Raw genomic sequence first — 40,758 nt, 5'->3', positions numbered from 1 at the left:
ATTAAGGGGGGGTATTTGAGTAGAATCAGTGGATATTTGAAACAAAAACAGCCGAAAATCTTTATTTAGGTTTCGGCTGTTGGGAGGGAGAAGGAATTTTGCAAAGGTCTCAGGCTGTAAGACTTAATCGAAACTTTCTCCGAAATGTGCACTCATCCAAGGCGGAACCATTGCCGATTTGCGGGGATATATCGAAAGTTCCGGCGGTATTGCGGTGGGTGTAACTGCCTTGATGGGTAAGCCGCATTCTGCTAGACTGGCCATTACTAAACCTACTTTAGGCCAGCTGCGCAAATCCCTTGGCAGGGACTTTGAAGTGTGGTGGCAGGAGCAATTCGGCTATGACTTCTCAAAACTCACAGAATCGGAAGCACGGTACATCAACAAACAGATCACCCGTTCAGGCGTTGACGCCGTCCGAGATACAATCATTGCGCGAAGACTTGAAACAGTCGGTCATTCAGGCCCGTAAAATTATCGCCGATATAATGGCAAAACGCAGTGCTTAACCAATAAAACCACTCCAAACAACGGGGTGGTTTTTTTTATCCCTTTTGGGGTTTGCGGCCGTTTTAATTTCCTTGAATAGCAGGAAGTTAAAACGGTTTTTTGTTGCCCGCCGTATGGATATTCGGGGTGTTTGCGGCGGATGCCGTGTTTTATTGGAGTGTGAAAGATGAAATTGGATGAAAACGGCCATGTGGCGGTATCCGACGGTAAGCCGGTGTATGTGCATGACGACGGGAAGGAAATCCCTTTTGACGTGCCTGCCGCCATGCAGAAAATCAGCGGCCTGAATGCCGAAGCCAAGCAGCACCGCGAAGCCAAAGGGGCGGCGGAAGCGAAGCTGAAGGTGTTTGACGGCATTGAAGACGCAGCGGCGGCCTTGAAAGCTGGATAATGGGTTTCAGACGGCCTTCCGATTTATTTGTCCACTACCTTGCCCAGCTTTTTGGGAACGGCTTTTTCTGCGAGACAGGCGCAAACTCAAACACGTTCTTGCGTGCATTCCATTGCAGCGGTCGCAGACAGTTTTCGTATTCGGCATTGACCTTATTGCGCGTGTTTTGCCCGCATAAACTGCCGCGCACCCCTAAATACAGCCTGTCGCCAATGATTCCCGCACCGACTGCAGCCTCAACAAACACTCCTTTGGCCGTTCCGTTCGGCTGTCCTGCAAATACCGTTACCGGCCAACCTCCCGATCCGCCTAAGTCCATGCCGCCTACGCATGAGGCTTTGCCGGCATCGTAAATATAATCGGGGTAAGTGTCGCCGTTTAAATCGGCAGTCTGCACGGCATTGCGGTAGGAATAGCGTCCACCGCTTTCGCGGCAAATTTGTGCGTCTGCGTTGATTTCTTTCATTACGGCGGCAGGTAATTTAGTGGCTTTCGGGGCGGCGGCGGCAAATTCCACATTCAGCATCAATGCGGCTGCAATCATCAGTTTTTTCATATTTCTCCGTTCTTGGCTGCAATGGCGGCAAACAGTCTGTTTGTGTCGCCTGTTTTTAAAACGAGCCGTCTGAATTTATTCGTTTTCAGACGGCCTTTGGATTTTACAGTTTCACCGAATGCTCGCGCGTTTCGTGGAACACGATGTCCGGCCAGCGTTCTTGCGTGAGTCCCAAATTCACGCGGTTGGGAGCGAGGTAGGCGAGGTTGCCGCCTGCGTCTATCGCCAGGTTGCCCGCGTTGGCTCTCTCAAACTCCGCCAGTTTTTTCTTGTCTTCGCACGATACCCAGCGCGCCGACCAGATGGATGCGTTGTCGAACACGGCTTCTACGCCGTATTCGTTGGCGAGGCGCGAGGTAACGACTTCAAACTGCAACACGCCGACCGCGCCCAAAATCAAATCCGCGCCGCTCATCGGTTTGAAGACCTGCACCGCGCCTTCTTCGCCAAGTTGTTGCAAACCTTTTTGCAGTTGCTTGATTTTCAGCGGGTTTTTGATGCGGACGCTGCGGAACAGTTCGGGTGCGAAGAAGGGGATGCCGGTGAACGCCAGTTGTTCGCCTTCGGAGAAGCTGTCGCCGATTTGGATGTTGCCGTGGTTCGGGATGCCGATGATGTCGCCTGCGTAGGCTTCTTCCACCAGCTCGCGGTCGTGCGACATGAATGTAACCACGCTGGAGGCGGCGATTTCGCGGTTGATGCGCAGGTGTTTCATCTTCATGCCGCGCTCGAATTTGCCGGAGCAGACGCGCAAGAAGGCGATGCGGTCGCGGTGTTTCGGGTCCATATTGGCTTGGATTTTAAAGATAAATCCGGAAAATTTCGGCTCGTCCGGCTCGACCATGCGCACGGTCGCGTCGCGCGGTTTCGGCGCGGGCGCCCAGTCAATCAATGAATTGAGGATTTCCTGAATACCGAAGTTGTTAATCGCCGAGCCGAAGAACACGGGCGTGAGTTCGCCGGCGAGGAATTCGTCGAGATTAAATTCGTTGGAAGCGGCCTGCACCAATTCGATTTCGTCGCGCAACTGTTGGATTTCCAATGGAAAGCGTTGTTCCAATTCAGGATTGTTGATGCCTTTGATGATGTCGAACTCGTGCGGCAGGCGTTCGCCGCCGGCTTCAAAGAGATAGATTTCGTCGTTCAGGATGTGGTACACGCCTTTGAAATTTTTGCCCATGCCGATCGGCCAAGTAACGGGCGCGCAGCGGATTTGCAGGATGTTTTCCACTTCGTCCAGCAATTCCAAAGAATCGCGCACTTCGCGGTCGTATTTGTTCATGAACGTGACAATCGGCGTATTGCGCAGGCGGCAGACGTTCAAGAGTTTGATGGTTTGCGCTTCCACGCCTTTTGCCGCGTCGATGACCATCAACGCGCTGTCCACGGCGGTTAAAACGCGGTAGGTGTCTTCGGAGAAGTCTTGGTGTCCCGGCGTGTCCAAGAGGTTGACGGTGTGGTCTTTGTAGTCGAACTGCATCACGCTTGATGCCACGGAAATGCCGCGCTGCTTCTCGATTTCCATCCAGTCGGAGGTGGCGAATTTGCCGGTTTTCTTGCCTTTTACCGTACCCGCGCTCTGAATCGCGCCTGAAAACAGCAAGAGTTTTTCAGTCAGCGTGGTTTTACCCGCGTCGGGGTGGGAGATGATGGCAAATGTGCGGCGGCGGCGCACTTGGTCGAGGATTTCTTGGGACATGGGGTTCTCGTGTCGATTTGGCGTTTTCAGACGGCCTGAAACGCGTGAAAAGTAAAACGGCGGATTTTAACAGGTTTTGACACATAAAGGCCGTCTGAAAAACCAACCTGGCGGTTTTCAGACGGCCTTTTGTTATTTGCGGTTAGAAGTTGTTTTTCAATTCGCGCAATACGGCAAAGGTTTCTTGGCTGCCGGAAACCGCGCGTCCGGCCAGTTCGGCGCTGCGGCGGCGGACGGCCGGATTGTCGGTACGCAGGAACGGATTGACCGCTTTTTCGTGAGCCAGGCTCACCGGCAGCGTGGGCGTTCGGCGTGCCGCTTCGGCTGCCGCGCGGATGGCCGGATTGTCCGGTTCGATGTGGGCGGCAAAGGCCAGATTCGCCGCTGTGTATTCGTGTGCGGGGTAGAACAGGGTGTCGTCGGGCAGGGCTTTGAAGCGGTCGAACGAGGCGGCCAGATCGGCTGCCGTTCCGGTAAACACGCGGCCGCAGCCTGCGCTGAACAAGGTGTCGCCGCAGAAAACATGCAGCCTGCCGCCGTATTCGAACAGATAGGCCAGATGGGTGTCGGTGTGTCCCGGCACTTGCCAAACTTCTGCACGGCAGCCGCCGAAGTTGAGATGCGCGCCTTCCGAGATAGGGTGTGTGGCGGCGGCAATGTCGCGGTTGCCGTAGATCTCGCAGTCGGGAAAACGGCTTTTCAGGCCGGCGATGCCGCCGGTGTGGTCGTGGTGGTGGTGGGTAATCCAGATTTGCGTCAGTTCCGTTTTGGTTTGTCCGAGGTAATCGAGCACGGGTTCGGCATCGCCCGGATCGATGCAGACGGCTTGGAGGCCGTCTGAAAGCAGCCAGATGTAGTTGTCGCCCAAAGCGGGAATGGCGGTGATTGATAGGGTTTGGCGGGTAGGCGGTTGAATAGCGTCGGTCATTTTTTAGTCTCTTCCAAAATATTTTCTTTAGGCGGAACGGGGGCAAACCAGCCCACCAAAAGCAGCAACAGGCCGACGGCGATGAACGATACGATGCGGGCGATGCCGCCGCTGTTGCCCAATTCGACCAAAAACAGTTTGACGACCACCACCGCCATCAGTGTGGCACCTGTCAGCCAGCGTCTGCGTCTGCCGCTGCGGTTGCCGCCCACCATCAGCACGATGGCCGTTACCGCCCATACCACGGACAGGCTGGCCTGCAGGCTGAAAGAGGCCAAAAGGTAATCCAGCCGCCAGCGGATGCCGTCGAAGAAATGCCACAGGCGCATCACGCCCGCGCTCAATACGATAAAGGCCAGTCCGTTCAAAAGCGCGGCATATTGGCGTTTTGCCGTCCCGCTCCAGCCGTCTGATACGGCGATGCGTTCGAACCCGCGCCAGCCCAGCCACAGCAGTCCGACGGAAGCCAGTTCCAATGGGTTGAGCAGCGGCAGGTAGGGCAGCGGGGCAGGGCGGTGCGGCGCGGAAATATTGACCCACAGCAGCCATCCGGCCGCGAACAGCGCGCACATGATGCCGCCGAATTTCAGATAGGCGGCAGGATGCCGTCTGAAAAGGGCGGGCTGTTTCGGTGCGGCCAGCAGCAGCCAAAATGCTAAAGGCACGGTCAGCCATACCACCTGCAGCCACACGCCGTCGAGCCAAAGCGCGCCGACCGTGCCGGAAAAATGTGTCCAAGCGGCGGCGAAGAGCAGCAGGGAAATGCCGTGCAACCAGTCGGCGGCAGATTGTTCCAACGGCTGTACTTTCAGCAGATACCAATGGACGGCCGTTGCCGCAGCCAGACAGAATGCGGCATAGAGCGGCGTTTCGCTGTAAGCGGCCGCGCCGGGATAGCCGGTGAAGGTCAGGAGGCTGAAGAAAAGCAGGATAAAGAGAGGCGGCCGCCAGTTTAAGCGCGAGCAGGCAAGGGCAAACGGCAGCAGCCATACGGCCGACAACAGCCATACGGTACTCGTACCGTAAGCCTCCAGCGGCCGCAATACCTCCTGCCAACCGGTATGGGCGGGCAGCAGGGAAATGGTAAACAACAGGCTGCCTGCACACAATGCCGGTACGGAAGTCTTGTTTCCGTTCTGCCATTTCGGACGGCCGGCGGCAAAAGAGGCGGTAAACAGTAAAACGGCCTGCAACAGCCATGCAGCTGTCTTATTGGGCCAACCGTCCGACATATTGATGCTGAAGAAAATCAAGGTCAGGCCGCACAACAGCGCGGCGGCAGTAAATACCGGCTGCCTTTTTCGGTATTGGCACGCCGCCCACAGTAAGGCTAAAGCGGAGTAGGCAACCGACAAGTTTCCATTTTTTGTCAACAGCAGCATCGGCAGCAGCGAAGCATAAAGTACGGCGAAAGCCAAAGAGGCCGTCTGAAAACCGCGTTCCCACGCGGCAGAACCTTCGCAACGCCATTTTTGCCAACAGGCATAAAGCAGGCCGCCGCCTGCCGCCGCGAACAAAGTGTCCGCCCAAGAGCCGGACAAAAGCGTATCGGCAGCCGGGCTGTAACCGCCCAACTGACACACCGCCGCCGACAAATAAACCGACAAAGCGGCGAAACGCAGGTGCGGCAGCCGTCCGCGCAGGCCGAAAAAGTACAGCAGCACCGCTTCCAGCGACCACAATGAAACCGTGTCGCCGCGATTGAAAAACAGCGGTACGGCCGCCGTGGCAAACAACAAAGCGCAGGCGGCGAACGCCTGCCGCAACACCGCCAACCCCGAACTGCCGCGCAGCATCAGCGCGGCCGCGCCGTAAACGGCGGCAAACAATACGGCAGACCAGCCCGAACCGTGCGTCAGGTGCGCGGTGAGGCCGCACTGTAAAGCGAAAGCGGCGGCCATTGTGCCGAACAGCAAGGTGTGGTCGAGTATGTGCACGCGGATTCCGTGTTTGGCGATATGGCCGATAATGTCCCCCAGCGGCGCATTGTCCGCCAACGGCGGCAGCGCATCGCCCCCGCCCTCCGACAACCGGCGGCGGGCGAATAAGCAGGCAATCAATGTATAAAGCAGCCAGTGGTAAATCAAAAACGGCTCGGTCGTGGAGAAATGTGCCGGCGTATACGACTTGAGGCCCCAAAACAGGGCGATACAGAACGTACAGACAAAACCGGTCAGGTTCAGCGGCCGCCAGGCCTTAAACCGGGCAATCGCCGCAATACCGGTATTGAGCAGTGCGAGATAGGAGAACAGCACCAGATAATTGCCGCTGCCGTCGGACACCAAAATTGGTGCGGCCATCCCGCCGATGACCGCGGCCTGAGCCATTATTTGGGCATCCTGCCGCACCGCCATCATGGCCATCGCCGCCACCAGTACCACCATCGCGGCAAACACTGCGGGCGCGGGCAGCAGGGGGTGCAGCTTCAAAGCCGCCAGCGAGGTCAGATACATCACCGCCACGCCGAAACCCTGCAGAATCAGGCCGTATTCGCGCCGCCGGCTTTGCAGCTTCCAACCCGCAACCACAGCGGCCAAACCGCCGCCCGCCACCGACAGATAACGCAGTCCGATTGGGATATGGACGCGTTCGGAAGCATAACGCAGCAAAAAGGCCAAGCCGAGGAACAGCACCACGATGCCTGTTTTTAACAACAGGTTTCCACCGATCAGGCGTGCGAGCAGCGAACGGCCTTCATTGGCTGCATCTCCTTCAGACGGCCTTTGGACATAACGGGTAGGCCGGGAAGCAGTCTGCCATTGTCCGGTTTCAAAAGAAGAAGCCGTCTGAAAATCTGCCGGATCGTTTTCAGACGGCCTGCCTTCCGCTACCGTTTCCACTGCTGCCCCTTCGGCCTGCAAACGCATCTGCTGCAAACGGCTGACGCGAGCGGCCTGCGGTTTTTCGGTTTCGTTTGCCGCGTATATCGGGGAAACGGCCGCCGCCGCTTCCAAGGCCGGTTCGGCCGCAGACGGAATCGGCATGGCATCGGGTATGGCTGAAGCATGGGACTCCTCTTCCTGCACGGTTGGCAAAACATTTTCAGACGGCTCCGACAGCTGCAATTCCAGCGCATGCACCCGTCTTTGCAGATCGGCTATCTCGGCCTTCAGCTGTTCGTTTTCCGCCGACGGCTTACCTTGGATTTTGATAATGCCATACCACAGCGCAAGGCCGATGATGAAACCGGACACGGGATAACCCATCCATCCGCCGATAACCACGGATACGACAAATACCACATACTGCATCGCAGCGTCCTTCCGACAATATATATTTCCCGGCGATTCTAACAGGCCGTCTGAAAGCTGTCCAAATGCCCAAAACTGCCGCCAAAATGCTTTTCAGACGGCCTCCATCCTGCAATAGATAGGATTTATATACCGTTTGTAATCAGACTAAAGACCGATATAAAAGGTTTGACTGTACGCCGATATGCACTACAATTCTACCCTTTTCGGGTATAGGTAACGGATTCAATACAATAATTTCCGTTCGTCATAATAGCCCAAATCTGCCGCCCGCAGCCTCTTGCAGGTCGTCGTTGTTATACAGAGTCCGCCGTTATTAAAAGCACATTGCGCCGGATTATCAAAATATCTATCTGATTGGAAAGAGAAAAATGAATAAAATCTTTAAAATTGTTTGGAATCACAATATTGGTTCTTACACCGTCGTTTCCGAATTGGCCAAAGGAAAAACGAAAGCATCTTCAGAGCAAAACAACAGTATTTCTGAAGCCGGAAAAGGCCGTCTGAAAAAACAATTCATCCTTACTGCATTAGCACTATCTTTAGGTGTGGAAAGTGCTTGGGCAATGATTCCTGAAAAGTCTGCAACAGGTGGGGCTGTATTTGCTATCGGTACAGGAACGACTTCGGCGCATGGAACGGGTGCGCTCTCTATTGGCCATAATACTCAAGCTAAAAACAATGGTGCTTTAGCAATCGGTCCAAATTCAACTCATACAACTGTTGCGAATAGTAATAATTCCATTGCTATTGGTGTTAATCTTCAGGCAACTGGACAAAAGGCGATAGGGATTGGTACAGATACAACCGTTGATGGAATAGGTGCTATTGCTATTGGTAATAATGATTCGGGCAGAATGGCGAATCAAGGTGTTAACGGGAATGGTGCCATCGGTGTGGGTAGTAACTTAACAGCGCGCGGTAACAATGCAATTGCTGTGGGCACAGAATCTCAGGCAACGGCAAACCATGCGATTGCTATCGGTACTGGTACACGAGCAACAGGAGAAGATTCTATCGCTATCGGTAGGTCCGGAGGTACTAACTTGGCGCAAGCAACCACAAAACAAAGTCTTGCCATTGGTTGGGCGGCTCAGGCAACAGGTGCAACTCAAGCAGTCGCCATTGGTCCGGATGCCATTGCTTCGGGTACTCAATCAACCTCTATCGGTAACAATACCCGTGCAACAGGGGATTCATCCATTGCTATCGGCGGCGATGATTGGAATATCGTACGGACTAAACCAGTTGTGGCAGCAGGAAATAAACAGGTCCATCAAGTCTTCCAAGAGTTGACCGGTATGGAAATGAAGGCAAATGGAGAGGCATATAAAAACCCATTTAAAGGCACAACTTCTGCTGATGCCGCTGTTGCCGTGGGTGTCAATGCCTATGCTGAAGGCGTGTTGTCTACCGCCTTTGGTTCAGGTACCTCTGCGACCGGTCTGGGTGCGTCAGCGTTTGGTGTGGGTGCAGAAGCCAGCAAGGATAAATCAGTTGCTATTGGTGCAGGGTCTAATACAAGTACAAATGCGGCAGCTATAACAACTGCAACAGTTAATGATATTACTTACAGTGGTTTTGCAGGAACAGCACATATTACTGAAGGTTCTCAAGTTTCTGTGGGTAGAGTAGGTTATGAGCGTCAAATCAAACACGTTGCGCCGGGTGAGATTTCTGCTACTTCTACCGATGCCATTAATGGCAGCCAGCTTTATCAAGTGGCTGTTCAGGCAGCTAATCCGCTCAAATTTGACGGTGATAGCGGCACAACGGTTGAACGCAAACTTGGTAGTACGCTCAACGTTAAAGGCGGTGCAACCGGTACGCTTACTGATAATAATATTGGTGTAGTGGCTGACAAATCCAGCAATACCTTGCGCCTGAAACTTGCACAAAACATTAATTTGGGTGCTACAGGTAGTCTGCAAACTGGCAACACAACTGTAAATAACGATGGTGTTGCCATCACCGGCGGTCCAAGCATCACCAAAGCTGGCATCAGCGCAGGCAATAAACCAATCACCAACGTCGCAAGCGGCGGCACCACTGACAGCAACGCCGCTAATATTGGCGACGTTAAAAAAGCCGCTGCTGCCGCTAAAACCGTGGTAAAACAAGGCGCAAACACCAGCGTTTCTAGCGCCACCGACGCAGCAACCGGCGCCACCGAATACACCGTCAATGCTGAAAAATCGGTGGTACAAGGCTCTTCGGATGTTACCGTAAATGCAGCAACCAACGGGTTAACCACCACATACACCGCCGATTTATCAACCGCAGCCAAAGCCAGCCTAGCCAAAGCCGATAGCGCAGTACAAAAGGTGGTTTCAAGTAACCCTAATTTAACCGCCAGCAAAACTGGCGATACCGTTACTTTAGATTTTAGCCAAACCCCAAGCTTTACCAGCGTAACCACTGGAAATAGTGTATTGACTTCAGACGGCCTAAAAATTGGTAGCGGCACTAATCCCGTATCCCTAACCAATGCCGGGCTTTCTAATGGCGGCAACAAAATCACCAACATCGCCGATGGCGCAGTCGATACCGACGCAGCAAGCTTTAAACAAGTTAAAGCCGCCAAAACCGAGGTTCAAGCCGGTACCAACGTTGCCAGTGTTACCAAAACCGATAACCCGACTGACGGCCATGCGGTTTATACCGTCAACGCCAAAGCTGCCGCCGTCACATTGGAAAACGGCGCTGATGGGTTAAAACTGACTTCAGCAGAAGATACCGCCAGCAACCTAACCACCTACAAACTGGATTTGGCAGACAAAACCAAGACTTCTTTGGCTAAAGCCGACAGCGCCTTACAAAACATTGGCGTACAAGTCAATGGCACCAACGCTAAAACATTAAATCAAGCCAATTCGACGCTAAACTTTGTTAACGGCACCGGCACAACCGCCGAAAACAAAAACGGCGACATTGCATTTAATGTCAATAAAGCCAATCTAAGCGTAAACGGCGGCACGGTTTCGGCTGACAAAAACGGTGATGAATTTGCCACCGCAAAAAGCGTTGCTGACGCCATCAATAAAGCGGTTACCGGCAGCGAAAAAACCAGCGTGGTTGCAGCGGGCGACAATACCCACGTTGCTTCTACCGTTTCCGGTAACCAAACCACTTATACCGTTCATGCAGATAAAACCACCGTCAGCGCCAAAACCGGCGGCAAACTGACCGTGGCGTCAGCCCAAACGGCAAACGCCAACCAAACCAAAACCACCAACTACGAACTTGACCTGACAGATGCCGCCAAAGCCGAGATTGCCAAAGGCGTGGAGGCAAAAACTGCCGTCGATACCAAAGGCATTGGCTTTGCTGCCGACAGCGGTTCAGCCGTTACCAAAAAATTAGGCGATAGTTTAAACATCAAAGGCGACAACAAAAATATTGAGACCGTGGCAGGTTCGGGTGGTATCAACGTTAAATTGAAAGACCAAATTACGGTTAAAACGGCCAAAGCCGATACATTCAAAGCCGGTGACAGCACCTTGAATTCAGACGGCCTGAAAATCAACAATGGTGCGAACCCTGTGGAGTTGACCAAAACTGGCCTGAACAACGGCGGCAACAAGATTACCAAAGTTGCTAAAGGGACTGCGGACACAGATGCTGTGAACCTCGCTCAACTTAAAGATGCGGCTGCTGCGGCAAGCAACAAAGTTGAAAGCGGCAATGCCAATATCGTCGTTAAGCCTGTAAACAACGCCGATGGCAGCACCACTTACAAAGTGGCAACTGCAGATAAACTGACCGCAGACAGTTTTACCGCCGGCAACACCGTGGTCAATAACGGCGGCGTGAAAGTCGGCAATGCTGTGGCACTTGGCAATGACGGGCTGAAAGCAGGTAATGTGAGCGTTGGTACAAACGGTATCAATGCGGGCAACCACACTGTTAAGAATGTTGCCAAAGGCGTAAACGACACCGATGCGGTCAATGTTGCTCAATTGCGTGAGCAAATTGCTGCCGGAGCGAAAACCACCACCGTTGTGGCCGGTAAGAACGTTACCATCAGCAATAAAGTGAGTGGAAATAACACCGAATATACTGTAAACGCTGAAAAAACCACTGTGAGCGCAGCTGCCGGTGGGGCGGTTAAAGTAAATGCAGGTACGAAAAATGCCGACGGTGTTACTGATTACGCCGTGGATTTAACCGATGCGGCCAAAGCCGATGTCGCCAAAGGTGTGGCAGCCAAAAACACCGTGGACAAAAAAGGCCTGACCTTCAATGCCGACGGCTCAACTACGACAGGTATCAAAAAATTGGGTGATACCGTCGCCATAAACGGCGATGGCAACATCATCACCAAAGCCGATGCAAACGGTATCCAAATCGGCCTGAACAAAAATCTGAACGTACAGAGTGTGAAAGCAGGTGATACCATCCTCAACAACAGCGGCGTAGCCGTTGGTGGAAACGTTACGCTGACTCAAAACGGACTTAAGGCGGGTAACGTCAATGTAAGCGCAAGTGGCATTGATGCAGGCGGCAACAAAATCACCCGTGTCGCCCCGGGCGTGGTGGCAGCAGGCAGTACCGATGCTGTCAACGGCGGCCAGCTTTATGCAGCCAATCAGGCGGCCAGGGCGGCGAAAACAGAAGTCGTTGCAGGTAAAAACATAGTCGTTACCGAAAGCCAAGGTGCAAACGGCCAATCTGTTTATCAAGTTGCCACATCCGACAATTTGACTGTCGGCAGCGTAAAAGCAGGAGCGACAACCGTGAACGACCGCGGTATCAGCATTGCCCTGCCCACTGTCCACGATCCGGAAAATGCCGTCAGCCTCAGCCCGGACGGCCTGAATAACGGCGGGCGGCGCATTTCCAACGTTGCGCCCGGCAGAGTAGGTACGGATGCCGTTAACCTAAACCAACTTGCCGGTTTGGGTAATGCCCTACAAAACAACATTGACCGAGTCGGTAAGAAAGCTTATTCAGGTGTGGCCGGAGCGATTGCCCAAGGTTCGATTCCTCAGGTTACCCGCCCGGGAGCAACCGGCATCGGCGTCGGCAGCGGTTATTACGGCGGCCAATCCGCTATGGCCATCGGCGTATCTGCCATGAGTGACGGCGGCAACTGGATCATCAAAGGCAATTTCTCGGCTAATACCGGCGGACACGTCGGTGTTGGTGCAGGTGCTTTGTATCAATGGTAAGGCCGTCTGAAAGCATCATCTGACCGTCATGAATGATACAACCGACAAGCCGGCGGTATTCACCGACACCCACACCCACCTTGCCGATCCTCTGCTGGCCGTACGGGCGGCAGAGGTCATACGGCAGGCCGATGGGGCAGGTGTGCGCCGCTTTATCGTTCCGTCCGCCAACCGTGGCGACTGGAAGGCCGTATCGGATTTGGCGGCAGACAACATCGTCCCCGCTTTCGGCATCCATCCCTGGTGGGTTGGAGGAACGGCCGAACGGCAGGATTTGGACAGCCTTGCCGATTACCTTGCCGGACATCCGCAAGCATGGGTGGGCGAAATCGGATTGGATTATCTGCGTGCTTCCGATGATGCACAGCGGCAGCGGCAACGCGGTTTGCTTGCGGCCCAACTGCAACTGGCCGGCGATTACCGCCGGCCGTTCGTTTTGCACAATGTCCGTGCAAGTGCGGATTTGTTGGCGTTGTTGAAGCAATATCGGAATCCTTGCGGCGGCATCGTCCATGCCTTTTCCGGCAGCTTGGAAGAGGCAGCGGCATTTTGCAAACTCGGATTGAAAATCGGCATCGGCTCGCTGCTGCTGAACCCGCAGGCAAAAAAAGTCCGCCGCGCCGCCGCCGAACTGCCTTTGGAACACATCGTATTGGAAACCGACAGCCCGTATATGTCGGAAGGCAGCACGCCTGCCGACATATCCCGCATAGCTGAAATCGTCTGCGGCTTGCGCGGCATCGGTTTGCCCGAACTCTCCGCCGCGACCGAACGGAATGTGGACGGATTATTGGCTTTCTGATCAGTAAAGCACAGCAAGGCATTTATACAATTTAGAAACCTCAACCCTCCAACCTTTGGGAGACGCAATGCACGAATCGACAGCCGCTTCAAATCAGGCAACCCCGACAGCACCATCCGCACACAGGCAGGAAGCCGAACCCCGGATTTTCAGGGATACCGATAAACTTTGGCAAACCAATGCCCTGTCTCGCCTGCGCGGGCAGGACGGCGGAAGTCTTTCTTCCTTGAATCCGCCATACGGCAAACAGGCGAAAGAAAACGCCCTATCCTCCAGCATGGGCTGCTTTATGAAGGGCACCTTGGTAGAAACGGAAGAAGGCTGGACGCCGATAGACGAACTGAAGGTGGGCGATTTTGTGATGTCTCGCCCTGAAAACGGCATCGGTGAAGCCGTGCCCAAGCGGGTGGTGAACACCTTCCGTTATGAGGACAAGGAAGTGGTGATGTTGAATTTCTCCCGATTCCCCGAAAGGAACGGGGGGGGCGGGAACCCTGGTCGCTACTCCGAACCACCCGTTTTGCGTGTACGGCGTCGTTACCAACCTGATTCTTGAGCATCCGGAATTCGGTAAGCTCGGCGCTTATTGGAAGGGCTGCGATTACGACAGCAGTGATATGTTCAATGGGCCGGACGGCTGGGAGAAATACGACGCCCTGTCGGCCTTTGAAAAAACCCCTTATGAAATGGGGCTGTACGAACAGCCGGTGTGGAAGCGCGCCGACCAGCTTGAGCGCGGCGATGTAGTTCTGGGCTTTGAAAACGATTATTACGTGGTGGAGGATTATCGCCCGCTGTATGTCTACCGTGATACCGACCAGGCTTGGATACAGCAGACCAATCTGGCCTACGGCTGGGAGCAGTCGGAACAGGGAGAAAATTATAATATGGTGCTAAATGAAGAATCGCGGCATCGTCCGACATGGGATTTGATGGATATGCCGAATGACGAGAACCTGCTGTATGTGGGCGAGGATGGACAACGGCATTACCGCCGCTACCGCACCACGGTTTATAATATCGAGGTAGAGGATTACCACACCTATTGCGTCGGTTATCAATGTATCCTGGTACACAACCAGAATTGCGGCGCAGAGCGGCGCAGCCGGGTGGACAGCTCGGTAATCCGCGACGGCGGGCAACCGTAATGCCGCTGTTTGCAACAGAGGCCGTCTGAAACGTTCAGACGGCCTGACAAGCGGAAAAAGGAACGGATGCTTGGATTGGGCGGGTTTCGGCCGATAAACCCCGATAGGTGCTGAAAAGGCGGCTGAAGTCCGCCCGTATTTGCCGATAGGGAAGGTGTAGGGTTGCATTGTTGCAGGAGGAGGCCGTCTGAAAACCGGAAAACGGGTTTTCAGACGGCCTCTTGCAATGCGGACAGGGTGGGCAGCAGGAGGTTTTCGACGAGCAGCCAAAACAGTTCGCTTTCTATCGGCGGCGTTTCGTCGTTGCCGAAGACGAGGGCGACTTCGGCGTAGTCGGCTTGGCCGACGTTCATTTTGCCGCCGAAGTAGTGGGTTGCGGCGGCTTTTCGGGCGGCCTGCAGCTTTTCGTCTTCGCTTTTTTTGCTTTCGGACAGCAGGGTTTGCGCGGCGGCGAGGCCGGTTTTGGGGAAGAAGGGCAGCGGGCGGGTTTGGCCGATGAGGTAGTAGGCCAGCCAGCCGTTGAGGATTTCTGCGGCTTGGCCGGCGGGTACGGGGGGCAGGGTGAGGATTTCATCGGGCAGCACCCAGCGGCTGGAGAGGTCGCCGCTGCCTGCGGGACGGACGGTGTTGTAAATCAGGTGTTGCAGGTAGAGGCCGATTTTTTCGGGGGCGTTGGGCCGGTGGTCGAGGAAGTGGATTTGGCCGTGCAGGTGCAGCGCGGTCAGGCTGCCGTGCAGGGTGAGGCCGTCTGAAAGGTATTCGTAGGGGGCGGCGGGCAGTTTCGGGCTGTCGAGGATTTCTTGTTCCAGCGATTTGGCGGCGGTTTCGAAGTTGGTGCGCCAGAGTGTGCCGAGTTGGCCGGCGGGCAGCATGGATTGCGCGGTCAGTTCGGCGGCGGTGTCGGCGAAGTCGCGGTGTTCGCGCCGGGTCTGCAGGTAGGCGGCGGAGATTTCGCGGCTTTTGGGCGGGGCGAAAGGTTCGCCCGCGCTATCCGCTTCTTCGAGGTAGGGGGTCTGCCAGTCGAGTGTGTGCCGCAGCCAGTGTTTGACCGGGTTTTTCCAGAAGGCGGTCAGTTCGTTTTGGCTGACGGACAACGGCGGTTCGCCTTTTTCTAATGGGTTGGTGTAGAAGGGCGGGCGTTTTTCAGACGGCCTGTTGAGTGCGTCGGCGTAGTCTTGGCGGCTGCTGCTCAGGCTGCCGCCGTCGAAGTAGCGGGTGGAGAAGGCTTGCAGGGGGTGTTGTTCGATTTGGCCTGCGTAGAGTTCGGCGGTGCTTTTGCCGGTCATGTCGGCGATGCAGTCGGCCAATTCGTTCAGCAGTGCGGAGGGGGCGAGGGCTTCGTTGGTGCGGATGCTGCGGCCGACGTAGGAGAGGTAGAGGTGTTCGCGCGCGCTGATGAGGGATTCGAGGAAGAGGTAGCGGTCGTCGTCGCGGCGGGCGCGGTCGCCTTTTTCCGGGTGGCGGGCGATGAGGTCGAAGGCGGCGGCGCGGGTGTTGCGGGGGAACAGGCCGTCGTTGAGGCCGAGCAGGCAGATGGTTTTGAAGGGCAGGGAGCGCATGGGTACCATGCTGCAGAAGGTGATGCCGCCGCGCAAAAAGCCGGTTTCGCTTTGGCTGCCGAGGAAGTGGGCGAGGTGGAGGTTGATGACGGAGTAGGGCAGTTTGCCGCCGAATCCGGCCAGTTCGGCTTCCTGATGCCAGCGGGCGAGTGCCTGTTCGAGCTGCCGTAGGGATTGGCCGTCGTCTTCGGTGGGGGTGAAGAGTTCGCCGGCCAGCTTGCGGACGCGTTCCGTCCAGCCGCCGATGTTTTCGGGCTGCATCCATATCTGCCGCCAATGGGCGAGGCGGCGGATGAAGGCGGCGAAACGGCTGAGGACGGCGGTGTGGCCGGGGTCGGTGTGCCACGGGCTGATGCCTTGCCACAGGCCGCCGCCGCCGGGCAGCAGCCAGCCGAGGGCGAGCCGGTCGAGCCCTTGCTGCCAGGTGAACAGGGGGTCTGTGCCGTCGCGCATTTCCGCGTCCAGCCCCCAGTGGATGTTGAGGCTTGCGATGGTGTCGTGCAACAGGGGAAGGTCTTCGCGGGTCAGTCCGAAACGGGCGAGGACGGGTTCGCTGTCGAGCAGGGCGGTTACTTTGTCGGCTTCGAAGCGGCTGTCGAACAGTTCCAGCACTTGTTCCAGCGCGTGGAGCAGGGGACGGCGGTGGCTGAGTTTGACGTCGGATACGGAATAAGGCAGCGGCCGTCCGCTTTGTTCGCCGAAGACGGCTTCGATAAAGGGGACGTAGGGTTCGATGTCGGGTGTGAGGACGGCGATGTCGTGGGGTTGCAGGTCGGGATGGCGGTCGAACTGTTCGAGCAGGTGTTCTTTGAGGATTTGCAGTTCGCGCAGCGGGCTGTGGGCGCAGACGATGCGGATGCTGTCGTCGGGTGCGGCCGTGCCGTCGGGCAGGGAGAGGGTTTGGATGTCGTGCTGCAGGCGGTGGAGGAGGCCGTCTGAAAGCGGTTCGTCGGCGTACACTTGCAGGTCGGTATGCAGTTCGCTTTCGGTCAGGGCGTTGAAGAAGTCCCGCCCCTGTTTGCCCAGCGAGGCGAGCAGGGGGTGGCCGGTTTGGCTTAAATCGGTGTCGTCGGGGTTTTGCAGCATTTGCGCCGGTTCGATGATGTTGCCCCAGTATTCGGCCGCCGGGTTGAGGGCGAAGATGTGTACTTCGCTGTGCTGGGCAACGGCCTGCAACAGTTGCAGGTACATGGGGGCGAGTGTGGCGATGCCGAATACGAACAACCGCTCGGGCAGCTTGGCTCCGGGCGCGGAGAGTGCGTCGAGCAGTTTGTGCCACAGAGCGACGCGGTGCGGTGCGATTTGCCTGCCGTCGTCGAGGAAACGCCACAGTTCGACCTGCCAGATTTCGTCTTCGCCCAGGCCGATCAGGCGGCCGTTTTGCCAGGCATCGATCCAGTCGGGGCGGTAAACCAGATATTGGTCGAAAATATCGGCAAGCTGTCCGGCGAGCTGGTAGGCGGCGACGCTGCCGCCGGAGAGGTAGGCCGACAACGCCTGCCGCGCGGCGGAATATTCGGGGGCGGAAAGGCCGTCTGAAAAAAACAGTTCCAACAGCCGCCAGCGCATCACTTCGGTGTTGAACGGGCTGAGTTCGGGAATGCCCGGCAGCAGTTCGCGCATCAGCCGCCAGTTGAAACCGGCCGGCAGCGAAAAGCGGAGGTTGGCCGCGATGCCGCCGCTTTTGGCCAGCGCGTGTTCGATAAAGCGGCGCATGCCTTGGCTTTGCACCAGGATTTCCTCTTCCTGCAACGGGTCGGACAGCGGGCTGCTTTCCTGTATTTTCCACAATAGTTCGGCAAGGTCTTCGAGGCGGTTGGATTGGTAGAGGTGGAGCATGGCGGTTCCGGTTTTTTGTGAGGATGAGGTGGCCGGTACGAGGGGATGGAGGCCGTCTGAAAACAGGTTGGGATTGGCGGGCAGCAGTCGGTCAGGATATCTTCGTAGTCATCGGGATTGGTTATCCAAAACAGACCGTCTGCAAAACCGCAGAAACCGTATTGCCGCCGATAGGTCATAGCCGGTCGGGTAGGATGCCGCGATACTTTTGCAACACGGCCTCGTTTGCGGCCTTAGCGGCAAACGGTTGGCCGAAATTAGTCAAAAAATCGGCAAAGTCTTTATCAGAGGTGTAGGTTATGTTTTGTTCCTATGAAACGTATGCAGGCTGCTTTTACGTGTTTCGAACAACAAAGCAGCCTGCACTTTGGTTTGCAGGCCGTCTGAAAACGGAGTTTCTGCGAAGCTAAAACGAAGTTTCCGAAGGAAGCTGAGTTTCTGGGAGCTAAAACGGGTGCCGCCGTATCAACCGCCGCTGTTTTGGCCGGACAGACGGAGAAAATATTCTGCCAAGCGGTGCAATATGTCTTCGGGGCATTCGCTGTTTTCGGCAAAGAACCAATATTCGCCATATGGATTGTGAATACTGAATTTCCAGCCTTTGTAGCGGAAATCCATCCACGTTTCATCTGTAACCAAATCGGGGCGAAAGGCGGTGGGCAGTCCGCCGAAACGGATAATCCGCCACATTAGGCGCGAGGGCGGGCAGGTTTGCGGCAGTTGCAGGAACAGGCGCGAGCCGTCGGCCATGATGTCGTTTTTCAGTTTAATGCCGGACATATCGCTATTCTTTTGATAACAGCTATTCCCTGTAGGCATAACCGAGTTTGCGCAACACCGTATCAGGATCATGTTTCAATTTTTCCCGCTGTTTATAATGGCAGGTGCGTAGGTAGGTTTCACCCTGGTTGTAAGTGGCATTGGTCAGCGGTTCGCGCATATCGTAGACTTCCGGGCCGTCTGAAACGGTTGGATTTTCGTAAGAACATACGACCGTATAGTTACCGTCCTTTTGCCACTGCACCGCTTTTTTTCCGCGTTTGTTTGAAAATTCCTGAACATTGAATGTTACAGCTTTGCCGGATTGTTTTACTTTTTCAGTGATGTATTTGTAACTAAAGCCGCTGCCGGTTTCTATGCTTTCTTTTGGAGGGTGTGCAAAGGCTGCTTTACCTGCGGCTGATGCGCCGGCGGATAACATTAAAAGGCCGTATAGGCATAATTTTAAGCGTTTCATCATGAATCCTTAATTATTGAAAGAGATGGTTAGAACAACATAGCCTGTTTTGCTTTATGGGGAATAAAAGCGGTGTTCAATCGTAACGCGCGAACCATGCGGGATGAGTTTGACCGATTCTGAGGATGGATACATTGCCCCAATATCAATCGTTATCAAAATATCGTCGCCGATTTTTTTAAATAACCATGTTTCAATAATTTCTTCCCCACTTTCTCTGTATTTGATGGTTTTTTTACTAGGGATGGGTGGCAGGTTGCGCGGGAAGCCCGCTTTTGAATCACCCAAACCGTTTTTTTTGTCTGCCCTGAAAGCTGCATAGGCATCTTTTATGGTTCCTTGATATTGGCAAACGTGTTTGGCAGCCAGCAATTCGTTATTGAACCCGTTGCCACTCCCTTTTTGATTGCGCTCTGCTTCAACTTCTTTGCTTTCGGGTTCGAATTTTTTGCATTGCAATGCCGCCGCTTGCGTTACCAAAGGTAGTATAAGGCAGCAGGCTGTGAGAAGGTGTTTGGGTTTCATTATAATTTCCTTAAGTGGTTAGAAATTTTACAACTCGCGCACGTCTACAAACCGCCCGGCCACCGCCGCCGCCGCCGCCATCGCTGGGCTGACGAGGTGGGTTCTGCCGCCGTTGCCTTGCCGACCTTCAAAATTGCGGTTAGAGGTGGAGGCGCAGCGTTCTTGCGGTGCGAGACGGTCGGCGTTCATGGCCAGGCACATGGAGCAGCCCGGTTCGCGCCATTCGAAGCCCGCGTCGGTGAAGATTTTGTCCAAGCCTTCTTTTTCCGCCTGCTCTTTCACCAAGCCGGAGCCGGGCACGACCAGCACGCGGTTCACGTTGTCGGCCTTTTTGCGGCCTTTGGCCACGGCGGCGGCTTCGCGCAAATCTTCGATGCGGCTGTTGGTGCACGAGCCGATGAACACCACGTCCACGGGGATTTCGTTCAGCGGCGTGCCGGCAGTCAAGCCCATGTATTCCAAGGCGCGTTCCATGCCCGCGCGTTTCACCGCATCGGCTTCGTCGGCGGGGTTCGGCACTTTGCCGTCCACGCCCAGCACCATTTCAGGCGAGGTGCCCCATGTTACCTGCGGCTCGATGTCTTCGGCGCGGAATCTGTACGTTTTGTCGAATTTTGCGCCGTCATCGGACACCAGCGTGCGCCAGTAGGCCACGGCTTTGTCCCAATCCGCGCCTTTGGGGGCGAATTTGCGGCCTTGGATGTAGTTGATTGTGGTGTCGTCCACGGCCACCAAGCCGCTGCGCGCGCCCGCTTCAATCGCCATGTTGCACAAGGTCATGCGGCCTTCCATGGAGAGGCTGCGGATGGCTTCGCCGCCGAATTCGATGGCATAGCCCGTGCCGCCCGCCGTGCCGATTTGGCCGATGATATACAGCGCGATGTCTTTGGCGGTAACACCCGGTTTCAGACGGCCTGAAACTTCAATCAGCATGGATTTGGACTTTTTGGCGGTGATGCACTGGGTGGCCATGGTGTGTTCCACTTCGCTGGTGCCGATGCCGTGCGCCAGCGCGCCAAACGCGCCGTGGGTGCTGGTGTGCGAGTCGCCGCAGACGACGGTCATGCCGGGCAGTGTCGCGCCCTGTTCGGGGCCCATCACATGCACGATGCCTTGGCCTTTGTCTTTAAATGGGAAATACGCCAACGCGCCGAATTCTTTGATGTTTTTGTCCAAAGTGTCCACTTGCAGCTTGGAAATCGGGTCTTTGATGCCTTCGTCCCAATGGTCGGTGGGGGTGTTGTGGTCGGCGGTGGAGACTACGCTGTCGATGCGCCACAGCTTGCGGCCGGCCATTTTCAAGCCTTCAAACGCCTGCGGGCTGGTGACTTCGTGCACCAGATGGCGGTCGATATACAGCAGCACCGTGCCGTCTTCTTCTTCGCGGACGATGTGGCTGTTCCAGAGTTTGTCGTAGAGGGTTTGCGGTTTCATGTTTTTATTGTGGATATTAAAAGAAAGAAGGTGTGATGGTAGCTTCAACCAGGCGGCGGCGCAAGGATAATGTCTAAAAAATTTGAGTTTTGTAAAAACTTTTGGATTTTTATTTTTATTTTAGACTTTTTGTCTAATAAAATAAGCGGCAGGCTTGTGCGGGCCGTCTGAAACGGTTTATGATGCGCCCTTTCAAATGATTCGTATGGATTGAATATTATGCCCCTACCCGTTATGAACGCGGCCTACCTGCCGCAGTTGCAGGCATTCGAACGGCAAATCTTATCGAACCAAACCAAAATAGAGGCTTGGTTCCGCAGCAAATGGAAGGAGCACAAGCCTCCGTTTTACGGTTCGGTGGACATCCGCAACGCGGGCTACAAAATGGCTTCCATCGACATGAATCTGTTCCCCGGCGGTTTCAACAACCTGAATCCGAATTTCATCCAATTGGCCTCCCATGCCGCGCTCGACGCGGTGGAGCGTGCCTGCCCGCAGGCCAAATCGGTGTTGATCGTGCCGGAAAACCATACCCGCAACACCTTCTACCTGCAAAACGTTTATGCCCTGTCCAATATCTTGCGCAACGCGGGTTTCGAAGTACGGTTGGGCAGCATCAACCCCGAAATCACCGAACCGGTGGAACTGGAAACCGCCTTGGGCGACACGGCCACACTCGAACCGCTGCAACGCACCCGCGGGCGCGTACATTTGGCTGACGGCTTCTCGCCCTGCCTGATACTGCTCAACAACGACTTGTCGGCGGGTGTACCCGATATTCTCAAAGACATCAGCCAAACCGTGTTGCCACCCCTGCACGGCGGCTGGACGACAAGGCGTAAAACCGCCCACTTTTCCGCCTACAACGACGTGGCCGCCGAATTTGCCGCTTTGGTCGGCATGGACGAATGGCAGATCAACCCGTATTTCGAACAGATTTCCGGCCTGAATTTCCAAGAGCGCGAAGGTGAAGACGCTCTAGCCGACGCGGTGGAGCGGATGCTGGCGAAAATACAGGCCAAATACGATGAAAAAGGCATTACCGACCAACCCTTCGTCATTGTCAAAGCCGATGCGGGCACTTACGGCATGGGCGTGATGAGCGTGAAATCGGCCGACGAAGTACGCGGCCTGAACCGCAAAAACCGCAACAAAATGGCAAAAATCAAAGAAGGCCTGGAAGTGAGCGAAGTCATCGTGCAGGAAGGCATCTACACCTACGAAACCCTGCACGGCGCGGTATCCGAGCCTGTGGTTTATATGATGGACCGCTTCGTCGTCGGCGGATTCTTCCGCGTGCACGAAGGGCGCGGCGCGGACGAAAACCTGAACGCCACCGGCATGTCGTTCGTGCCGCTCAACCATGCCATCCCCGTGGCCGAAAGCGACCAAAACGACGAATGCGGCCGCCGCGTATTCGAGCAATGGCAGGAATTGGGCGTGCCGCAAACCAAGTCAGCCGATCCTGATTGCGGTTGCAACCGCCTGTACGTTTACGGCGTGATGGCGCGCTTGTCGCTCTTGGCAGCGGCAGTGGAGTTGGAGCGCACAGTCTGATTTGGGCTTCAGCCCTTATTATGGAATCAGGCCGTCTGAAGGTGTAAACTGCCTTCAGACGGCCTTTTTGATATTGCCCAATCCGTTCGATCTGCTTTGCCGCCAATAGAGTGGATGGATTTAGAGCCGGTGTAGCTTTGCTTTGCCTGTCGTTGTGTTTTGACGGTATGAGGTCGTCTGAAAACAAGGAAACCGTATGTTTGATTTGAAAGAAAGGATAATATGGATACCCAGTCCATACAAAATCAATTCAACGCCGTATCCGCACAATACGATGGTCAACGCCGAGCCCTGATACCCTGTTTCGACCTGTTTTACCAAACCGCCGCCGACTTGGCCGCAGGTGTGCCGAATGTGCGCCGCGTACTTGATTTGGGTGCGGGTACGGGTTTGATGAGTGCATTTATACACGCACGTTGTCCTGACGCCGAATATACTTTGGTCGATATTTCCATGCAGATGCTTGCTCAAGCCCGGCAGCGTTTCCAAGGCCTGCCGAATTTCCGTTATATGGCGCAGGATTTGGCGCGGTTGGACGAAGCCGCAGGCCTGTCGGAGGGCGATTTCGACCTGATTGTGTCCGGCTTGGCCATCCATCATTTAGAAAACGGGCAGAAACAATCGCTGTTTCATCAAGTTGCCCGCCTGCTTGTGCCAAACGGCCGCTTTATCAACGCCGACCAAGTGTTGGGCGAAACCGCAGCCGCCGAACGCATCTATACCGAAGCATGGCGGCAGCATGTTATGCATAACATCGCGCTGACCGAAGCCGAGAAAAATGCCGCATTCGAACGCATCAAACTCGACCGCATGGCTACGTTATCCGACCAGTTCCAATGGCTGCGAGAAGCCGGGCTTCAGGCCGATTTGTATTTCCAACATTATAATTTTGTTGTTTTCGCCGCTGTCAAACCGTCAGAATGCGGGAGATAATCCGATGAACGATGCCCTTATCCAAACTTTCTCCCTGACCTTCGGCTTCCCCTACATGCAAACGCGGCAAGAATTGCCGCCGTTGGAAGGCGGGCGGCATCTGCGTTTGGGCGCGTTGGACGGGTTTTACCGCAATATGGACGGCGCGTGGCGGAGTGAAAACCCGCTTGCCGATTATTGGCTGGAAATGGAAACCCTGTTTTTGCAATGGTTGCCTTATGCAAGGCTGCCGGATATTTGGAACGATTGGGCGTTTGGCTGGAATGGAAAAGCCAAACAATATCTGCCGATAGAAGGTTGGCGCGAAGAATGGGTGGTGTTTGGCGTAATGTTTGACGATTCGATTCTTTTTGCCGATACCGTCGCACCTGACAGCCCTGTTTATTGGCTGATGACCGGTTACGGTACGGTGGAAAACCGCCGCCTTGTCGCGCCGTCCGTGGCTGCTCTGATGCAGACTTTATTGGCAATTTATGATTTTGAACAGAAATGGCAGGCAGAGGGCAGAGCGGTTTATGATGAAGAAGGCTGTTGTACGGCTGCAGAATTGAGTGCGGAATTGCACGATTTGCTGTGCCGAGAACTGCCGCCTGAATGTGCGGCAGGGTTTGAAGAAGCGTTTTGGGGATGATGTCGGTTTGAGGCCGTCTGAAAACAGTTAGGACGGTTTTTCAGACGACCTTTTCGGGATAACCGACTACGCTTCAATCTTGTTTATCAACAATTGTATTTTGAAAATTTGGAGAAAATAATGAAATCAGTTTTACTTTTGGGTTCGATTTTACTGTTGTCGGCGTGTGGCTCGATGCAGAGTCAGGTTGTAAAGAAAAACGTTGCTTTTGATCCGGGCAGTCAGGCACAAATCCGCTCATATGGTTCATATGGTTCGGATTTGATCCGCATATATCCTGAAACGGACTGCGCAAAATGGGAGGGAACAAAACGGAATGCGGTAAACCGTCGTTTTGTCAACGGATTGCCGCGTAAGGTTAGGAATATTTCGATAGGTATTCCGCCTACCGAGTTGAGCCGTAAAACGGAAAAAGACACCGGATTCGTTTTCCGTGATTCTTATCGCGAGATGGTCGTATCGGCGGATCAGCCTGTGGTTTTGGACGGTGCATTTTCGTCTCAAACGAGAAATTACCATTATAGTTGCCGAGTTGCCGCTTCTTTCACACCTAAGGCAGGCGAGGCTTATGAAGTCCGCTATCTGTCAGAGGAAGATGGATGCGACATTGAGGTTTACCATATCGGTCATGAGGAAAAAGACGGTGTCCGCCAAACCAAAAAACTTACTGCAAACTATTGCGCAAGGCCGGGAACAAGCTTTTAAAGATGTGGTACGAGAAATTTAACTTTCTCAGCCGCGAAGCTCCCGCATCCGATGAGGATTTGTCGTGTTTTTTTCGGGCGGCGGACAAGTATATCGGCGATGAAGGTATTCGTGCTTTGGCACAGGCTTTTCCCGAAGCGGGCGTGGTGGGGAAATTTGCCGCCACCTGCCTGCGGCTGCCCGATTATTTTTATATTCCCAAAGAGATGGAACAGCTTTGGCGTTATGCCGTAAGTGGCGAAATCGAAGGAAACGGGCGGGAATTCGGCTATTTTTCGCCGAAAGACGTGGTGGAATTTTATTTTAGTTACGAATTTTGGTGTTACGCCCCACATTTCCTGCCGGTTGCCTTTGACGGCGGTGGTATATTTTATGCTTATGATTTCCGCCAGCCTGACGATTTGCGGATTGTGTTGGCGGATTCGGGTTTTTACGGAGAAAAAGAAGGCGAATACACGCCTGCGGGTAAAACGTTGGCAGAAGTTTTAAGTCGGAAGCCTGATTGATTCGTTGCTTGCGATCAGACCAAAACAAAACTAAGGAGATACAAAAATGAAGATTACTTCGCTGGATCATTTGGTTTTAACCGTTGCCGATATTTCCCGCAGCATTGATTTTTACACCCGTATTTTGGGTATGGAAGAAATCACGTTTGGCGAGGGGCGTAAGGCTTTGTTGTTTGGCAGGCAGAAAATCAATCTGCACAGGCGCGGGGCGGAAGTTGTGCCTCATGCTGAAAATGCTGCCTGCGGTACGGCGGATTTGTGTTTGTTGACGGAGACGCCGTTGGAGCAGGTTTTGGAAGAATTGGCTTCGCACGGTGTGGAAGCCATCAGCGGGATTGTTACGCGCACGGGAGCGGTCGGCGCGATACGGTCGGTTTATTTGCGCGACCCTGACGGCAATCTTTTGGAAATCAGCCGTTACGAATAGGTCGTCTGAAATCCTGTTTTCTGCAAAAAAGGCTGCATCATGAACACCGTTTCCATCCAAAACCTTTTCCACCGCTACGGTAAGACCCTTGCGCTTGACGATGTGTCGCTGGACATCCCGAAAGGCGCGACGGTCGGTTTGATCGGGCCGGACGGGGTGGGCAAATCGACGTTGCTCTCGCTGATGGCGGGGGTGAAGGTGATTCAGGACGGACGGGTGGAAGTGTTGGGCGGTGATATGGCGGACAAGGACGTGCGGCGGGACTTGTCGCACCGCATCGCCTTTATGCCGCAGGGTTTGGGGCGCAACCTGTATCCTACGTTGTCGGTGTATGAAAATATCGATTTCCATGCGCGGCTGTTTGGTTTGGACGGGCAGGAACGCACGCGGCAGATTGCGCGGCTGATGGAGGCGACCCGCCTTGCGCCGTTTTCCGGCAGGGCGGCGGGCAAGCTATCGGGCGGGATGAAGCAGAAGCTGAGTTTGTGCTGCGCGCTGGTGCACAGCCCGGATTTGTTGATTCTAGACGAACCGACCACGGGCGTGGACCCTTTGTCGCGCCGACAGTTTTGGGCGTTGGTGGACGATTTGCGGCGGGAACACGCGGGCATGACCGTGATTGTGGCGACTGCCTATATTGAAGAGGCGCAGCGTTTCGAGCGGCTGCTGGCGATGGATGCGGGCAGGCTGTTGGAAAACAAGCCTACTGCCGATGTGCTGGCGGATTACGGCACCGACGTGTTGGAAGAGGCCTACGTCAAAATGCTGCCGCCGGAGAAACAGCAGGGTTCGGGCGGTTTGGACATTACTCCGTTCGTCCCCGATCCCGCTGCGCCGCCCGCGATGGAAGCGCACGGGCTGACCAAGCGTTTCGGCGATTTCACCGCCGTGGACCATGTCAGCTTCACCATTCAAAAAGGCGAGATTTTCGGCTTTCTCGGCAGCAACGGCTGCGGCAAGTCCACCACCATGAAAATGCTGACCGGCTTGCTGGAAGCGACCGAAGGCGCCGCCACGCTGTTGGGCAAGCCGATAGACGCGGGCGGCTTGGATACGAAAATGCGTGTCGGCTATATGTCGCAGGCGTTTTCGCTGTATGAAGAACTGAGCGTGCGCCGCAATCTGGATTTGCACGCCAGACTCTACCAGATGGGCGCTAAAGGCGCGGCGGCGGTGGAGGAAGCCCTGCAACAGTTTGATTTGGCGGACGTTGCCGACACTGCGCCCGCATCGTTGCCGTTGGGCATCCGCCAACGCCTGCAACTTGCCGCCGCCTGTCTGCACCATCCCGAAGTATTGATTTTGGACGAACCGACTTCGGGGGTCGATCCCGCCGCGCGCGATATGTTCTGGCGGCATCTTCTGAAACTCTCCCGCGAAGACAAAATCACCATTTTCGTTTCCACCCACTTTATGAACGAAGCCGCCCGCTGCGACCGCATTTCCTTTATGCACAAAGGCCGCGTGTTGGCGGTGGGTACGCCCGCCGAACTGGCGGCAAGGCAGAATGCGCCGGATTTGGAAGAAGCGTTTGTGCAGTATCTGATTGAAGCAGAAGGTGGGGAAGGGTTGTCCCGCCAGGAGGCTGCGCACTCTGAAAGTGATCAACGCGAGTTGCTCCAAAATACAGGCGGCGTGCGTGAACAAAGTTCACACACCCTACCGGCGGAAACTCCGTCCGTAGGGTGTGTGGCACAAACCACACTCGCGGAAGGGGGAACGGATGACAGGCATTCTGAATTTTCAGACGACCTTCAAGGAAAAGATACAGGGTCGTCTGAAACCCAAAATGGCGTGCGTGAACAAGGTTCACACACCCTACCGGCGGAAACTCCGGCCGTAGGGTGTGTGGCGCAAGCCACGCACGCGGAAGTGGCATCGGATGACAGGCATTCTGAGCTTTCAGACGACCTTCAAGGAAAAGATATAGGGTCGTCTGAAAACCAAAACGGCGTGCGTGAACCAAGTTCACACACCCTGCGAGACAACCCAAACATCCAAACCTTCAAATACCGCTTCTCCATGATTTGGACCTTCGCCCGCCGCGAAGCCAAAGAACTTTTGCGCGACAAAATCCGCCTGTTTTTTGCCGTGTTCGGCCCGCTGATTATTATGGCGTCGGTATCGTGGGGGATTTCGTTTGACGTGCGGAATCTGAAATTCGCCGTTTACGACCGCGACCAAACCGCCGCCAGCCGCGAGCTGGTCGAATATTTCGACGGTTCGCGCTACTTCCTCCAACAGCCACCGATACAGTCCGAAGCCGAAATCGACACCGTGCTCAAAAGCTCCGGCGCCATATTGGTCATCGATATTCCGAGCGGTTTCGGGCGCGATTTGGCGCGCGGGCTCAAACCCGAAGTCGGTTTTTATGTGGACGGCTCCATGCCGTTTAACGCCACCAACATCCGCGGCTACATCGGCAGCCTGATCACCGCCTACACTAAAGACCGCATCGCCGAAAGCGGGCTGCCCGTTTCGCTCAAAGCCCCCGCCTGCATCGAACCGCGCTTTATGTACAATCAGGATTTCGACAGCATCAACGCCATCGCCCCGGGCGTGATGATGCTGGTGTTGATGATGATACCCGCCATGATGTCGGCGGTCGGCGTGGTGCGCGAACGCGAAATCGGTTCCATCGCCAATTTCTACGCATCGCCCGCCGCCGTGGCGCAATATCTGATCGGCAAACAGCTTCCCTATATCGCCGTCGGCATGGTCAATTTCGCCGCCATGATGCTGATGATTATTTACCTGTTCGGCGTGCCGCTCAAAGGCTCGTTTGCCGGACTCGCCGTCGGCACGCTCTTGATGGTGTCCGCCAGCACCGCGCTGGGGCTTTTGATTTCCTGCTTTGTGCGCTCCCAGCTTGCCGCCATCTTCTCCACCGCCATCATCACCATGATTCCCGCGCAAACCTATTCCGGCTTTCTCTACCCGCTGTCCACCATGGAAGGCGGCGCGCTGGTTATCGGCAAAACCTTCCCGTCGTCGTGGTACTACACCGTCAGCGTCGGCAGCTTCACCAAAGGGCTGCACACCGCCGACCTGCTGCACGAATACGCCGCCATCGCCGCCTTTGCCGCCACCAGCCTGATTTTGGCGTGTTTGTTGTTGAAGAAGCAGGAGAAGTGAGAGGTCGTCTGAAAACTCAGCAGGCGGGTCTTGATGCCTGATTTGTTCCTTAACCCACTATAAAGGAAAAAACGCCATGAACCGAGCAACCCTGTTTGACGGACTGGCAGAACGCTACGGCGCGGCGGCGGAATATCCGTGGGCGAAATCCCCCGACTTTGCCGTGTTCCGCCACACGGGCAATCGCAAATGGTTCTGTTTGTATATGCCCATGCCGTCTGAAAAATTGGGTATGGGCGAGGGCAGTCTGACGGAAATCGTCAACGTCAAATGCCGCCCCGAACACATCGGCGCATGGCGCGCAACGGCAGGCATCCTGCCCGCCTACCACATGAACAAAGAACACTGGTTGAGTATCGTATTGGCGCAAACGCCCGCAGAAAACGTGTGGCGGCTGATAGACGACAGCTTCGTGCTGACACGCTAGAATTGGTTAATTTCACACATTAGATACAAGAGGACATGATGACTGGCATTACCCTTATCCCCGTTTTCAGACTTTATTTATTAAATTTCAGGAAAAAACATGAAAACCATAGGCATCATCGGCGGCATGAGTCCCGAAAGCACCGTGCTCTACTACCAAATCATCAACCGCGAAACCAACCGTCGTTTGGGCGGCAACCGCAGCGCCAAAATCCTGCTCGACAGCGTGGATTTTGAAGAAATCGTCCGTTTGCAGAAAAGTGGCGACTGGGTGGCGGCAGGAAACGTGTTGGCGCAAAGCGCGCGGAAGCTGGAAGCGGGCGGTGCGGATTTTTTGCTGCTCGCTACCAACACCATGCACAAAGTCGCCCCCGCTATCGAGCAGGCGGCCGGTATTCCCTTGCTGCACGTCGTCGATGCCACCGCCGCCGCCATCAAACGGCAGGGCTTGTCCGCCGTCGGCCTGCTCGGCACGCGCTTTACCATGAGCGACGGTTTTTATACGGAGCGCATGGGTTCGCAGGGCGTACAAACCATAACTCCGACCGCCGCCGAACAAGACGAAATCCACCGCATTATTTTTGACGAACTGTGCCTGAACCGCATCCGCCCCGAATCCGCCCGTTACTTTTACGACGTGATAGGCCGTCTGAAAAACGAAGGCGCGCAGGGCGTGATACTCGGCTGCACCGAAATCTGCCTGCTTGTGAACGAAACCGACAGCCCGCTGCCCGTGTTCGACAGCACCGCCATCCATGCGCTCTCGGCAGTAGATGAGGCGCTGGCGGAGTAACGCGGCAAACGCCGTTTTGTTTAAAGGAGCAGGCTGTAAAGCCGAAAAACAGCCGGACAATTTTTCAGACGGCCTTTGAGAAAGCAAGTTACCAACAGGAATCCCCATGCGTACCCTGAAAAACATTCTGACCCTGATGCTCAAAGAGTTCCGCAGCGTGCTGACTGATCCGGTGCTGATGGTGCTGATTGTGTACATCTTCACCGCCACGATTTATCAGATGGCGCAGGTCGGGGCGGATTTGAAAAACGCCACCGTCGGCATCATCGACCAAGACCGTTCGGTCTTGTCCATGCGCATCCGCGATGCCGTGCAGCATCCGTTTTTCAAACCGGTAGAGGACGTGCGGCGAGAGGATTCGGACGAATTGATGGACAAGGGCGAATTCACCTTTATTTTGGAAGTACCGCCCAATTTTCAGCGCGACATGGCGGCGGGGCGCAATCCTGATTTGCAGCTTTTGGTTGATGCGACGTCGATGACGCAGGCGGGGGTGGGCGCGTCGTATCTTTCGCAAATTATCAACCGCGAAATTTACGAATTCACCGGCGTGATGCGGCCGGAGTTAATCAAGCCTGTCGTTAACACCTTCTACAATCCCAACGGCGAAAGCGCGTGGTTCATGCCGACTTCGCAAATCGGCTCGATGTCGTGTATGTTGCTGATTTTATTGACAGGGGCGGCGGTTATCCGCGAACGTGAACGCGGCACAATCGAGCATTTGCTGGTGATGCCGGTCAATGCGTTCGAACTGATGATGGGCAAAGTGCTGGCAAATGCCGCCGTGATTTGGGTGGCGGCGTTGTCGTCGCTGTGGTTTATCGTGCATTTGAGCATAGGCGTGCCGCTCATCGGCTCGGTGCCGCTTTATGCGGTAGGGCTGGCGTTATTTTTGTTTTCGGTGGCGTCGCTGGGCATCATGATTGCCACGTTCGCATCGACGATGGGACAGTTCGGTATGCTGATGCTGCCAGTGTATATCGTGATGAACCTGTTTGCCGGCGGCGCATCCCCGCGCAGCAACATGCCGCACGCGGCGCAATTGATCAGCGAATACTGGCCGCTGACGCAGTTCGTCAAATTCTCGCAAGACATTCTGTTCCGCGGCGCAGGGATTGAAATCGTGTGGGGGCATATGCTGATCATGGGCTGTATCGGCGTAGGATTCTTGTGGCTGGCATTGTTGCGGTTTCAAGGGATGCTGGAACGGCAGAGTTAGATAGGCCGTCTGAAAATGAGCAGCGAAGCGAGTTTCGCTAAAATTACAAAGCGAACTTCTTCACAACCTATTCTTGAAAGATTGAAAAGATGATTGAAAACGAATACGGCCAACCGGTTGGCGAAATCGTGGAAAATTTGGGTGCGGGCAGCCTGCCGCAGGCGCAATTATTGCAGGGACGTTTCTGCCGGTTGGAGAAACTGTCGGCAGAAAAACACGGTAGCAGTTTGCGGGAAGTATATGCTTCGCCGCCGGAAAATTGGACCTATCTTTCCATAGGCCCGATAACGGATGCAGACGGCTTGGCGGCTTATTTGGCCAAGCTGGAGCAATCTGCCGACCCGTATTGGTTTGCCATTGTCGAACAGGAAAGCGGACGGGCGGTCGGCACGGTTGCACTGATGCGTACCGATACCTCCAACCGCACGATCGAAGTCGGCTGGGTGGTGTACGGCGAGAAACTGAAACGCACCCGCGCGGCTACCGAAGCGCAATTCCTGCTGATGCAATATGTATTTGAAACCCTGCACTACCGCCGCTATGAATGGAAGTGCGACGCGCTGAACGCATCTTCCCGCCGCGCCGCCGAACGGCTGGGTTTCACTTACGAAGGTACTTTCCGCCAAGACCGCATCAACCGTGGCCGCAGCCGCGACACCAATTGGTATTCGGTAATCGACAGCGAATGGCCGGAACGCAAACGGCGTTTCCTCGACTGGCTGTCCGACGATAATTTCGATGCACAAGGCAGGCAGAAAAAACCGTTATAGCGGATAGGGTGGCCGGCATAATCAAAGGAGACCGAAAAATGAACCAGAAAACCGAAGGCAAACCCGCCAAAATCAGCCTGAAAAAATACCTGCGCGAATTGAGATACCTGCATGGCGAACTGGTTGCCCTGCAACGCTGGGTACAACGCGAAGGCCTGAAAGTCTGCATTATCTTCGAAGGGCGGGACGGCGCGGGAAAGGGCGGCACAATCAAGGCGATTACCGAGCGCGTCAGCCCGCGCGTCTTCCGCACCGTCGCCCTCCCCACGCCCACCGAGCGCGAAAAAAGCCAGATTTACCTGCAACGCTACATCCCGCACCTGCCCGCCGCCGGTGAAGTCGTCATCTTCGACCGAAGCTGGTACAACAGGGCCGGTGTGGAGCGCGTGATGGGTTTCTGCACCGAAGAAGACTGCTTCAAATTCCTGACCATCATGCCGTTTTTTGAAAAGGCACTCACCGACAGCGGCATCATCCTGCTCAAATATTGGCTGGAAATCGATATGGAAGAACAAGAACGCCGTCTGAAAAACCGCATCGCCGACCCGCGCAAAGTCTGGAAACTTTCGCCCATGGACACCGAGTCCTACCGCCGCTGGTACGACTATTCCCGCGCCCGCGACGAAATGATGGCCGCCACCGACACGTCGTGGGCGCCGTGGTTCGTGGCCGACAGCAACGACAAACGCACCGCCCGCCTGAACATCATCCGCCATTTGTTGAGCCAAATCCCCTACGAACACCTGCCCGTGCCCGAAGTCGAATTTCCGCCGCGTCAAAAGGCAGACGGCTACCGCGAAACCGACCGCAGCCGCCGCATGGTGGAAGACTGGTACGGCAAACAGGCGCAAGCCGACAGGGAATATAAAGAACAACGCAAAAAACAAAAACGACAGATAAAAGCCGACAATGCGGAATTAGAAGGGTAGGGATAATAAATCTAAAGGCCGTCTGAAAACGGCAAAACACCTTTCAGACGGCCTGTAAAGCCGATGTTCGATTAACGGCGGAATTTGCCGTGGTCGAAATCGTCGAATGCATCATAAGCTGCGCGGCATTGCTCAGCCTGATCGCGGTAAGGCAGCTCGCGGAACGCCTGTTTTGCCTTCGCATTTTCCCGCAGCTCCGCCTTATCGCCCTTCAAACGATACCACTTGGCGCGGCGGTCGAGATATTTTTTACAGGCCGGGTGCAGCTTTTTCGGCTTCTCAGCCTTATGAGCCTTGCCCGCATGACGGCCGTGCGGCGGTTCGGCGGCGGCAGGTACGGACACTCCCAAAGCCAGTACCAAGGCCAGTGCGGAAAAAAGCGGCTTGCTTGCAAACATAATAAGCTCCTATTGAAAAACATACCGATAACGGTAAAGACATTATAAGCTCAGACTAACTGAAAAAATTGCAGGTAAACGTCAAAACCGATGATGGCGGCGTAAATCCGAATCGCAACGGCATCGCCCGATTTGCTTCCGCCGCCGTCAAAAGCAACAAACAAAGGAAAACCCATGTTCCGACCGCAAAAAACAGCCTTGGCTTTGGCCGTCTGCATCCTGACTGCCTGCCAAAGCACGCAAATCCCCCTGAAAAGCGAAATAAACCTGCCCGAAGCCTACGGCCAAAACCGGGCCGCCCAAGGCAGTGCCGAAACCGCCCGCTGGTGGCAGAATTGGCACGACCCCGTATTAAACCGCCTGATAGAGCAAGGCTTGGCGCAAGGCCACGACATCCGCATCGCCCGCAGCCGTCTGGACGAAGCCCGCGCACAGGCAAGGCTGGCCGCTGCCGACATGGGCATCAACAGCGGCATCAGTGCCGAAGCCCGCGCCACGCACAGCGAAATAAACAACCCATTGGATGACGGCATACGCGGCCGGCTGGCACAAAACCCCCAAACCGAAAAACTCGGCCGCGACACTTTGAGCGGCAGCCAAAACCTGTTGGCCGCAGGCATACAGGCATCATGGGAACCCGATATTTTCGGCCGCAAGCGCAGCGATGCCGATGCCGCAAACTATGCCGCACTGGGGCAGCAGGAAGCCTTGTACGGCGCGCAACTTTTGCTGGCGGGCGAAATTGCCGCTAACTACCTGAACGCCCGCGCCGTACAGGCGCGGCAGCAGACTGCCGCCGCCAATATCGCCGTCCTGCAGAAAATGCTGCAATATGCTGAAGGACGCTTCCGTGCCGGACACGTTGATGCCCATGCTGTCAAACAGGCGCAAAGCGCGCTGGCCGCCGCACAAGCCGTACAAAGCACACTTGATGCCGAATACGGCGCATACGTCCGCAACATCGCCGTATTGACCGGCCAAGTGCCGCAACACTTCCGGCTGCCCGACAGCCCCGCCGACATCCTGTCCGCCCAGCCTGAAGCACCAAGCGGGCAGACCCCGCAGGGATTGATCGAACGCCGTCCCGACCTTCGCGCCCGCGCCGCCGAAGTCCGCGCTTATGCTGCCAAACTCGCCGGCGCGAAAGCCGACCTGTTACCGCGTTTCACCATACAGTTTCTGGGGCAGGGCGGCCGTCTCGAACTTGAAGGCGATCGCAGCCTGCATGGTTGGAACAGCCTGTTTAAAATCGGCATCAGCGTCCCGCTGTTTACCAACGGCCGCATCAAGGCCAACATCGATGCCGCCGATGCCCGCTTAAAAACCGCCCTGTTGAATTACGACCGCACCCTGCTGACCGCTTTGGGCGAAGTTGATTCCGCCTACCAAAGCCAAACCGCCCTGACGCGGCAAAGCAAACTACTGCAACAATCCCTGCAACAGGCGCAAAGCCGTGCCAACGGGGCGCAAAAATTATTCCGTTACGGCAGCCTGACGCTGGACGAGGCCCTGCGTGCGAGGCTGGACGAACAAGAAGCCAGAGAACGTCTGATACGTTCGCAACTGGCCAGGGCGCAGGCGACGGTAAACCTGTACAAAGCATTGGGCGGCGGCTGGGAAGAAACGGTTCATGCGGATTAGCGGATTGTGTCAGGAGATGGTAACGCTGCGGCCAGGCAAATGAATCCGTAACGATTCGTCAATTTTTGCGGATGATGCCTTTCAGACGGCCTCCTGTCTGAAAATGCACGGTTGGCCGCTGGTTTGTCCCGTCTTTCATATATGGCCGATGGCATCATTGCCGCCATCCTCCGTCCGCAGAACGAAAGGCCGTCTGAAAACCGATATTATGGTTTTCAGACGGCCTGTATCTGCATCGCCTGCTTGGCTTAATCCTTGCTCAGCGTGCTGTAATCGACCATCATGAATTTGGCGGTCAGTTTTTTCGAGGCGTTGCCTTCGTCGCCCATCACAATCAGACGCGGCTTGCCGTTTACGGTAATGGAGTCGACGGCTTCCACGTTTTTGATGTGCTGCAGGTTGGGCAGGGTAATTTTCTGCGGCTCGTCGCTGTGTTTGCCGCTCCAGGTCCATAATTGCGAGAACCTTTCGCCGGCTTCGTCTTTGACCTCGTTGGCGATGATGTAGGTTTTCAGGATAGGGTCGTAGTTGAGCGAACGGATACCGCCGCCGGCAATGTCGATGACCGCGACTTCGTCAAACTCGGGTTTGGCCTTGTGCTCAAACACTTCTTTCGGGTTGGAGATAAAGGCAACCAATGCCATGTTGTTGAATTCGGGGTCGCGGAAGCCCAGCACCAGCCGTTTTTTCACCGGATCGAAAGCCATACCTTCTATATTGATTTCTTCAAACGAAACCTCGGCGTTGGTGCGTTCGCGGATCAGGTCGTGCAGCTTGGTATCGGTTTCCAACACCTGCGTCAGGTCGTCGTAGCTCGTCAGGCCCAACACCTCGCCGTTTTGGATTTTGAAACGCAGCATGTGTTCCCGGTCGGGCGAACGCTGTCCTTTTTTGTTGCGCGAGTGCGAGGTCAGCGCGTAGATGAAGCCTTCATCGTCGCGGGCGAGTGCCTCCAAGTCGTTCAGACGGCGTTTGAAGCCCGTGATGATACGGGTGTCGAGTGATTCGTCTTCAATCAGTTGTTCAGACTTATCAATGGACAGTATGCTGAAAGCATGGTTCGGTTCGTCTTCGGCAATCAGCAGCCGTCCGTCGGGAAGCTGTTGTACGGCGGAAGGTTCATACACGCCTTTAAACATATCGATACCCAGTGCGCGCAGCTCTGCCGAATTGTCGGCGGATGAAGGCATCAATGTGGGCAGGGTTTTCACGCCGATAAAGGCGAAAAGGGATGCAAGCAGCCCCCAGCGGAATACTGAGTAGGATAAGTTGATGTATTTAAACTGTTTGTCGGTCAGTAGGCCCAGCCAGTAAAGATGGTCGCTCATTTTTTCGTACACTTGTTTTCGGTCTCCCATAATTTCTTGCATCATTTCCCAATATTCTTCTTTCTGTACCTTCACGCGGTCTTCATAAATCAGGATATTGGGCTGGCCGCCGCCGAAAAAGCGCGTTTCGGCATGGCTGACACGGGTTTTCCAGTCCGAGAGTTTCGCCCGTCGGCGCAGCACGTCTTTCAGCCATTCGCGCGCCGCACGCACTTTGCCGATTCGTTCGGGCGAGGCGGAAAGCAGCGCGAACACGATGGATGCGGCGGCGGTAATCATAAATGTGCTGGCGGGAATCAGGAATTCGGGCGACGACGAGAAAATAAATGCCCCCGAAATCATCAATGCCGATACGATGAAGCCGTTGAGCGAAATCATAATGTTGGCTTTGGTTGCCGCCAATGCGAGCAGCTCCATTTCTGAGCGCACGGCGTTGCGGAACATGGTTTCCACGCCTTTGCCTGTACCGATTTCGCTGATGCGGCGTTTGGTATTGCGTTTTTTGCGTTTGCTTTTTTTAGAGGGTTGCGTTTTGGACGCAGGTTGGGTTGTTTGGGAATCCGCACCGTCGGGCTTATGTTCCGGCTGGTTGTCGGAAACGCCTTCAACACCGTTTTCAGACGGCCTGCCGCCGTCGTGTGCCGTTTCGGATTGGGGTGGAGATGAGTGCGGAAATTCCGCATTTTCAGACAGGTTGTTCGGGATATTTTCCATCATTCATACGCACTCCGTAAAAATAAGGAATTTAAATCATTTCATTATCATTTATCTATTGTCAAGCATAAGGGGCCGGGTGGTCGGTATTTCAGACGGCCTCACGCTATTTCTGCCGTGGGTAAAATCAGTTACAATGACGGCCTTTTTATTCTTTGATTTTACTTGGAAGCTATGTTTTCAGCCGTAGAGAAATACAACGGCCCGGCCAAGATAATGCTGGGTTTGATTGCACTGACTTTTATCGGTTTCGGCGCATCTACCGTCGCCGCGCCCGGTTCGGACTACATCGTCAAAGTGGGAGACGAAAAAATCAGTACGCAAAATGTGCAGGCCACCGTGCGCGAAGAGGGCTTGGAGTCCAATCAGGACGCGCTGGCCGTGCTGACCGACCGTGCCTACCTTTACGAAGGCGCGCGCGCAATGGGCATCAATGTTTCGCTGGAGCAGTTGAAGCAGGTCATTATGGACGACAAAGGCTTTCAAGACGAAAACGGCCGTTTTAACGAGCAGAAATTCCGAAATTTTCTGGCGCAAAGCGGCCTGACCGAAGACCAGCTGATTGAAAAGCTGCGCCATCAGTTTGAATTGCAGAACGTGGCTAACCTTGCCGCCAACGGCAACATCGTCAGCAGCCAGCAGCTCGAACGTATCGCCAAACTGATGCAGGCCGAGCGCGAAATCCGCACCGCCGTGGTCGACCCGCGCAATTTTGCCGCCGGAATCAAAGTGGACGATGCCGCGCTGAAGGCCTATTACGATAAAGACAAAAGCAAATACCTCATCCCGAAAGCGGTGAAATTCGAATATATCGAATTGTCGGCAAAAACTTTGGCCGACAGGCAGATCGTCAGCGAAGAAGAAGTAAAAAAAGCCTTCGCCGAACAGCAGTCGTCCGCACAACCCAAGCAGGAAGTGTCGCACATCATGTTTGCCCTGGCTCAGGGCGGCGATAAAGCCAAAATCAAAGCGGAAGCGGAAAAAGTGCTGGCAGAAGCAAAAGCTGCACCTGACAATTTTGCCGCCCTGGCGCAAAAATATTCGCAAGATACCGCCACGGCCCAGTCCGGCGGCGCATTGGGTGTGGTGGATAAATCTTCCGCCCTGCCGGAAGAGTTTAAAGCGGCAATCGCCAAGCTGAACAAAGGCGACATCGCCCTGGTGGAAAGCACTGCCGGTTTCCATATCGTCCGCATCACCAATACGCAGGGTCAGCAGAGTTTTGACGAAGCCAAAGCCTCGCTGGAAGCGGAATTGAAGCAGAAAAAAGCGCAGCAGGCCTTGGCGCAGATGCGGCAAACCCTATCGCAAACCACGTTTGACTTCCCCGACAGCCTGAAGGCCGCAGCCGAGAAAACAGGACTGCCCATCCAAAGCCACAACGAATGGTTGAGCCGTCAAAATGCCGTGCAGCAAAATATTCCTGCCGAATGGCTGGAGGTGTTGTTCAGCGACGAAGTGTTTAAGAAGAAACACAATTCCGACGTGATTACGGTTGGCGATACTTCTTGGGTGCTTCGTGCCACGGAAACGCGGGAAGAAAGCACGCCGGCTTTCGAACAGGTAAAAGAACAGGTACGCACGGCCTACGTAAACAGCGAATCGGCCAAAGCGGCGATGGAGCAGGCGAAAAAACTGTTGGCCGAACTGCAAAAAGGCGGCAAGCCCGAACTGGCGTGGTCGGAAAAAGAAACCCTGAGCGCGTCGGACGCACGGTTGCGCCTGTCTCCTCAGGCATTGGCCGCGCTGGCAAAAGCACACCCGACAGACGGAAAACCCGCTTACGCGCTGCTGGAAGGACAGCCTGCGCCGCTGTTGGTGGAAGTCTTGTCGTCAAAAGTGCAGAAAGCCGATGCGGATGAAAGTAAAAAACTGAAAAACGAATTGGCGCAGCGTACCGGGCTCGGCATGTATACCGGCCTGCTGACCTATCTGAAAACCAATATTCCCTTGAAGCAGGGCGCGCAAAAATTGGATTCAGACAAACATTAAGCATGGTGCCGAAACCATTTCAAAGGCCGTCTGAAAATACCTTATGCCGGATTTTTCAGACGGCCTTGATTTTCCCGCCCCCCGCCTAATATTAGGCCTTCGTCCACATCCGTCATCACAAAGGAAAACGATGAAAAAATCCCGCCTGACACTGCTTGTTTTCACTGCATTCGCCTTGGCTGCCTGCGGTAATGACAAACAGGCCGAACTCGAACAGCAGCTTAAAGCGCAACAGGAGCAAATCGCCCAATTGAAGGCGCAAGCTGCCTCGGCCGCCGACCAAACCGTTTACCAGCTCCTGCCCGATGCCGTTAATGAAACCCTGTCGCCCGAAGCCCAGCAGCAGGGCAAAAACGGCGAAATCGTAACCGGCAAAGACGGCCAGCAATATATGTATGATTCCTCAACAGGAAGCTGGTTCCTGCAAAGCCTGGTCGGAGCGGCGGCCGGTGCCTTCATCGGCAACGCCCTGGCCAACAAATTCGCCCGCGCCCCGGCCAACAGTCCGGCCGTGCAACAAGTCCGCAGCCGCTACGAGCAGCAATACAAAGGCAAACGCCCCACCGCGCCGACCAGCCTGCGCCCGCAAAATGCCGGACAACGCGGCCAACAGGCCGGCGGCTACCGGCCGACCGACCGCGCCCAATCCAACTATCAGCAGCCGCGCCGTCCCACCATGCCGCGCCGCAGCGGATTCGGCCGCCGCCGCTAACCGTTTTCAGACGGCCCCTTAACAAATGAGGCCGTCTGAAAAACATTGCACCGCATCCCTAGATACAGCAAGGAATAAACCATGAGCAGCAAGCACCACAAACTCATCATCCTCGGTTCCGGCCCCGCAGGTTACACCGCCGCCGTTTATGCCGCCCGCGCCAACCTCAATCCCGTCATCATCACCGGTTTGGAACAAGGCGGCCAACTCATGACTACCACTGAAGTGGACAACTGGCCTGCCGATGCCGACGGCGTGCAGGGCCCCGAACTGATGGCGCGCTTCCTCGCTCACGCCGAACGCTTCGGCACGGAAATCGTTTTCGACCATATCCACACCGCGCAATTGCAGCAACGCCCGTTCAAACTCATCGGTGATGCGGGCGAATACACCTGTGACGCACTCATTGTTGCCACCGGTGCATCGGCCAAATACCTCGGCCTGCCGAGCGAAGAAACCTTCGCCGGACGCGGCGTGTCCGCTTGCGCCACCTGCGACGGCTTCTTCTACAAAAAACAAGACGTAGCCGTTGTCGGCGGCGGCAACACTGCCGTGGAAGAAGCACTTTACCTGGCCAACATTGCCAACACCGTTACCCTGATACACCGCCGCGACAGCTTCCGTGCCGAAAAAATCATGGTGGACAAACTGATGCGCCGAGTGGAAGAGGGCAAAATCATCCTGAAAACCGAAGCCGTATTGGAAGAAATATTGGGCGACGACAGCGGCGTAACCGGCGCGCGGTTGAAATTCAACGACGGCCGCAGCGAAGACATCGCCGTCAAAGGCGTATTCATCGCCATCGGCCACAAACCCAACACCGACATCTTCAAAGGCCAGCTGGAAATGGACGACGCAGGCTACCTGAAAACCAAAGGCGGCAGCGGCGACA

32 protein-coding genes and 1 pseudogene (1 of these 33 running past the window's edge) are annotated in these 40,758 nt (G+C 55.1%); 21 read left to right on the top strand and 12 right to left on the bottom strand.

Features of this window, described 5'->3' with window-relative positions; translation table 11 throughout:
- Positions 1–676: 676 nt before the first annotated feature.
- The gene (locus BM261_RS01615; RefSeq protein WP_205277213.1) at positions 677–901 is read left to right on the top strand and encodes a hypothetical protein; all 225 of its coding nucleotides are present in this window, start codon (positions 677–679) and stop codon (positions 899–901) included.
- 34 nt (positions 902–935) lie between these two features.
- Here the strand turns inward: BM261_RS01615 and BM261_RS01610 are convergent, their stop codons facing one another.
- From BM261_RS01610 to BM261_RS01595, 4 genes are all read right to left on the bottom strand, one after another.
- Positions 936–1,457, bottom strand: coding sequence for a hypothetical protein (locus BM261_RS01610; protein ID WP_074894500.1), 522 nt, complete (start codon positions 1,455–1,457; stop codon positions 936–938).
- 103 nt (positions 1,458–1,560) lie between these two features.
- The gene (locus BM261_RS01605; protein WP_074894498.1) at positions 1,561–3,156 is read right to left on the bottom strand and encodes a peptide chain release factor 3; all 1,596 of its coding nucleotides are present in this window, start codon (positions 3,154–3,156) and stop codon (positions 1,561–1,563) included.
- 142 nt (positions 3,157–3,298) lie between these two features.
- Positions 3,299–4,084, bottom strand: coding sequence for a hydroxyacylglutathione hydrolase (gene gloB / locus BM261_RS01600; RefSeq protein ID WP_074894496.1), 786 nt, complete (start codon positions 4,082–4,084; stop codon positions 3,299–3,301).
- Entirely contained in the window at positions 4,081–7,335 is a 3,255-nt protein-coding gene (locus BM261_RS01595; RefSeq protein WP_074894494.1) for a DUF2339 domain-containing protein, read from the bottom strand. The genes gloB and BM261_RS01595 overlap by 4 nt, the downstream gene beginning before the upstream one ends.
- A 371-nt stretch (positions 7,336–7,706) precedes the next feature.
- On the opposite strand from BM261_RS01595, the gene BM261_RS01590 reads away from it, so the two are divergent.
- The 4 genes from BM261_RS01590 to BM261_RS12820 all read left to right on the top strand — a co-directional run bounded on the left by BM261_RS01590 (position 7,707) and on the right by BM261_RS12820 (position 14,456).
- A complete protein-coding gene (locus BM261_RS01590; protein ID WP_074894492.1) occupies positions 7,707–12,506 on the top strand; it encodes a YadA-like family protein in 4,800 nt (1,599 codons plus the stop codon).
- A 28-nt stretch (positions 12,507–12,534) separates the two neighbouring features.
- A complete protein-coding gene (locus BM261_RS01585) occupies positions 12,535–13,308 on the top strand; it encodes a TatD family hydrolase (RefSeq protein WP_074894490.1) in 774 nt (257 codons plus the stop codon).
- Between the two features lie 67 nt (positions 13,309–13,375).
- Positions 13,376–13,864, top strand: coding sequence for a Hint domain-containing protein (locus BM261_RS12825; protein ID WP_240317907.1), 489 nt, complete (start codon positions 13,376–13,378; stop codon positions 13,862–13,864).
- A gap of 61 nt (positions 13,865–13,925) precedes the next feature.
- Positions 13,926–14,456, top strand: a complete 531-nt coding sequence (locus BM261_RS12820) for a hypothetical protein (RefSeq protein WP_240317906.1) — start codon at positions 13,926–13,928, stop codon at positions 14,454–14,456.
- Positions 14,457–14,665: 209 nt separating this feature from the next.
- Here BM261_RS12820 and recC read toward each other — a convergent pair whose 3' ends face one another.
- From recC to leuC, 6 genes and pseudogenes are all read right to left on the bottom strand, one after another.
- Positions 14,666–17,854, bottom strand: a complete 3,189-nt coding sequence (recC, locus tag BM261_RS01575) for an exodeoxyribonuclease V subunit gamma (RefSeq protein WP_074894488.1) — start codon at positions 17,852–17,854, stop codon at positions 14,666–14,668.
- A 101-nt stretch (positions 17,855–17,955) separates the two neighbouring features.
- A pseudogene (locus BM261_RS12970) lies at positions 17,956–18,033 on the bottom strand (GAD-like domain-containing protein); the annotation flags it as partial.
- A gap of 286 nt (positions 18,034–18,319) precedes the next feature.
- Positions 18,320–18,634 (bottom strand): hypothetical protein, encoded by a 315-nt coding sequence (locus BM261_RS01565; protein ID WP_074894484.1) that lies wholly within the window; start codon positions 18,632–18,634, stop codon positions 18,320–18,322.
- 22 nt (positions 18,635–18,656) lie between these two features.
- Positions 18,657–19,091 carry a hypothetical protein gene (locus BM261_RS01560; RefSeq protein ID WP_074894483.1) on the bottom strand — a complete coding sequence of 145 codons (435 nt, stop codon included), beginning with the start codon at positions 19,089–19,091 and terminating at the stop codon, positions 18,657–18,659.
- Between the two features lie 54 nt (positions 19,092–19,145).
- Positions 19,146–19,616, bottom strand: a complete 471-nt coding sequence (locus tag BM261_RS01555) for a hypothetical protein (RefSeq protein ID WP_074894481.1) — start codon at positions 19,614–19,616, stop codon at positions 19,146–19,148.
- Positions 19,617–19,643: 27 nt separating this feature from the next.
- Entirely contained in the window at positions 19,644–21,050 is a 1,407-nt protein-coding gene (gene leuC / locus BM261_RS01550) for a 3-isopropylmalate dehydratase large subunit (protein WP_074894479.1), read from the bottom strand.
- 219 nt (positions 21,051–21,269) lie between these two features.
- Between leuC and gshA the strand changes: the two genes are divergently transcribed.
- The 12 genes from gshA to ppk2 all read left to right on the top strand — a co-directional run bounded on the left by gshA (position 21,270) and on the right by ppk2 (position 33,081).
- Positions 21,270–22,607, top strand: a complete 1,338-nt coding sequence (gene gshA, locus BM261_RS01545; protein WP_074894476.1) for a glutamate--cysteine ligase — start codon at positions 21,270–21,272, stop codon at positions 22,605–22,607.
- Between the two features lie 222 nt (positions 22,608–22,829).
- Positions 22,830–23,540, top strand: a complete 711-nt coding sequence (locus BM261_RS01540; protein ID WP_074894474.1) for a class I SAM-dependent methyltransferase — start codon at positions 22,830–22,832, stop codon at positions 23,538–23,540.
- A 4-nt stretch (positions 23,541–23,544) separates the two neighbouring features.
- Complete coding sequence (locus tag BM261_RS01535) at positions 23,545–24,171, top strand: hypothetical protein (RefSeq protein ID WP_074894471.1); 627 nt, start codon at positions 23,545–23,547, stop codon at positions 24,169–24,171.
- Positions 24,172–24,291: 120 nt separating this feature from the next.
- On the top strand, positions 24,292–24,876 hold the full coding sequence (locus BM261_RS01530; RefSeq protein WP_074894654.1) for a hypothetical protein: 585 nt from the start codon (positions 24,292–24,294) through the stop codon (positions 24,874–24,876).
- Between the two features lie 2 nt (positions 24,877–24,878).
- On the top strand, positions 24,879–25,382 hold the full coding sequence (locus BM261_RS01525; protein WP_074894469.1) for a hypothetical protein: 504 nt from the start codon (positions 24,879–24,881) through the stop codon (positions 25,380–25,382).
- A gap of 46 nt (positions 25,383–25,428) precedes the next feature.
- A complete protein-coding gene (locus BM261_RS01520) occupies positions 25,429–25,809 on the top strand; it encodes a VOC family protein (protein ID WP_074894468.1) in 381 nt (126 codons plus the stop codon).
- A 39-nt stretch (positions 25,810–25,848) separates the two neighbouring features.
- The gene (locus BM261_RS01515; RefSeq protein ID WP_074894466.1) at positions 25,849–28,944 is read left to right on the top strand and encodes an ABC transporter ATP-binding protein/permease; all 3,096 of its coding nucleotides are present in this window, start codon (positions 25,849–25,851) and stop codon (positions 28,942–28,944) included.
- A gap of 76 nt (positions 28,945–29,020) precedes the next feature.
- Positions 29,021–29,371 (top strand): MmcQ/YjbR family DNA-binding protein, encoded by a 351-nt coding sequence (locus tag BM261_RS01510; RefSeq protein WP_074894464.1) that lies wholly within the window; start codon positions 29,021–29,023, stop codon positions 29,369–29,371.
- 99 nt (positions 29,372–29,470) lie between these two features.
- Complete coding sequence (locus BM261_RS01505; protein ID WP_074894462.1) at positions 29,471–30,163, top strand: aspartate/glutamate racemase family protein; 693 nt, start codon at positions 29,471–29,473, stop codon at positions 30,161–30,163.
- Positions 30,164–30,269: 106 nt separating this feature from the next.
- Positions 30,270–31,382 carry an ABC transporter permease gene (locus tag BM261_RS01500; protein WP_074894460.1) on the top strand — a complete coding sequence of 371 codons (1,113 nt, stop codon included), beginning with the start codon at positions 30,270–30,272 and terminating at the stop codon, positions 31,380–31,382.
- A gap of 89 nt (positions 31,383–31,471) precedes the next feature.
- Positions 31,472–32,152 (top strand): GNAT family N-acetyltransferase, encoded by a 681-nt coding sequence (locus BM261_RS01495; RefSeq protein ID WP_074894458.1) that lies wholly within the window; start codon positions 31,472–31,474, stop codon positions 32,150–32,152.
- Between the two features lie 38 nt (positions 32,153–32,190).
- Positions 32,191–33,081, top strand: a complete 891-nt coding sequence (ppk2, locus tag BM261_RS01490) for a polyphosphate kinase 2 (RefSeq protein WP_074894456.1) — start codon at positions 32,191–32,193, stop codon at positions 33,079–33,081.
- Positions 33,082–33,152: 71 nt separating this feature from the next.
- On the opposite strand, the gene BM261_RS01485 is transcribed toward ppk2, so the two are convergent.
- Positions 33,153–33,479 (bottom strand): stress response protein, encoded by a 327-nt coding sequence (locus BM261_RS01485; RefSeq protein ID WP_074894454.1) that lies wholly within the window; start codon positions 33,477–33,479, stop codon positions 33,153–33,155.
- Between the two features lie 174 nt (positions 33,480–33,653).
- On the opposite strand from BM261_RS01485, the gene BM261_RS01480 reads away from it, so the two are divergent.
- Positions 33,654–35,120, top strand: a complete 1,467-nt coding sequence (locus BM261_RS01480) for an efflux transporter outer membrane subunit (protein ID WP_074894452.1) — start codon at positions 33,654–33,656, stop codon at positions 35,118–35,120.
- A 248-nt stretch (positions 35,121–35,368) separates the two neighbouring features.
- On the opposite strand, the gene BM261_RS01475 is transcribed toward BM261_RS01480, so the two are convergent.
- On the bottom strand, positions 35,369–37,165 hold the full coding sequence (locus BM261_RS01475) for a Pycsar system effector family protein (RefSeq protein WP_370446624.1): 1,797 nt from the start codon (positions 37,163–37,165) through the stop codon (positions 35,369–35,371).
- Positions 37,166–37,336: 171 nt separating this feature from the next.
- Between BM261_RS01475 and BM261_RS01470 the strand changes: the two genes are divergently transcribed.
- From BM261_RS01470 to trxB, 3 genes are all read left to right on the top strand, one after another.
- Entirely contained in the window at positions 37,337–39,154 is a 1,818-nt protein-coding gene (locus tag BM261_RS01470; RefSeq protein WP_074894450.1) for a SurA N-terminal domain-containing protein, read from the top strand.
- Between the two features lie 130 nt (positions 39,155–39,284).
- Positions 39,285–39,866 carry a hypothetical protein gene (locus tag BM261_RS01465; RefSeq protein WP_074894449.1) on the top strand — a complete coding sequence of 194 codons (582 nt, stop codon included), beginning with the start codon at positions 39,285–39,287 and terminating at the stop codon, positions 39,864–39,866.
- Positions 39,867–39,947: 81 nt separating this feature from the next.
- Positions 39,948–40,758 carry the 5' portion of a thioredoxin-disulfide reductase gene (gene trxB / locus BM261_RS01460; protein ID WP_074894447.1) on the top strand. Its footprint extends 140 nt past the window's final position, so only the first 811 of its 951 coding nucleotides appear in the window; the start codon lies at positions 39,948–39,950; the stop codon falls past the right edge of the window.

The organism is Neisseria elongata subsp. elongata, from assembly GCF_900113545.1.
Lineage (GTDB): Bacteria > Pseudomonadota > Gammaproteobacteria > Burkholderiales > Neisseriaceae > Neisseria > Neisseria elongata.
Note: the sequence above shows the minus strand (reverse complement) of the source record. Positions and strands in the feature narration are given on the sequence as shown.

Coding starts and splice junctions, on each gene's coding strand:
- BM261_RS12825 (WP_240317907.1), top strand. CDS start 13,376: ATGCACGAATCGACAGCCGCTTCAAATCAGGCAACCCCGACAGCACCA.
- BM261_RS01535 (WP_074894471.1), top strand. CDS start 23,545: ATGAACGATGCCCTTATCCAAACTTTCTCCCTGACCTTCGGCTTCCCC.
- leuC (WP_074894479.1), bottom strand. CDS start 21,050: ATGAAACCGCAAACCCTCTACGACAAACTCTGGAACAGCCACATCGTC.
- BM261_RS01605 (WP_074894498.1), bottom strand. CDS start 3,156: ATGTCCCAAGAAATCCTCGACCAAGTGCGCCGCCGCCGCACATTTGCC.
- BM261_RS01540 (WP_074894474.1), top strand. CDS start 22,830: ATGGATACCCAGTCCATACAAAATCAATTCAACGCCGTATCCGCACAA.
- BM261_RS01555 (WP_074894481.1), bottom strand. CDS start 19,616: ATGAAACCCAAACACCTTCTCACAGCCTGCTGCCTTATACTACCTTTG.
- BM261_RS01480 (WP_074894452.1), top strand. CDS start 33,654: ATGTTCCGACCGCAAAAAACAGCCTTGGCTTTGGCCGTCTGCATCCTG.
- BM261_RS01585 (WP_074894490.1), top strand. CDS start 12,535: ATGAATGATACAACCGACAAGCCGGCGGTATTCACCGACACCCACACC.
- BM261_RS01465 (WP_074894449.1), top strand. CDS start 39,285: ATGAAAAAATCCCGCCTGACACTGCTTGTTTTCACTGCATTCGCCTTG.
- BM261_RS01560 (WP_074894483.1), bottom strand. CDS start 19,091: ATGAAACGCTTAAAATTATGCCTATACGGCCTTTTAATGTTATCCGCC.
- BM261_RS01510 (WP_074894464.1), top strand. CDS start 29,021: ATGAACCGAGCAACCCTGTTTGACGGACTGGCAGAACGCTACGGCGCG.
- BM261_RS01485 (WP_074894454.1), bottom strand. CDS start 33,479: ATGTTTGCAAGCAAGCCGCTTTTTTCCGCACTGGCCTTGGTACTGGCT.
- BM261_RS01475 (WP_370446624.1), bottom strand. CDS start 37,165: ATGATGGAAAATATCCCGAACAACCTGTCTGAAAATGCGGAATTTCCG.
- BM261_RS01610 (WP_074894500.1), bottom strand. CDS start 1,457: ATGAAAAAACTGATGATTGCAGCCGCATTGATGCTGAATGTGGAATTT.
- BM261_RS01505 (WP_074894462.1), top strand. CDS start 29,471: ATGAAAACCATAGGCATCATCGGCGGCATGAGTCCCGAAAGCACCGTG.
- ppk2 (WP_074894456.1), top strand. CDS start 32,191: ATGAACCAGAAAACCGAAGGCAAACCCGCCAAAATCAGCCTGAAAAAA.
- recC (WP_074894488.1), bottom strand. CDS start 17,854: ATGCTCCACCTCTACCAATCCAACCGCCTCGAAGACCTTGCCGAACTA.
- BM261_RS01495 (WP_074894458.1), top strand. CDS start 31,472: ATGATTGAAAACGAATACGGCCAACCGGTTGGCGAAATCGTGGAAAAT.
- BM261_RS01590 (WP_074894492.1), top strand. CDS start 7,707: ATGAATAAAATCTTTAAAATTGTTTGGAATCACAATATTGGTTCTTAC.
- BM261_RS01565 (WP_074894484.1), bottom strand. CDS start 18,634: ATGTCCGGCATTAAACTGAAAAACGACATCATGGCCGACGGCTCGCGC.
- gloB (WP_074894496.1), bottom strand. CDS start 4,084: ATGACCGACGCTATTCAACCGCCTACCCGCCAAACCCTATCAATCACC.
- BM261_RS12820 (WP_240317906.1), top strand. CDS start 13,926: ATGTTCAATGGGCCGGACGGCTGGGAGAAATACGACGCCCTGTCGGCC.
- gshA (WP_074894476.1), top strand. CDS start 21,270: ATGCCCCTACCCGTTATGAACGCGGCCTACCTGCCGCAGTTGCAGGCA.
- BM261_RS01470 (WP_074894450.1), top strand. CDS start 37,337: ATGTTTTCAGCCGTAGAGAAATACAACGGCCCGGCCAAGATAATGCTG.
- BM261_RS01520 (WP_074894468.1), top strand. CDS start 25,429: ATGAAGATTACTTCGCTGGATCATTTGGTTTTAACCGTTGCCGATATT.
- BM261_RS01500 (WP_074894460.1), top strand. CDS start 30,270: ATGCGTACCCTGAAAAACATTCTGACCCTGATGCTCAAAGAGTTCCGC.
- BM261_RS01515 (WP_074894466.1), top strand. CDS start 25,849: ATGAACACCGTTTCCATCCAAAACCTTTTCCACCGCTACGGTAAGACC.
- BM261_RS01530 (WP_074894654.1), top strand. CDS start 24,292: ATGAAATCAGTTTTACTTTTGGGTTCGATTTTACTGTTGTCGGCGTGT.
- BM261_RS01525 (WP_074894469.1), top strand. CDS start 24,879: ATGTGGTACGAGAAATTTAACTTTCTCAGCCGCGAAGCTCCCGCATCC.
- BM261_RS01595 (WP_074894494.1), bottom strand. CDS start 7,335: ATGCAGTATGTGGTATTTGTCGTATCCGTGGTTATCGGCGGATGGATG.
- BM261_RS01615 (WP_205277213.1), top strand. CDS start 677: ATGAAATTGGATGAAAACGGCCATGTGGCGGTATCCGACGGTAAGCCG.